52 protein-coding genes, 1 tRNA gene and 6 pseudogenes are annotated in these 53,159 nt (G+C 69.9%); 39 read left to right on the forward strand and 20 right to left on the reverse strand.

Annotation, left to right across the window (positions count from 1 at the left end; genetic code table 11):
* From ACIDOCELLA78_RS92630 to ACIDOCELLA78_RS92645, 4 genes are all read right to left on the reverse strand, one after another.
* Positions 1-1,507, reverse strand: a 1,507-nt coding sequence (locus ACIDOCELLA78_RS92630) for a valine--tRNA ligase (protein WP_201729289.1), incomplete at its 3' end; no start/stop codon positions are given.
* A gap of 51 nt (positions 1,508-1,558) precedes the next feature.
* Entirely contained in the window at positions 1,559-2,125 is a 567-nt protein-coding gene (locus ACIDOCELLA78_RS92635) for a DUF2497 domain-containing protein (RefSeq protein ID WP_201729290.1), read from the reverse strand.
* A complete protein-coding gene (locus ACIDOCELLA78_RS92640; protein WP_249676324.1) occupies positions 2,122-3,630 on the reverse strand; it encodes a TolC family outer membrane protein in 1,509 nt (502 codons plus the stop codon). Before ACIDOCELLA78_RS92640 ends, ACIDOCELLA78_RS92635 begins: the two co-directional genes overlap by 4 nt.
* Before the next feature lie 91 nt (positions 3,631-3,721).
* Positions 3,722-4,384, reverse strand: coding sequence for a protein-L-isoaspartate O-methyltransferase (locus ACIDOCELLA78_RS92645; RefSeq protein ID WP_201729292.1), 663 nt, complete (start codon positions 4,382-4,384; stop codon positions 3,722-3,724).
* 122 nt (positions 4,385-4,506) lie between these two features.
* Here ACIDOCELLA78_RS92645 and ACIDOCELLA78_RS92650 point away from each other — a divergent pair.
* Positions 4,507-4,580: transfer RNA gene (locus tag ACIDOCELLA78_RS92650), tRNA-Cys, on the forward strand.
* 131 nt (positions 4,581-4,711) lie between these two features.
* Positions 4,712-6,606 (forward strand): annotated as a pseudogene (locus ACIDOCELLA78_RS92655) (AMP-binding protein).
* Between the two features lie 55 nt (positions 6,607-6,661).
* Here ACIDOCELLA78_RS92655 and gloB read toward each other — a convergent pair.
* Complete coding sequence (gloB, locus tag ACIDOCELLA78_RS92660; protein ID WP_201729293.1) at positions 6,662-7,393, reverse strand: hydroxyacylglutathione hydrolase; 732 nt, start codon at positions 7,391-7,393, stop codon at positions 6,662-6,664.
* A 32-nt stretch (positions 7,394-7,425) separates the two neighbouring features.
* Here gloB and ACIDOCELLA78_RS92665 point away from each other — a divergent pair, with 32 nt between their 5' ends.
* Complete coding sequence (locus ACIDOCELLA78_RS92665) at positions 7,426-8,130, forward strand: methyltransferase domain-containing protein (RefSeq protein ID WP_201729294.1); 705 nt, start codon at positions 7,426-7,428, stop codon at positions 8,128-8,130.
* 7 nt (positions 8,131-8,137) lie between these two features.
* Here ACIDOCELLA78_RS92665 and ACIDOCELLA78_RS92670 read toward each other — a convergent pair whose 3' ends face one another.
* The gene (locus ACIDOCELLA78_RS92670) at positions 8,138-8,659 is read right to left on the reverse strand and encodes a Spy/CpxP family protein refolding chaperone (protein WP_201729295.1); all 522 of its coding nucleotides are present in this window, start codon (positions 8,657-8,659) and stop codon (positions 8,138-8,140) included.
* Between the two features lie 203 nt (positions 8,660-8,862).
* Here ACIDOCELLA78_RS92670 and ACIDOCELLA78_RS92675 point away from each other — a divergent pair, with 203 nt between their 5' ends.
* From ACIDOCELLA78_RS92675 to rimI, 4 genes are read left to right on the forward strand one after another with little or no spacing between them, the layout of a single operon-like run.
* Positions 8,863-9,420: a NifU family protein gene (locus ACIDOCELLA78_RS92675; RefSeq protein ID WP_201729296.1), complete on the forward strand. Its 558-nt coding sequence runs from the start codon at positions 8,863-8,865 to the stop codon at positions 9,418-9,420.
* 57 nt (positions 9,421-9,477) lie between these two features.
* Positions 9,478-10,062 (forward strand): malonic semialdehyde reductase, encoded by a 585-nt coding sequence (locus ACIDOCELLA78_RS92680; RefSeq protein WP_201729297.1) that lies wholly within the window; start codon positions 9,478-9,480, stop codon positions 10,060-10,062.
* Between the two features lies 1 nt (position 10,063).
* Positions 10,064-10,735 (forward strand): tRNA (adenosine(37)-N6)-threonylcarbamoyltransferase complex dimerization subunit type 1 TsaB, encoded by a 672-nt coding sequence (tsaB, locus tag ACIDOCELLA78_RS92685; protein ID WP_201729298.1) that lies wholly within the window; start codon positions 10,064-10,066, stop codon positions 10,733-10,735.
* A 38-nt stretch (positions 10,736-10,773) separates the two neighbouring features.
* Positions 10,774-11,178, forward strand: coding sequence for a ribosomal protein S18-alanine N-acetyltransferase (rimI, locus tag ACIDOCELLA78_RS92690; protein ID WP_201729331.1), 405 nt, complete (start codon positions 10,774-10,776; stop codon positions 11,176-11,178).
* On the opposite strand, the gene ACIDOCELLA78_RS92695 is transcribed toward rimI, so the two are convergent.
* Positions 11,159-11,422 (reverse strand): sulfurtransferase TusA family protein, encoded by a 264-nt coding sequence (locus ACIDOCELLA78_RS92695; RefSeq protein WP_201729332.1) that lies wholly within the window; start codon positions 11,420-11,422, stop codon positions 11,159-11,161. The two genes, rimI and ACIDOCELLA78_RS92695, sit on opposite strands and share 20 nt — an antisense overlap.
* A gap of 158 nt (positions 11,423-11,580) precedes the next feature.
* Here ACIDOCELLA78_RS92695 and ACIDOCELLA78_RS92700 point away from each other — a divergent pair, with 158 nt between their 5' ends.
* Complete coding sequence (locus tag ACIDOCELLA78_RS92700; RefSeq protein ID WP_201729299.1) at positions 11,581-12,027, forward strand: MucR family transcriptional regulator; 447 nt, start codon at positions 11,581-11,583, stop codon at positions 12,025-12,027.
* A 169-nt stretch (positions 12,028-12,196) separates the two neighbouring features.
* Positions 12,197-12,991 carry a DeoR/GlpR family DNA-binding transcription regulator gene (locus ACIDOCELLA78_RS92705; RefSeq protein WP_201729300.1) on the forward strand — a complete coding sequence of 265 codons (795 nt, stop codon included), beginning with the start codon at positions 12,197-12,199 and terminating at the stop codon, positions 12,989-12,991.
* 211 nt (positions 12,992-13,202) lie between these two features.
* Here ACIDOCELLA78_RS92705 and ACIDOCELLA78_RS92710 read toward each other — a convergent pair.
* Positions 13,203-13,867: pseudogene (locus tag ACIDOCELLA78_RS92710) on the reverse strand (alpha/beta hydrolase).
* A gap of 480 nt (positions 13,868-14,347) precedes the next feature.
* On the opposite strand from ACIDOCELLA78_RS92710, the gene cysE reads away from it, so the two are divergent.
* The 7 genes from cysE to ACIDOCELLA78_RS92745 all read left to right on the forward strand — a co-directional run bounded on the left by cysE (position 14,348) and on the right by ACIDOCELLA78_RS92745 (position 20,361).
* A complete protein-coding gene (gene cysE / locus ACIDOCELLA78_RS92715; protein ID WP_201729301.1) occupies positions 14,348-15,067 on the forward strand; it encodes a serine O-acetyltransferase in 720 nt (239 codons plus the stop codon).
* On the forward strand, positions 15,042-16,208 hold the full coding sequence (locus ACIDOCELLA78_RS92720; protein WP_201729302.1) for a cysteine desulfurase family protein: 1,167 nt from the start codon (positions 15,042-15,044) through the stop codon (positions 16,206-16,208). Before cysE ends, ACIDOCELLA78_RS92720 begins: the two co-directional genes overlap by 26 nt.
* Before the next feature lie 52 nt (positions 16,209-16,260).
* Positions 16,261-16,593: a ferredoxin family 2Fe-2S iron-sulfur cluster binding protein gene (locus tag ACIDOCELLA78_RS92725; protein ID WP_201729303.1), complete on the forward strand. Its 333-nt coding sequence runs from the start codon at positions 16,261-16,263 to the stop codon at positions 16,591-16,593.
* Between the two features lie 4 nt (positions 16,594-16,597).
* A complete protein-coding gene (gene mnmA / locus ACIDOCELLA78_RS92730) occupies positions 16,598-17,635 on the forward strand; it encodes a tRNA 2-thiouridine(34) synthase MnmA (protein ID WP_201729304.1) in 1,038 nt (345 codons plus the stop codon).
* Between the two features lie 240 nt (positions 17,636-17,875).
* A complete protein-coding gene (hfq, locus tag ACIDOCELLA78_RS92735) occupies positions 17,876-18,187 on the forward strand; it encodes an RNA chaperone Hfq (protein WP_201729305.1) in 312 nt (103 codons plus the stop codon).
* Positions 18,188-18,193: 6 nt separating this feature from the next.
* The gene (gene hflX, locus ACIDOCELLA78_RS92740) at positions 18,194-19,504 is read left to right on the forward strand and encodes a GTPase HflX (RefSeq protein ID WP_201729306.1); all 1,311 of its coding nucleotides are present in this window, start codon (positions 18,194-18,196) and stop codon (positions 19,502-19,504) included.
* Between the two features lie 26 nt (positions 19,505-19,530).
* Entirely contained in the window at positions 19,531-20,361 is an 831-nt protein-coding gene (locus ACIDOCELLA78_RS92745) for an inositol monophosphatase family protein (protein WP_249676327.1), read from the forward strand.
* 45 nt (positions 20,362-20,406) lie between these two features.
* Here ACIDOCELLA78_RS92745 and mazG read toward each other — a convergent pair whose 3' ends face one another.
* Positions 20,407-21,189, reverse strand: a complete 783-nt coding sequence (gene mazG, locus ACIDOCELLA78_RS92750; protein ID WP_201729308.1) for a nucleoside triphosphate pyrophosphohydrolase — start codon at positions 21,187-21,189, stop codon at positions 20,407-20,409.
* 99 nt (positions 21,190-21,288) lie between these two features.
* Between mazG and msrP the strand changes: the two genes are divergently transcribed.
* Complete coding sequence (msrP, locus tag ACIDOCELLA78_RS92755; RefSeq protein ID WP_201729309.1) at positions 21,289-22,287, forward strand: protein-methionine-sulfoxide reductase catalytic subunit MsrP; 999 nt, start codon at positions 21,289-21,291, stop codon at positions 22,285-22,287.
* Here the strand turns inward: msrP and ACIDOCELLA78_RS92760 are convergent.
* Together ACIDOCELLA78_RS92760 and recG are read right to left on the reverse strand one after the other, a co-directional pair.
* Entirely contained in the window at positions 22,280-22,717 is a 438-nt protein-coding gene (locus ACIDOCELLA78_RS92760) for an NUDIX hydrolase (RefSeq protein ID WP_201729310.1), read from the reverse strand. The two genes, msrP and ACIDOCELLA78_RS92760, sit on opposite strands and share 8 nt — an antisense overlap.
* On the reverse strand, positions 22,714-24,777 hold the full coding sequence (recG, locus tag ACIDOCELLA78_RS92765; RefSeq protein WP_201729311.1) for an ATP-dependent DNA helicase RecG: 2,064 nt from the start codon (positions 24,775-24,777) through the stop codon (positions 22,714-22,716). The genes ACIDOCELLA78_RS92760 and recG overlap by 4 nt, the downstream gene beginning before the upstream one ends.
* A 42-nt stretch (positions 24,778-24,819) precedes the next feature.
* Here recG and ACIDOCELLA78_RS92770 point away from each other — a divergent pair, with 42 nt between their 5' ends.
* From ACIDOCELLA78_RS92770 to ACIDOCELLA78_RS92785, 4 genes and pseudogenes are all read left to right on the forward strand, one after another.
* Entirely contained in the window at positions 24,820-25,128 is a 309-nt protein-coding gene (locus tag ACIDOCELLA78_RS92770; RefSeq protein ID WP_201729312.1) for a succinate dehydrogenase assembly factor 2, read from the forward strand.
* Positions 25,125-28,558 (forward strand): annotated as a pseudogene (mfd, locus tag ACIDOCELLA78_RS92775) (transcription-repair coupling factor). The gene ACIDOCELLA78_RS92770 and the pseudogene mfd overlap by 4 nt, the downstream one beginning before the upstream one ends.
* Before the next feature lie 213 nt (positions 28,559-28,771).
* The gene (locus ACIDOCELLA78_RS92780) at positions 28,772-29,188 is read left to right on the forward strand and encodes a DUF4168 domain-containing protein (protein WP_201729313.1); all 417 of its coding nucleotides are present in this window, start codon (positions 28,772-28,774) and stop codon (positions 29,186-29,188) included.
* A gap of 281 nt (positions 29,189-29,469) precedes the next feature.
* Complete coding sequence (locus ACIDOCELLA78_RS92785; protein ID WP_201729314.1) at positions 29,470-30,360, forward strand: N-formylglutamate amidohydrolase; 891 nt, start codon at positions 29,470-29,472, stop codon at positions 30,358-30,360.
* A 10-nt stretch (positions 30,361-30,370) separates the two neighbouring features.
* On the opposite strand, the gene ACIDOCELLA78_RS92790 is transcribed toward ACIDOCELLA78_RS92785, so the two are convergent.
* Complete coding sequence (locus ACIDOCELLA78_RS92790) at positions 30,371-32,338, reverse strand: sigma-54-dependent Fis family transcriptional regulator (protein ID WP_201729315.1); 1,968 nt, start codon at positions 32,336-32,338, stop codon at positions 30,371-30,373.
* A 285-nt stretch (positions 32,339-32,623) separates the two neighbouring features.
* On the opposite strand from ACIDOCELLA78_RS92790, the gene adh reads away from it, so the two are divergent.
* The 7 genes from adh to ACIDOCELLA78_RS92825 all read left to right on the forward strand — a co-directional run bounded on the left by adh (position 32,624) and on the right by ACIDOCELLA78_RS92825 (position 38,762).
* On the forward strand, positions 32,624-34,156 hold the full coding sequence (gene adh, locus ACIDOCELLA78_RS92795) for an aldehyde dehydrogenase (RefSeq protein WP_201729316.1): 1,533 nt from the start codon (positions 32,624-32,626) through the stop codon (positions 34,154-34,156).
* A 2-nt stretch (positions 34,157-34,158) separates the two neighbouring features.
* Positions 34,159-34,554, forward strand: coding sequence for a DUF779 domain-containing protein (locus tag ACIDOCELLA78_RS92800; RefSeq protein ID WP_201729317.1), 396 nt, complete (start codon positions 34,159-34,161; stop codon positions 34,552-34,554).
* Positions 34,555-34,616: 62 nt separating this feature from the next.
* A complete protein-coding gene (locus ACIDOCELLA78_RS92805) occupies positions 34,617-36,329 on the forward strand; it encodes a methanol/ethanol family PQQ-dependent dehydrogenase (RefSeq protein ID WP_201729318.1) in 1,713 nt (570 codons plus the stop codon).
* 166 nt (positions 36,330-36,495) lie between these two features.
* Positions 36,496-37,218, forward strand: coding sequence for an ABC transporter substrate-binding protein (locus tag ACIDOCELLA78_RS92810; protein ID WP_249676330.1), 723 nt, complete (start codon positions 36,496-36,498; stop codon positions 37,216-37,218).
* 27 nt (positions 37,219-37,245) lie between these two features.
* Positions 37,246-37,686 (forward strand): c-type cytochrome, encoded by a 441-nt coding sequence (locus tag ACIDOCELLA78_RS92815; protein ID WP_201729320.1) that lies wholly within the window; start codon positions 37,246-37,248, stop codon positions 37,684-37,686.
* A 315-nt stretch (positions 37,687-38,001) separates the two neighbouring features.
* Positions 38,002-38,655 carry a hypothetical protein gene (locus ACIDOCELLA78_RS92820; RefSeq protein WP_249676333.1) on the forward strand — a complete coding sequence of 218 codons (654 nt, stop codon included), beginning with the start codon at positions 38,002-38,004 and terminating at the stop codon, positions 38,653-38,655.
* Positions 38,595-38,762, forward strand: a complete 168-nt coding sequence (locus ACIDOCELLA78_RS92825; RefSeq protein WP_249676338.1) for a response regulator transcription factor — start codon at positions 38,595-38,597, stop codon at positions 38,760-38,762. Before ACIDOCELLA78_RS92820 ends, ACIDOCELLA78_RS92825 begins: the two co-directional genes overlap by 61 nt.
* A 30-nt stretch (positions 38,763-38,792) precedes the next feature.
* Here ACIDOCELLA78_RS92825 and ACIDOCELLA78_RS92830 read toward each other — a convergent pair whose 3' ends face one another.
* The 6 genes from ACIDOCELLA78_RS92830 to hemF all read right to left on the reverse strand — a co-directional run bounded on the left by ACIDOCELLA78_RS92830 (position 38,793) and on the right by hemF (position 42,549).
* Positions 38,793-39,527, reverse strand: a complete 735-nt coding sequence (locus ACIDOCELLA78_RS92830; RefSeq protein ID WP_249676341.1) for a hypothetical protein — start codon at positions 39,525-39,527, stop codon at positions 38,793-38,795.
* A gap of 160 nt (positions 39,528-39,687) precedes the next feature.
* Positions 39,688-40,233 carry a 2,4'-dihydroxyacetophenone dioxygenase family protein gene (locus ACIDOCELLA78_RS92835; RefSeq protein ID WP_201729321.1) on the reverse strand — a complete coding sequence of 182 codons (546 nt, stop codon included), beginning with the start codon at positions 40,231-40,233 and terminating at the stop codon, positions 39,688-39,690.
* 81 nt (positions 40,234-40,314) lie between these two features.
* Positions 40,315-40,467, reverse strand: coding sequence for a hypothetical protein (locus tag ACIDOCELLA78_RS92840; RefSeq protein ID WP_374223261.1), 153 nt, complete (start codon positions 40,465-40,467; stop codon positions 40,315-40,317).
* A 4-nt stretch (positions 40,468-40,471) separates the two neighbouring features.
* On the reverse strand, positions 40,472-40,753 hold the full coding sequence (locus ACIDOCELLA78_RS92845) for a hypothetical protein (protein ID WP_249676353.1): 282 nt from the start codon (positions 40,751-40,753) through the stop codon (positions 40,472-40,474).
* Between the two features lie 86 nt (positions 40,754-40,839).
* Positions 40,840-41,631, reverse strand: coding sequence for a hypothetical protein (locus ACIDOCELLA78_RS92850; RefSeq protein ID WP_249676343.1), 792 nt, complete (start codon positions 41,629-41,631; stop codon positions 40,840-40,842).
* 18 nt (positions 41,632-41,649) lie between these two features.
* Positions 41,650-42,549: an oxygen-dependent coproporphyrinogen oxidase gene (gene hemF / locus ACIDOCELLA78_RS92855; RefSeq protein WP_201729334.1), complete on the reverse strand. Its 900-nt coding sequence runs from the start codon at positions 42,547-42,549 to the stop codon at positions 41,650-41,652.
* Positions 42,550-42,685: 136 nt separating this feature from the next.
* Here hemF and ACIDOCELLA78_RS92860 point away from each other — a divergent pair, with 136 nt between their 5' ends.
* The 10 genes and pseudogenes from ACIDOCELLA78_RS92860 to ACIDOCELLA78_RS92905 all read left to right on the forward strand — a co-directional run.
* The gene (locus tag ACIDOCELLA78_RS92860) at positions 42,686-42,895 is read left to right on the forward strand and encodes a hypothetical protein (RefSeq protein WP_201729322.1); all 210 of its coding nucleotides are present in this window, start codon (positions 42,686-42,688) and stop codon (positions 42,893-42,895) included.
* 2 nt (positions 42,896-42,897) lie between these two features.
* A complete protein-coding gene (locus ACIDOCELLA78_RS92865) occupies positions 42,898-44,082 on the forward strand; it encodes a cytochrome b N-terminal domain-containing protein (protein WP_201729323.1) in 1,185 nt (394 codons plus the stop codon).
* Positions 44,082-44,813, forward strand: a complete 732-nt coding sequence (locus tag ACIDOCELLA78_RS92870) for a cytochrome c1 (protein WP_201729324.1) — start codon at positions 44,082-44,084, stop codon at positions 44,811-44,813. Before ACIDOCELLA78_RS92865 ends, ACIDOCELLA78_RS92870 begins: the two co-directional genes overlap by 1 nt.
* Complete coding sequence (locus tag ACIDOCELLA78_RS92875) at positions 44,810-45,697, forward strand: S-methyl-5'-thioadenosine phosphorylase (RefSeq protein WP_201729325.1); 888 nt, start codon at positions 44,810-44,812, stop codon at positions 45,695-45,697. The genes ACIDOCELLA78_RS92870 and ACIDOCELLA78_RS92875 overlap by 4 nt, the downstream gene beginning before the upstream one ends.
* A 145-nt stretch (positions 45,698-45,842) precedes the next feature.
* Positions 45,843-46,490: a peroxiredoxin gene (locus tag ACIDOCELLA78_RS92880; RefSeq protein WP_201729326.1), complete on the forward strand. Its 648-nt coding sequence runs from the start codon at positions 45,843-45,845 to the stop codon at positions 46,488-46,490.
* A 141-nt stretch (positions 46,491-46,631) separates the two neighbouring features.
* Positions 46,632-47,435, forward strand: a complete 804-nt coding sequence (pstB, locus tag ACIDOCELLA78_RS92885; RefSeq protein ID WP_201729327.1) for a phosphate ABC transporter ATP-binding protein PstB — start codon at positions 46,632-46,634, stop codon at positions 47,433-47,435.
* Between the two features lie 10 nt (positions 47,436-47,445).
* On the forward strand, positions 47,446-48,165 hold the full coding sequence (phoU, locus tag ACIDOCELLA78_RS92890; RefSeq protein ID WP_201729328.1) for a phosphate signaling complex protein PhoU: 720 nt from the start codon (positions 47,446-47,448) through the stop codon (positions 48,163-48,165).
* Between the two features lie 14 nt (positions 48,166-48,179).
* The gene (gene phoB / locus ACIDOCELLA78_RS92895; RefSeq protein ID WP_201729329.1) at positions 48,180-48,890 is read left to right on the forward strand and encodes a phosphate regulon transcriptional regulator PhoB; all 711 of its coding nucleotides are present in this window, start codon (positions 48,180-48,182) and stop codon (positions 48,888-48,890) included.
* Between the two features lie 238 nt (positions 48,891-49,128).
* Positions 49,129-49,263: pseudogene (locus tag ACIDOCELLA78_RS92900) on the forward strand (DUF1275 family protein); the annotation flags it as partial.
* A 103-nt stretch (positions 49,264-49,366) separates the two neighbouring features.
* A pseudogene (locus ACIDOCELLA78_RS92905) lies at positions 49,367-49,564 on the forward strand (DUF1275 domain-containing protein); the annotation flags it as partial.
* Between the two features lie 365 nt (positions 49,565-49,929).
* Here the strand turns inward: ACIDOCELLA78_RS92905 and ACIDOCELLA78_RS92910 are convergent.
* On the reverse strand, positions 49,930-50,478 hold the full coding sequence (locus ACIDOCELLA78_RS92910) for a GXWXG domain-containing protein (protein ID WP_201729330.1): 549 nt from the start codon (positions 50,476-50,478) through the stop codon (positions 49,930-49,932).
* A 1,209-nt stretch (positions 50,479-51,687) separates the two neighbouring features.
* Between ACIDOCELLA78_RS92910 and ACIDOCELLA78_RS92915 the strand changes: the two genes are divergently transcribed.
* Positions 51,688-52,092, forward strand: a complete 405-nt coding sequence (locus ACIDOCELLA78_RS92915; protein ID WP_283770856.1) for a DUF4334 domain-containing protein — start codon at positions 51,688-51,690, stop codon at positions 52,090-52,092.
* Between the two features lie 49 nt (positions 52,093-52,141).
* On the opposite strand, the pseudogene ACIDOCELLA78_RS92920 reads toward ACIDOCELLA78_RS92915, so the two are convergent.
* Positions 52,142-52,920, reverse strand: a pseudogene (locus ACIDOCELLA78_RS92920) (YoaK family protein).
* Positions 52,921-53,159 lie beyond the last annotated feature (239 nt).

A 53,159-nucleotide genomic window follows, 5' to 3' on the forward strand; every position in this document is an offset into this window, starting at 1 on the left:
TGATGTCGAACCCCGTCACCAGCACGTCGCCCGGATAGTAGCGCGCCAGCTCCGCCGTCGTCTCCGGCCAGCCGAGCGTGGAGAACGGCCACAGCGCGGAGGAGAACCACGTATCGAGCACGTCCTCGTCCTGCCGCAGTGCCACCGCCGCGCCGAACCGCGCCTCGGCCTGCGCCCGGGCCTGCGCCTCGGTCTCGGCGACGAACACGCTCCCATCCGGCGCATACCAGGCCGGAATCCGGTGCCCCCACCAGAGCTGGCGCGAGATGCACCACGGCTCGATGTTGCGCATCCAGGCGAAATACGTGTTCTCCCACGATTTCGGCACGAACTGCACCCGCCCGTCCTCCACCGCCGCGATCGCCGGCCCCGCCAGCGCCTCGGCGTTGCAGAACCACTGCTCGGTCAGCAGCGGCTCGATCACCGCGTTCGAGCGGTCGGCGTGCGGCACCGCGTGCACATGCGGCTCGATCGTCTCCAGCGCGCCGGTCTCCTCCAGATGCGCCACGATCCGCCGCCGCGCCTCGAACCGGTCGAGCCCGTCAAGACTGTCGAGAAACGCCGCGTCTTGCGGCGCGCATTCGGCGCGGATCTCGGCCAGCGTGATCCGCGCCTCGCGGTCCAGCACCGAGGGCATCGCCAGCCCATGCCGCTGACCCACGCCGAAATCGTTGAAATCATGCGCCGGCGTGATCTTCACCGCGCCCGAGCCCTTCTCCGGGTCGGAATGCTCGTCGGCGACGATCGGCACCCGCCGCCCGGTGATCGGCAGGATCACGGTGCGGCCGACGAGGTCGGCATAGCGTTCGTCGGTCGGGTGCACCGCCACCGCGGTATCGCCGAGCATCGTCTCCGGCCGCGTCGTCGCCACCGTGATGGTCCGCGCCGTCCCCTCGATCGGGTAGCGCAAATGCCAGAGATTCCCCTTCACCTCGCGCATCTCGACCTCGAGGTCGGAAATCGCCGAGCGGAACACCGGGTCCCAGTTCACCAGCCGCTTGGCGCGGTAGATCAGCCCGTCATTGAACAGCCGGACGAAGATGGTCCGCACCGCCTGCGACAGCCCCTCGTCCATGGTGAAGCGCTCGCGCGACCAGTCCGGCGAGGCGCCGAGCCGGCGCAGCTGGCGGGTGATGTTGCCGCCCTGCTCGGCCTTCCAGCTCCACACCCGCTCCAGGAAGGCGTCGCGGCCGATCTCCTGGCGCGATGTGCCCTCGCGCTGGAGTTCGCGCTCCACCATCAGCTGGGTGGCGATGCCGGCATGGTCGGTCCCCGGCTGCCACAGCGCGTCCCGCCCGCTCATCCGGTGATACCGGATCAGCGCGTCCTGCAACGTCATCGTCAGCGCATGGCCGACATGCAGGCTCCCCGTCACGTTGGGCGGCGGGATCATGATGGTGAAGGGTGCGGCCGCGCGCGAGGGATCGGCGGCGAAGGCGCCGGCGTTTTCCCAGATTTCATAGAGCCGCGTCTCGAACGCGGCGGGGTCGAAAGTCTTGTCCAGCATGAGGCTCTTATGCGCGAAACCGGGCAGGGGCGAAAGCCCGCCAGGCGCGCCTTACGGGCCGTCCTCGCCGATCAGCCGCTCGATTTCCGACCGCACGATCCGCTCCACCACATTGGGCAGATGATCGTCGAGCCAGGCCTTCAGCAGCGGCCGCAATTCCGCCCGCACCATCTCCTCGATGGTGATGTCGCCGCGCCCGAGTGCGAGCCCCCGCTCCGGTGCGACCGTGCGGCGCAGCGCGCCGATATGCTCGGCGGCGCGCTGCGCGGCCTCGGGGCTGACCAGCCGCTCGGGATCGCGCAGCGACACCGCGGCGGCGTCGATCGTCTGGTCCAGCGCCATGCCCGGCGGCGTCGCGCCCGACAGCACCGCCCCCGCCGCCATGGCGCCGCCCTGTGCGAGCGCGTCGCCCGTCTCCGGCTTCGGGGTGACGCGCCCTTCCGCGACCATCATCGTCGGGTCGAGGTCGAGCACCGGCCCGGCGGCCGGGGCCGCCGCCGTCTCCGTCTCCGCCGCCGGCATGGCGACGGCGTCATCGTCCTTGAGGATGCGGCGGATGGAGGAAAGGATTTCGTCCATCGAGGGTTCGGCCGCTTGATCCGTTGGCGTTCCGCTCATGGGTGAGTGTCCCCTGGCTTGATGTGCAGTTCGCTGGGCCCGTCCGGCGCCGTTTTGGGCCGGGCGAGCAGGGTGCCGTCCGGCGCGATGCCGGCATTGCGGAAGGCGACGTTGCCGTTGCCGAACAGCGCGCCCTTCACGGTGTCGTAATATTTGAGGTCGTCATACTGCGTGACCGGCAAGGCGAGGTCGCTCGCCGTCAGCCGCCCGATCGCCGCCGCGATCGCGTAGGATTCGTCAACCTCGGAGGCGATGTTCTGGATCTGCGTCGTCTGCGCGTTGAACAGCTGCTGCTGCGCGTTCAGCACGTCGAGCGTGTCGCGCGTGCCGACGATCTCCTGCCGCTCGGTGCCGTCGAGCGCGATCGCGTCGGCCCGGATCTGCGCCCGGCTGCTGGCAATCGCCGCCCGCGCCGCCTTCAGCCCCTCGAAGGCCTGGGTCGCCTGCTGCACGGCGGCGCGCTGCGCGTCGATCACCCCGGCATAGGCGTATTGCACATTGTCCCGCGCCTGGCGGATCGCGGCATATTGCTTGCCGCCCTGGTAGAGCGGGATGGTGAGGTTGGCGAGGATCTGCCCGCCGGTGGTGCGCGAATGCGGCCCGCTGGGGTTCGATTCGTCGAAGGCCGAGGCCGAGAGCGAAAGCTGCGGCCCGAGCCCGGCCACCGCCGCATCCATCGAATCCTTCTTCGACGCCATGGTGAACAGCGCCGCCACCACCGTCGGGTTGTTGGCCAGCGCCGCGCGGGCGAGCGCCTGCTTGCCCGCGCGCCCAAGGGCGAGCGGCTGCGGCGGCACCAGCGTCTTCGCCGGATAGGCGCCGACCAGCTGGCGGAAATTCTCGTCGGCGATATGCAGGTTGCCCCGCGCCACCGCGATCTGCTCCTGCGCCCCGGCCAGCGAAGCCTCGGCCTGCGCCACCGAGGTCTCGGTGATCTCGCCGACCTTGAACTGGTCCTTCACCGCCCGCAGCTGCTGCGCCAGCACCGCCTCGTTGCTGCGGTCGAGCGCCAGCAGATGCCGGTCGGTGATCACCGTGACATAGGCGTTGACCACCTTGCCGAACACGCTCTGCTCGGTCGCGAGCAGTTGCGCCCGCGCGGCATAGACCTCGTTCTTCGCCTGGTGCACCTTCGCGATCGTCAGCCCGCCATCGAAGATCGACTGGTTGACGGTGATCTGCCCGATCGCGTCGTTGCGCGCCGCGGTCAGCGTCGAGCGCGTCAGCTGGGTCTGGCCAAGCGCGTTGACCGCGTTGAACGCGCTCTCGGTGGTCTCGTCGACCCGCCCGGCCGAACCCTGGATGGTGATCGTCGGCCGCCAGCCGGCAAGCGCCGCCGGCACGTTCTCGTCGGTCGCGCGCAGCGTCGCCCGCTGTTCCTGCAAGGTCGGGTTGTTGGAATAGGCCTGCGCCAGCGCCGCGGTCAGCGTCGCCGGGCGCCCGTCGCCCGCCGCCCGCGCCGCCGGCGCGGCCAGCAGCGCCGCCACCGGCAATGCCGCCGTCAACGCCGCCCGAATCCGCCGGTTTCCCGGCCGTGCCCGTCCTGTTCGCAAAGGGGCTGTCTCCTCAAATGAGAACATCAAATCCATCATGATATCAAAAACTGAATGCAATCTTACGTTCGAAGGCCGCAAGCGCCGGCATGTTGCAATCCGCCATGGCCCGGTGGGCGAACCGCCCGCCAACCGCCTCGGCCACCACCAGCCGGCCGATGCCGCCCTCGCGCAGCACGCCCACCAGCTTTCCGCCCGGCGCGAGCTGCGCGGCGAAGCCCTCCGGCAGCGCGTCCACCATGCCCTCGATCACGATCACGTCGAACGGCGCCTCCGCCGGCGCGCCCGCGGCGAGCGCGCCGCCGATCAGCCGCACCTCCGGCGCCTCGGCGGCCAGCGCCGCCGCCGCCGCCGCGCGCAGGCCCGCGTCCTCCTCCAGCGCCGTCACGCGCGCGCCGCACGCCGCCAGCACCGCCGCGCCGTATCCGGTGTTCGCGCCCACCACCAGCACCCGCGCGCCGGGGGAGGGGGCGGCGAAATAGGCCAGCCGCGCCACGCCGAGCGGCGCCGGCATGAACCGCCCGCCGCCGAGCGGCAGGTCGGCGTCGGCATAGGCAAGGCCCGCCTGCGCCGCCGGGCAGAACCGCTCGCGCCGGATCGTGCGCATCGCGATGATGATCCGGTCGTCCGCGATATTGTTGGGCCGGATCTGGCCGTCCACCATCATCGTGCGGGCGGCGCGGAAATATCCTTCTTTGTCCGACATCGGAGATCCTCTACGCTGAAGCCGCCCCTCTATAGGACGCGCGGCCCGATCCGGCAAAGCCATCGATCCCCGGGGCTTGACCGCCGCCGGTCCCGGCCCGATAAGCCGGGTTCAGCCGCGCCGGTCCGGTGGCAGAGTGGCTATGCAGAGGACTGCAAATCCTTGGATGTGGGTTCGATTCCCGCCCGGACCTCCAGCAGCGCGCAATCCCGCGCCGCGGCGCTCATCTCCGCCCCGATCCGCCGTCCCCCCCGATTGCCCGCGGCACCGCTTGCTCCTAGTCTCTCCGGCAACGACCGGCCAACGGAACCGACGGGAGCGAAAGACATGTCCAGCCACTACCAGGCGCGCTACGATTCATGGCACGAAGCCCCGGAGGCCTACTGGCACGAGGCCGCAAGCCGCATCGACTGGATCACCCCCTATGAAAAAGTGTTCGACCCCGCGCAGGGCCCGTTCGGCCGCTGGTTTCCCGGCGCCACGCTGAACACCGCCGCCAACTGCCTCGACCGTCACATCGCCGCCGGCGCCGGCGAGCGCATCGCCCTGATCTGGGACAGCGCGATGGAAGGCCGCATCGCCCGCTACACCTACCGCGCCCTGCGCGACCGGGTGGCGAAACTCGCCGGCGCGCTCGCCGCCCGCGGTGTCGCGAAGGGCGACCGCGTGGTGATCTACATGCCGATGGTCCCCGAAGCGGCGATCGCGATGCTCGCCTGTGCGCGGCTCGGCGCCATCCATTCCGTCGTCTTCGGCGGGTTCGCCGCCCCCGAGCTGGCCAGCCGCATCGATTCCGCCGAGCCGAAACTCGTCATCGCCGCCTCCTGCGGCCTCGAACCCGGCCGCGTCGTGCCCTACAAGCCGATCCTCGACGCCGCCCTGGAGCGCGCCGCCCACAAGCCGCGCGCCTGCCTGATCTTCCAGCGCGAGGCCCTGCGCGCCGATCTGGTCCCCGGCCGCGACGAGGATTATCTCGACGCCGAGGCCGCCGCCGCCCCGCACGATCCCGTCCCCGTCGCCGCGACCGACCCGCTCTATATCCTCTACACCTCCGGCACCACCGGCCGGCCCAAGGGCATCGTCCGCGACAATGGCGGCCACGCCGTCGCCCTCGCCGCCACCATCCCGATGATGTACGACGTCCACCCCGGCCCCGGCTCCGCCAGCGAGGTGATGTGGACCGCCTCCGATGTTGGCTGGGTCGTCGGCCACACCTATATCGTCTACGCGCCGCTGCTCGCCGGCGTCACCACCGTGATGTACGAGGGCAAGCCCGTCGGCACGCCGGATGCCGGCGCCTTCTGGCGCGTCTGTGCCCAGCACGGGGTGAAAACCCTCTTCACCGCCCCCACCGCCCTGCGCGCGATCAAGCAGCAGGACCCCGCGGGCGCGCTCACCCGCCAATATGATCTCTCGAAGCTCGAAGCCCTGTTCCTCGCCGGCGAGCGCTGCGACCCGCCGACCGCCGAATGGGTCGCCGCCCTGCTCGGCAAGCCGGTGATCGACAACTGGTGGCAGACCGAAACCGGCTGGCCGATCTCCGCCCGCTTCCGCGGCCTTGGCCTCACCGCGTTCAAGCCCGGCTCCGGCGGCCGCCCCTGTCCCGGCTACGACGTCCAGGCCCTCAACCCGAGGGCGGGCTCATGCCCCAGGGCGAGGTCGGCGCCCTCGCCATCCGCCTGCCGCTGCCCCCCGGCTGCGCCCCCACCCTCTGGCAGGACGACGAGGGCTACCGCCGCGCCTATCTCGACGCCTTCCCCGGCTGGTACCGCACCGGCGATGCCGGCATGGTCGATGCGGATGGCGATATCTGGGTGATGGGCCGCACCGACGACATCATCAACGTCGCCGGCCACCGCCTCTCGACCGGCGCCATGGAAGAGGTCCTCGCCGCCCACCCCGATGTCGCCGAATGCGCGGTGATCGGCCGGCAGGACGCGGTGAAGGGCGAGGTGCCGCTCGGCCTCGTCGTGCTGAAATCCGGCGTCGCCCGGCCGGATGCCGAAATCGCCGCCGAACTCGTCGCCCTGGTGCGCGAGCGCATCGGCCCGGTCGCCGCCTTCAAGGACGCGCTGGTGGTCCAGCGCCTGCCCAAGACCCGCTCCGGCAAGATCCTTCGCGCCACGATGAAGCAGATGGCCAACGGCGCGCAGCCCGTCATCCCGCCCACGATCGAGGACGCCGCCGTGCTCGACCAGATCGCCCCGCTGCTCTCGCCCTGATCTTTGCCCCGGCCCGCCGCCTTGGTCAGACTCCTGCTCCGGCCCGCGGCCGGGATCAGAACCTGTCCTTGGCGGCGCGCAGCCGGGCGAATTCCTCGGCCGAGGCGGCGCGAAGAAACGGGTTGGCCGCCAGCTCGTCGGCAAGCCGCACCGGCAGCGTCGGCGCGCCCGCCGCCCGCAGCCGCTCCACCTCCGCCGCCCGCGCCGCGAGCGCGGCGTTGTCGGGGTCGACATGCCGGCCGAACCGCGCGTTCGACAGCGTATATTCATGCCCGCACAGCATCAGCGTCTCGGGGTCGAGTGCCGCCAGCGCCTGCAAGCTCGCATGGAACTGCGCCGGCGTGCCCTCGAACATCCGCCCGCAGCCGAGGCTGAACAGCGTGTCGCCGCACGCCGCCGCCGCATCGCCGAACACGTAGGTCACATGCCCGACCGTATGCCCCGGGGTCGCGATCATCCGCACCGCCGCCCCGCCGAGATCGATCGTCTGCCCCGGCGCCAGCGCTACGTCGAGTTTCGGCAGCCGCGCCGCATCCGCCGCGTTGCCGGCGATAAGCGCGCCGAACCGCGCCGCGAGCGCCACCGCCCCGGCGATGTGATCGTCGTGATGATGCGTCAGCAGCACCCAGTCCAGCCGCCCGCCCGCGTCCTCCACCGCCCCGATCGCCGCCGCCGCGTCCGCCGGATCGACGAAGGCGGACGCGCCGCCATGCGCCACCAGCCAGGCGTAATTGTCGGCGAGCATCGGCACCCGCGTGATCGTGAAGCCGCGATGGGAAATGGCCATGCTCCGTCCTTCTCACATGCTATAGGGGAGGGATGCGTCTCGATGCGCCCTCGATCGCCGATTTCTACGCCACGCCGCGCGGCGCCGCCACCGCACGGCTGATCCGCGCCCGGCTGCGCGATTTCTGGCCCGAGGCGCGCGGCCATGAGGTGCTCGGCCTCGGCTATCCCGCCCCCTATCTGCGCCTCTGGCGCGACCAGGCGGCGCGCTGCATCGCCGCCGTGCCGGCGCAGATCGGCGCCGCCCCCTGGCCCATCGCCCGCCCCGGCCTCAGCGCGCTGGTCGAGGACGATGCCTTGCCCTTCGCCGATGTCAGCATCGACCGGCTGCTGCTGATCCACGGTCTCGAACACGCCGAAACCGCCCGCCGCCTGCTGCGCGAGGCCTGGCGGGTGCTGCGCCCCGAGGGGCGGATGATCGTGGTCGTGCCCAACCGCGCCTCGTCCTGGGCCTATCTCGACCGCACGCCCTTCGGCCACGGCCAGCCCTATTCGCCCTCCCAGCTCGGCCGCATGCTCGCCGATTCGCTGTTCCGGGTCGAACGGCGCGACGCCGCGCTCTTCCTCCCCCCGCTCGGCGGCCGCGCCATCCTCCGCGCCGCCCCGCTCATCGAGCGCGCCGGGCGGCGCATCGCCGCCCAGGCCGGCGGCGTCGTCATCACCGAGGCGACGAAGGACGTCGCCGGGCTCATCCCGCTGCGCGCCGGCCGCCGCCGCCTCGTCCTCGCCGAGCGCTGAGGGGGCGTCAGCCCTTGGCGCGTAGCTTCCGGTGATGCGCCATGTGGTGCTCGGCATAGGTCCGGAACATGGAATCGACCGTCTTCTGCTGCGCCGCGTCCAGCTTGCCGTAGAGCGTCTGGAACGCGGCGGTCAGCTTGTTCATGTTGTCCGCCTGCTTCGCCTGGATCGCGGCGAAGGACTCCATGTTCTGCACCGCGTTCATCGTCGCGAGATGCGCGGCCCGGCTCTGGTAGAGCGTCGCGATCGAGGTCGCGTTGTCGCGCGAGACCTGGGCGAAGCCGTGCCACGCGTCCTGCTCGGAAGCGGTGATCCGCAGCTTCGCCTTCAGCGCCGCGAGCCGGTGATCGACATGCGCGAGCATGCGCGACTGCGGGGCAGGGGTGGCCGTGGTCGTGGTCTTGCTCTTGCTCTCGGGTGTCGCCGCCCTTGCATGCGGCAGGGCGATCGCGGCGATCGAGGCGCCGGCCATGGTCGCGGCCAGCAATGCGGCGGGCGCGTGGGCGCGGAGGGAGCGGATCGGCTTCATGTCGGAACTCCGGTTGGTTGAACCACCCCGCTCTAGCCCGCCCTTCATGACGCGATGCTGGCGCCGCCGTGTCGGAATCATGGCCTACGGCGATTTCATCCGCGGTTTCGCCCTGCGTCAGCCCCCCTTGTTCTTTGCCCCGATCGGGACGATGTTGTGCCGGAGAGGACCGCACAGGTCCGGTTTGACGACGGAGACCGCCAATGTTCATCGAAACCGATGTCACCCCCAACCCCGCCACGCTGAAATTCCTCCCCGGCCGCGAGGTGCTCGGCCAGGGCTCGGCCGATTTCGACACCGCCGAGGCGGCTGGCGCGAGCCCGCTGGCCGCGGCCCTGTTCGCGCTGCCCGGCGTCACCCGCGTCTTCCTCGGCGGCGATTTCGTCTCCGTCACCAGCGACGATCCCGGCGCCTGGCCCTCGCTCAAGCCGCAGGTTCTCGGCGCGATCATGGAGCACTACCTCTCCGGCCGCCCGGTGATGGACAGCGCCCAGGACGCGGCGGCGGAGGATGTCGACCCGGCCGACCGCGAGATCGCCGACCAGATCAAGGAACTGCTCGACATGCGGGTCCGCCCGGCGGTCGCCGGCGATGGCGGCGACATCGTCTTCCGCGGCTTCCGCGACGGCGTGGTCTCGCTGCACATGCAGGGCGCCTGCTCCGGCTGCCCCTCCTCGACGGCGACCCTCAAGATGGGTATCGAGAACCTGCTCAGGCATTACGTCCCCGAAGTGAAATCGGTGCAGCAGGTGATGGCCTGAGCCGGCCGGCGGCCTGACCGGGCCGCCCCGACGTCCCGAACCCAACGGAGTGTCCGCATGACCCTCGATGCCGGCGCGCTCGATGCGCTGTTCCGCACCGCCCGCACCAAATCCGCCTGGACCGGCGCGCCGGTCCCGGACGACACGCTGCAAGAACTCTACGACCTGCTGAAATACGGCCCCACCTCGGCCAATTGCTCGCCCGCGCGCTTCCTCTTCCTGCGCAGCCCCGAATCGCGCGAGCGGCTGAAACCCGCCCTCAACCCCGGCAATATCGACAAGACGATGGCCGCCCCAGTCACCGTCATCGTCGCCCACGACCCGCAATTCTACGAGCACCTGCCGAAGCTCTTCCCCCATGCCGATGCCCGCGCCTGGTTCGCCGGCAACCCCGACCTCGCCGAGGAAACCGCCTTCCGCAACGGCACGCTGCAAGGCGCCTACCTCATCATGGCCGCCCGCGCCCTCGGGCTCGATTGCGGCCCGATGTCCGGGTTCGACAAGGCGAAGGTCGACCAGACCTTCCTCTCCGACCAGGGCTGGCGCTCGAATTTCCTGATCAATCTCGGCTACGGCGAGCCGGCGGACCCGTTCCCCCGCGCCCCGCGCCTCGGGTTCGACGAAGCCTGCGTCCTGCTCTGACATGGCGCCGCCCGCCGCGCGCCTGCTGGTGCTCGACGCCGCGTTGAAATCCGCCCGCGCCGGCGTGATCGCGGGCGATCGCGTGCTCGCCGCGCGCGAGGGCGCGCCCGAAACCGGCCTGGCCGACCTGCTGCCGCTCTGGGCAGCGGATTGCCTGGCCGAATCGGGGCTTGCCGCGGCGGCGCTCGACGGCATCGCCGTCACCATCGGCCCCGGCAGCTTCACCGGCCTGCGCGCCTCCCTCGCGCTTGCCCAGGGAATCGGCGTCGCCGCCGGCGTGCCGGTTCACGGCGTCACCGTGGGCGAGGCGATGGCGGCGATGCTGCCCGGCCTCGGCCGCCCGCTCTGGGTCGTCACCACGGCGCGGCGCGGCCGGCTTTTCCTCGAACGAAACGGCGCCGCCAGCGCCGTCGACGAGCCCGACCTGCCGGCGCCGGAGGGCCCGATCGCCATCGCCGGCGACCGCGCGGCCGACATCGCCGCCCGCCTCGCCGCGGCCGGGATCGATGCCGTGCCCACCGGGATCGACGCCTGCACCATCGCCGGCATCGCCATCGCCCTGCGCCAGCGCCTCGCCGCCGGGCTGCCGCCGCGCGCGGCCGCCCCGCTCTATGTCGACCCGCCCGAGGCCCGCCTGCCCGCCGCCGGCCTGCGCCCGCCGCCGCGCCGCTGAGCGTGCCCGCCCCGCTGCCCGCCCCGTTGCCCGCCACAATGGCCCATGCGGCGTCCCTCGCCGCGATCCACGCCGCCGCCTTCCCGGACAATCCCTGGCCGGATACCGCCTTCGCGGCCCTGTTCCAAAACCCGACGACCTTCGGCTTCATCGACCCCGCCGGCGGCCTCGTCATCGCCCGCGCGGTCGCCGGCGAGGCCGAGATCCTGACCATCGGCGTCGCCCCGGCCGCCCGCCGGCGCGGCATCGCCCGCGCCCTGCTCGCCGCCGCCCTGGCGGCGGCGCGGGGCAGGGGGGCCGAGACCGTCTTTCTCGAAGTCGACGCCGCCAATGCCGCCGCCGCCAGCCTCTATCGCGAAGCCGGCTTCCGCCCCGCCGGCAGCCGGCGCGACTATTACGGCGCCGGGCGCGACGCGCTGCTGTTCAGTCTTCCGCTTTCCTGATCACGACAACGGCGCTGCCATCGGGCAGATCGAACATGTCGAGCAGGTCGTGCCCCTGGTCGGCGGCGGCGCGCGGCACGTTCGCCCGCGGCTCGGCGCCGCGCAGCCGCACCAGCAAAATCTCCCCCGCCGCCATCGAATCGAGCGCCAGCCTGGTCCGCACATAAGTCATCGGGCAGGTCTCCGCAGTAATGTCGATGGCCCGGTTATGGGCGGGAAGTTCCATGACTTTCGTATCCTGGATTACCATTTTCTAACCGTTTTCAAAAAATGGAACAGCGTTGAGCTAAATTACCTGCGCCTTTCGGACGAATTTCAAAGGTAAATTCTTGCAATTTACATCAAAATGCTCCAGATCAAGTCTAAGGTAAATGATCAAGTAGAGGCGAAGAAGGACCAGTGATGCCGGATAGCCAGGACACTCAACAACTCCTACAACTCACTGCGCAGATTGTGTCGGCGCATGTATCGCACAATTCGGTTTCAGCCGAAATGCTGCCCGCGCTCATCCGGGATGTCTATATGAGCCTCAGCGGAACGGATCAGCCTGTCGAAGAGCCGCCGCCGCCGCTCGAGCCGGCAGTCAATCCAAAGAAATCCGTCTTCAACGATTATATCGTCTGTCTTGAGGACGGTAAAAAACTCAAGATGCTTCGCCGTCACCTTAAATCCGCTTACAATCTGACACCCGAGCAGTATCGCGAGCGCTGGGGATTGTCGAGCGACTATCCGATGGTCGCGCCCGCCTACGCCAAGCAGCGCTCCACCCTCGCCAAGAAAATCGGCCTCGGCACCAAGACCGCCGGTTCGACCCCTTCCGGCTCCGCCCGCGGCAAGAAGGGCGAGTAGCCCGCTCCACCGGTTCCGGCCAAACGCCCGGCGGCAAACCCGCCGGGTTTTTTGCGTCTGCCTGCCCGCCCGTGCCGCCCGATTGCCTTTTCGCGCGCCCTGGTCCAACAATATTCGCAATCGAAACGCCGCCCTCTTTTCGTTTCGTATGCAATATAAGGAACATCGCGTGTCGGATCATGCCGCATCCATCAGCCGGCGGGCGGAAATCGTCGCCCTGGTCGAACAGAACGGCTTCCAGACGATCGAGGCGCTGGCCCGCCATTTCGACGTCACGGTGCAGACCATCCGCCGCGATCTCAACGCGCTCGCCGCCGATGGCAAGCTCAGCCGCTACCGCGGCGGCGCCGGCCTGCCGTCGAGCATCGAGAACATGGAATACAACCGCCGCCGCGTGGTCCATCTCGAAGCCAAGCTCCGCATCGCCGACATGGTGGCGGCGGACATTCCCGAGCACGCCTCGCTTTTCATCAATATCGGCTCGACCACCGAACAGGTCGCCCGCGCCCTGCTCGGCCATCACGACCTGTCGGTGATCACGAACAATCTCAACGTCGCGCGGATCATGAGCGAAAGCACCGATTTCCGCGTCATCGTCGCCGGCGGCATGGTCCGCAACCGCGATGGCGGCATCACCGGCCAGGCCACCCGCGACATGTTCGACCGTTTCCGCGTCGATATCGGCATCATCGGCGTCTCCGGCATCGACGCCGACGGCGCGCTCTACGATTTCGACATGGACGAGGTGATCTGTTCGCAGGCGATCATCCGCAACGCCCGCCGCGTCGTCCTCGTCACCGACCATTCCAAGTTCGGCCGCCCGGCAATGGTGCGGATCGGCACGCTCGCCCAGGTCTCCGCCCTCTATACCGACCTGCCGCCGCCCCCGCCCATCGCCGCGCTGATCGGCACGCTCGGCATCGAACTGCACGTCGCCGAGCCGGCAACGCCGCCGCTCGCCTGATCGCGCGCATCAAAAACGCCCGGTCCCTCGCGGGGCCGGGCGTTTTCTCGTCGTATCGCGATCCCGCTTTCTTGCCGTATCGCGATCCCGCTTTCTTGCCGTATCGCGATCCCGCTTTCTTGCCGTATCGCGATCCCGCTTTCTTGCCGTATCGCGATCCCGCTTTCTTGCCGTATCGCGATCCCGCTTTCTTGCCGTATCGCGATCCCGCTCAGTCGGCCGCCAGCGCCATGTGCTTGCGCGCGATCTCGCCGCTGACATAGGTCTCCACCGCCTCGCCGATCGCCTCGGCATGGTTGGCGAACACGTGGTCGGCGCCTTCCAGCACGCGGTAATCGACGGCGACACCCTTCTGCGTGTTCAGCTTGTCGACCAGCTTGCGCACCGAATTCTCCGGCACCAGTTCGTCGGCGTCGCCGTGGATCATCAGCCCGCCGCAAGGGCAGGGGCGAGGAAGCCGAAATCGTAATGCGCCGCCGGCGGCGCAACGCTGATCCAGCCCGAAACCTCCGGCCGGCGCATCAGCAGCTGCATGCCGACGAAGGCGCCGAACGAATAGCCCGAAATCCACAGCCCGCCATGCCCGGGGTTCAGCGCCTGCATCCAGTCGAGCGCCGCGGCCGCGTCGTTGATCTCGCCCATGCCGCCGTCATAGCTGCCCTGGCTGCGCCCGACGCCGCGGAAATTGAACCGCATCACCGAGAAGCCCAGCCGCTGGAACACCTGATACATCGTGTAGGTGATGCGGTTGTTCATGGTTCCGCCATGCAGCGGATGCGGGTGCAGCACCAGCGCCAGCGGCGCCCCCCGGTCCTTGGCATGGTGATAACGCCCTTCGAGACGGCCATCCGGCCCGGCAAACATAACTTCAGGCATGGTCTTGTCTGGTCTTTCCCAATCGATCGTCACATCACCCGGCCTTGATCGTCGCCGGATGCAGGAATGTTCCCCCGTCGGCGGCCTGCCGCCGCCCTCGCGCCCTCAGGTGCCGCCGGAGCCGGGGAAACGGCTTCGACACTTATATATAGGTTGCCTCCACGAATGATTGACCGGTCCGGTATGCATACCTACTCTCCCCGTCATGACGCGCGCGACGACCCGCAAGCATGGCCCCGAAAGCCGGCCCCAAAACCGCCTGTCCGGCATGCGGATCGCGGTTGTCCAGCCCTCCCGCGGCACACCGCGTCGCGCTGTTGCCATGAACACCGGGGAAGCCGTGCGCCAAAACTTCGTCTCCCGCCCGAAAAATCGTATCCCGGGGCCCGCTAGAGCTTTCATTTCCTCCATCCGGCGCCAATATCGCCGGAGAGGCACACAGATAACGGATGGCATCCAGATTTTCCACGGAAATGTCGCATGAGCTCAATGTTTTTGCGTGAAACCATCCGGGCCTACCGCCAGCGCGATCCGGCCGCCCGGTCGGATCTCGAGGTTCTGCTGTGCTATCCGGGCCTGCACGCCATCCTGCTGCACCGCGTCGCGAACTGGCTCTGGCGGCACCGGCTGCGCCTCGCCGGCCGCTTCCTCTCGCATCTCGCCCGGGTGGCGACGGGAATCGAAATCCATCCGGGTGCGACGATCGGCCGCCGCTGCATGATCGATCACGGCATGGGCGTGGTCATCGGCGAAACCGCCGTGCTGGGCGACGATGTCTATCTCTACCACCAGGTCACGCTCGGCGGCACGTCGAGCGAGCGCGGCAAGCGCCACCCGACGCTGGCCAACAACGTCATCATCGGCGCCGGCGCCAAGGTGCTGGGCAACATCCTGATCGGCGAGAACGCCCGCATCGGCGCCAACGCGGTCGTGGTCGCCGATGTGCCGGCGAATACCACCGTGGTCGGCATCCCCGCCCGCCCGGTCGAGCGCGGCACCGCGATCCGCCCGCCCAAACCCCGCTTCGATCCCTACGGCACGCCCTGCGATCCCTGCATCGACCCGCTGCTGAGCGAGATGGAGCGTCTGCGTGCCGAACTAACCGATCTCGAAGCCCGCGTGGCCCGCGCGGAGTCGCGCGCGCAGTATCAGGCGGACTCGCGCGAAACCGATCATGACGCCCCCATCGCCCGGCGCTGATCCCGGCCTCTATCTCGACGCCAACGCGACCGAGCCGCTCCGCCCCGCGGCCCGCGCGGCGGTCCTCGCCGCCCTCGATCTCGTCGGCAACCCCGCCTCGGTCCATGCCGAGGGCAGGGCGGCGCGCAAGCTGCTCGAATCCGCCCGCGCCACCCTCGCCGCGCGTCTCGGCGCCCGCCCGGAAAACGTGGTCTTCTGCGCCGGCGCCACCGAGGCGAACGCGATGGCGATCCACGGCCTCGCCGCCGGCGGCGGCATCGTCATCGGCGCCACCGAGCACGACGCCGTCCGCGCCGCCGCTCCGGATGCCGTCATCGCCCCGGTCGATGAAGCCGGCCGGCTCGACCATGCGGCCTTCGCCGCGTGTCTCGCCGCGCACCGCCCCACGCTCGCCTGCGTCATGGCGGCCAACAACGAAACCGGCGTGCTGAACGACATCGCCGCCATCGCCGCCCTCTGCGCCGCGAGCGGCACGATGCTGCATGTCGATGCCGTGCAGGCCGCCGGCCGCGTGCCCAACCCGGACTATCTCGCCCAGGGCGCGTCCAGCGTCGCCGTCTCCGCGCACAAGCTCGGCGGCCCGAAAGGGGTGGGCGCCCTGCTGCTCGCCGCCGATGCCGCGTCCCGCCTCGTCCCGCTGGTCCGCGGCGGCGGGCAGGAACAGGGCCGCCGCGGCGGCACCCACAACCTGCCCGGCATCGCCGGCTTCGCCGCCGCCCTCGATGCCGCGCATGCGACCCCGCGCCCCGACCAGCGCCCCGACCCGCGCCTCGCCGCCCTGCGCGACGCGATCGAGGCCGGCGCGCGCGATTGCGGCGCAATCATCGCCGGCGCCGGCGCGCCCCGCCTCGCGAACACCACCTGCCTCGTCCTGCCCGGCCTTGCCGCCGAAACCCAGGTCATCGCGCTCGATCTCGAAGGTATCCGCATCTCCGCCGGTGCCGCCTGCTCCTCCGGCAAGGTCGCCCGCAGCCACGTCCTCGCCGCGATGGGCCTGGGCGATCTCGCGTCCAGCGCCATCCGCGTCTCGCTGCCCTGGAACGCGCCGGCGGATGCGCCGGCCCGCTTCCTCGCCGCATATCGGCGTCTTGCCGCCCGCGCCTTGCGCAAATCCGCGCATGTCTCTACCTCCGCAGCGTGAACGGCGCCCGGATCGCGCGCCTTCGTCAACGCAACCGGATCAAGGGTCTCACATGCCGAACATGACTTTCATCGAGCGCGACGGCACGCGCCGGACGGTGGACGCCCCGTCCGGCCTGTCGGTGCTCGAAATCGCCCACAAGCACGGGATCGACATCGAAGGCGCCTGCGAGGGCTCGCTCGCCTGCTCCACCTGCCATGTCATCGTCGAGCCCGACTGGTTCGCGAAGCTCGCCGCCGCCTCGGAAGACGAGGAAGACATGCTCGACCTCGCCTTCGGCCTCGAAAAGACCTCCCGCCTCGGCTGCCAGATCGTGATGTCCCCGGCGCTGGACGGGCTCGTCGTGAAGCTGCCCGCCGGCGTGCGGAACGCGCAGAACGGCTGAGATCGTGCGCGTCGTCGTCGCCATGTCCGGCGGGGTGGACAGTTCGGTCGTCGCCGGGCTGATGCACGAGGCCGGGCACGAGGTGATCGGCGTCACCCTCCAGCTCTACGATCACGGCGCCGCCACCGGCCGCAAGGGTGCGTGCTGCGCCGGGCAGGACATCCACGACGCCCGCAACGTCGCCGACCGTCTCGGCATCGCCCATTACGTGATCGATGCCGAAACCGCCTTCCGCAGCGCGGTGATCGGCGATTTCGCCGATGCCTATGCCGCGGGCCGCACCCCGGTCCCCTGCGTGCGCTGCAACCAGCACCTCAAATTCGGCGACCTGCTCGGCCTCGCCCGCGATCTCGGCGCGGCGGCGCTGGCCACCGGCCACTATGTCCGCCGCGAGGAGGGGACGCACGGGGCCGAGCTTCACCGCGCGGTCGATGCGCGGCGCGACCAGTCCTGGTTCCTCTTCGCCACCACGCGCGACCAGCTCGAATTCTCCCGCTTCCCCCTCGGCACCATGCCGGACAAGGACGCCGTCCGCGCCGCGGCCGCGCGGATGCACCTGCCCGTCGCCGAAAAGCCGGACAGCCAGGACATCTGCTTCGTCCCCTCCGGCACCTATGCCGACATCGTCGCGAAGCTCCGCCCCGATGCCGCCGCCCCCGGCGAAATCGTCACCGAGGACGGCGCCGTGCTCGACCATCACCAGGGTATCGCCCGCTACACGGTCGGCCAGGCGAAGCGCCTCGGCGCCGCCTCCGGCCATGTCGTCACCAGGATCGACGCCGCCCGCCGCCGCATCGTCGTCGGCCCGCGCGGCGCCGGCGGCCGCGAGGTGAGGATCGCCGAGCCGAACTGGCTGATCGATCCGCCCGCCGCCCCGTTCCGCGCCAGCGTCAAGCTCCGCGCCGGCGAGGCGCCGCACCCCGCCGAGATCGACATCGCCCGCAACCTCGTCACCCTCGACACGCCTGCTTTGGCCGCCCCCGGCCAGGCCTGCGTCGTCTATCAGGACTCCCGCGTTCTGGGCGGCGGCTTCATCTTGTGATCTTGTGATCTTGTGATCTTGTGATCGACACCACGGCCGCCACGGTCGTTTTTTTCGCCCATCGCCGGCAAGCCTGATTGGTTTCGCGGCCGCGCCGGTCTATATCCACATCGGCGCCATCCGTCTGCCCGCAGTCCGGCGGGCCGGAGCCGCTCTCGCGTGCCGGATCTCCCGGAAGCGGGTCGACGCAACCACGCCATGGCACAAGCCATGCACGGCAAGAAAAAAAGGATTCCACACGTGGCCAACGAAAAATCGCAGAACGTGCAGGATGTGTTCCTCAATCACGTTCGCAAGAGCAAGACCCCGGTCACCGTGTTCCTGGTGAACGGCGTGAAGCTTCAGGGCGTCATCACCTGGTTCGACAATTTCTCCGTCCTCCTCCGCCGCGACGGGCATACCCAGCTCGTCTACAAGCACGCGATCTCGACCGTGATGCCTGGCGCGCCGATCCAGCTCTTCGACGCGGCCAAGGCCGATGCGCCGGCCAGCGCCAGCGGGGCGACCCTCACCCTCGGCCGCGCCGGCGATGCCGATCGCGACGCCGAGTAGGCCGGATTGAGCATACCGACAAAGGCCGCGCCCACCCGCGCCGCCATCCTGCTGCCCTGGGAGCATGGCGGGCGGCGCAACGGCCCGCGCGAGGCCGAGGCCCGGCTGGCCGAGGCCATCGGCCTCGCCGCCTCCATCGGTCTCGTCATCGCCCATGACGAGATCGTCCAGCTCCGCGCCCACCGCCCCGCCACCCTGTTCGGCGAGGGCCAGGTGAGCCGCATCGCCGAGTCCATCGCCGAGGCCGAAATCGACGTCGCCGTGGTCGATTCCGTGCTCAGCCCGGTGCAGCAGCGCAATCTCGAACGTGCCTGGAAATGCAAGGTCATCGACCGCACCGGCCTGATCCTCGACATTTTCGGCGAGCGCGCCCGCACCGCCGAGGGCGTGCTCCAGGTCGAACTCGCGCATCTCGCCTACCAGCGCTCCCGCCTCGTCCGCTCCTGGACCCATCTTGAGCGCCAGCGCGGCGGCTTCGGCTTTCTCGGCGGCCCCGGCGAAACCCAGATCGAGGCGGACCGCCGCCTGATCACCGACCGCATCGCCCGCCTCCGCCGCGAGCTTGACGAGGTCCGCCGCACCCGCGCCCTGCACCGCGCCGCGCGCAACCGCGTGCCCTATCCCGTCATCGCCCTGGTCGGCTACACCAATGCCGGCAAATCCACCCTGTTCAACGCGCTCACCGGCGCCACCGTCCACGCGCAGGACCAGCTCTTCGCCACCCTCGACCCGACGATGCGCCTCATCGTCCTGCCCTCCGGCCGCCATGCCATCCTGTCGGACACGGTGGGCTTCATCTCCGACCTGCCGACCGAACTCGTCGCCGCCTTCCGCGCCACGCTCGAAGAGGTCGCCGCCGCCGACATCATCCTCCATGTCCGCGACTGCGCCCACCCCGACAGCGCCGCCCAGCGCGCCGACGTCATCTCGGTGCTCGATGGCATGGCCCGCTCCGGCATGATCGACGAGGGCTGGTCCTCCCGCTGCATCGAGGTGATGAACAAGATCGACCTGCTCGATCCCGCCACCGCCGACCTGCCGGGCCCCGCCGCCATCGCCGTCTCGGCGCTGTCCGGCGAAAATCTCGAAACCCTGCGCGCCGCGATCGACGCCCGCCTCGCCGGCGCCATGCAGGTCGCGACCTACTGGCTCGCCCATGCCGACGGCGCCGCCCTCGCCTGGCTCTACCGCCACGGCGAGGTGCTCTCCCGCGCGGATGGCGAGGAGTCGATCGCCATCGAGGTCCGGCTCCGCCCCGAAGACCGCGCCCGCTTCGAGCGCGACCACGAAGCCGCGCTGCACGCCCCGTCGCCCTGACCCATCGTCCCGGAATCCCGCCCATGATGCCTGACAGATCCGATCTTTCCGCCATCGCGGCGCTGCTGCGCGAGGTCGCCGGCAGCATCGTGATGCCGCGCTTCGGCCATATCGGCCCGGCCGACATGCGCACCAAATCCGGCCCGCTCGACCCCGTCACCGTGGCCGACGAGGCGGCCGAGCGCGCGCTGACCGCGGGCCTGCGCGCCCTCTTCCCCGATGTCGCGGTGATCGGCGAGGAATCGGTCGCCGCCGATCCCGCGCTGCTCGGCGCGGTCGCCGGCCCCGGCCCGGTCTTCGTGATCGACCCGATCGACGGCACCCAGAACTACGCCGCCGGCCTGCCGCTGTTCGGCCTGATGATCGCCCTGGTCGAGGGCAACGAGACCATCGCCGGGCTGATCCACGACCCGCTGCGCGACGACACCATGCTCGCCACGCGCGGCGCCGGCGCCTTCCTGCTCCGCGGCGCGGCGGAGCGTGCCGAATTCCTGCCTTTGCGCGTCGCATCCCCGGCGCCGCTCGCGCAGATGATCGCCTCGGTCTCCTGGCAATACATGGAGCCGGCCGAAAAATCCCGCGTGCTCGGCAGCCTCGCCGCAATCGGGCAGACGCCCAACCTGCGCTGCGCCGCCGCCACCTACCGCGCCATGGCCTCCGGCCACATGCACGCCGCGGTCTCCCGCCGCACCCTGCCGTGGGACCATGCCGCCGGCACGCTGATCGTCGAGGAAGCCGGCGGCCATGTCCGCCGGCCGGATGGCGAGGCCTGGCGCCCCGCCGATATCGATGGCGGCCTCATCGCCGCCGCCGACCGCGACACCTGGCACCGCCTGCGCGACGCGCTCTATTTATGAATAAGTTAGAGCACGTTCCGATCCTTTCGGATCGGGTTTCGTGCTCTAGCCCTCCCGCTTCACCGCCTGCCAGAGCGCCTCCATCTCGGCGAGCCCGGCCGCCTCCGGCGTCGTCCCGGCGGCAGCGAGCCGCGCCTCCACCGCGCGGAACCGGCGCTCGAACTTCGCGTTCGCCCGCGCCAGCGCCTGCTCGCCATCGCAGCCGAGCTTGCGGGCGAGATTGACCATCACGAAGAACATGTCGCCCAGCTCGTCCTCGATCCGCGCCGGGTCCGCCCCCGCCAGCTCGGCGCGCAGCTCCGCCGTCTCCTCGTCGAGCTTGTCGAGCACCGAATCGGCATCCGGCCAGTCGAAGCCGACCCGCGCCGCCCGCCCCGCGAGCTTGCGCGCCCGCATCAGCGCCGGCAGCGTGGTGGCGATGCCATCCAGCACGCCGCTCTCCGCCCGCGCCGCCCGCTCGCGCGCCTTGTCCGCCTCCCAGGCCCGCGTCTGCGCCGCCTGATCCCGCGCCTCGGCATCGCCGAACACATGCGGATGCCGGCGGATCATCTTGTCGGCAATCCCGGCGGCGACCTCGTCGAAGCCGAACCAGCCGCGCTCCTCCGCCATCCGCGCGTGATAGACCACCTGGAACAACAGGTCGCCCAGCTCGTCGCGCAGCGCGGCCGCGTCGCCTTTTCCGATCGCGTCCGCAACCTCATAGGCCTCCTCGACCGTATAGGGGGCAATGGTGGCGAAATCCTGCTCGCGATCCCACGGGCATCCGGTCTCCGGATGCCGCAGTGCGGCCATGACGGCGATGAGGCGGTCGATCGGTCTGTCGGTCATGCGGTCCCGAAGCTGTGATGGGTGATCCCGCCGCGGTCACGGCGGGTTGATGAATGGCCTTCGCGCACCAGAGTAATCTATCGCCCGAGGAGAACAACCATGCACGTCATCCGCACACCGGACTGGTCCCTGCCCGAGCGGGATGCAACACCCCCGCATCTCGCGCTCAACCGCCGCGCCGCCCTCGCCACGCTGGGCGGCGCCATGCTCGGCTTCGGCCAGATCGGCGCCGCGCTGGCCGACGCCAAACCGGGCGATCCTCTCAACATCGCGCTCGCCGACGCCAAACCGGGCGATCGCATTGCCGACTATCCGCCCTCCGCCGCCCGGTTCGACCCCGCGCGCGGCCTCACCCCCCGCCACAACACCGAAACCTACAACAATTTCTACGAATTCGGCCTGCACAAGGACATCTGGCGCAAGGCCCAGAAACTCCCCACCGAACCCTGGACCATCCGGATCGACGGCATGGTCGAAAAACCCTTCACCCTCTCCTTCGACGACCTGATGAAGAAGGTCAGCACCGAAACCCGCATCTACCGCCATCGCTGTGTCGAGGCCTGGTCCCTCGTCGTCCCCTGGGAGGGCTTTCCGCTTGCCGAGCTGGTGAAACTGGCGAAGCCGCTCTCGGGCGCGAAATATCTCCGCTTCACCTCGCTCGCCGACCCGAAGGTGATGCCGGGCCTGTCGATTCCCTTCTTCCCCTGGCCCTATCACGAGGGCCTGACCATGGCGGAGGCGATGAACGAGCTCGCCTTCGTCGGCACCGGCATGTACGGCGCGAAAATGCCAAAGCAGGACGGCGCGCCGATCCGCGTCGTGCTGCCCTGGAAATACGGCTTCAAATCGGCGAAATCCCTCGTCCGCATCGAGTTCCTCAAGGACCAGCCGGTGACCTTCTGGGAAAAGACCAGCCCGGACATGTACGGCTTCTGGGCCAATGTGAACCCGAACTACCCCACCCTGCGCTGGAGCCAGGCGCGCGAGCGCGTCATCGGCACCGGCGAGGTGGTGCCGACGCAAATCTACAACGGCTACGGCAAATGGGTGGCCCCGCTCTATGCCGGCATGAAGCAGGACCGCAAACTCTTCATGTAGCAACGCCGAGCAGCCGGCGGGCGATGCCGATCACCCGCCGCGCCTCGCTCCACAATTCGTAGCGGTCGAATTCCGCCGCCCTGGCCCAGGCGATGTCGGTCACGTCATCCCCCGCCACCGCCTCGCCACCCTGATACAGACCGGCGAAATCGAGAATGGTGTAATGGAACTCGATGCGCTGCGCCGCGTCGCGATGGATCGAGTCGACATGCGCCGCCAGAATCAGCGCCCCGACTTCGAGCCCGGTCTCCTCGCGCAATTCCCGCCGCGCCGCCGCCTCCGCCGTCTCGCCCAGCTCCTGCCCGCCCCCCGGCAGGCTCCACGCCCCCAGCGCCGGCTTGCGGCCGCGGCGGATCAGCAGCACCTCCTCGCCGCGCAGCAGCACCACCCCGATGCCGACGCGCGGCGCCTCCGGATAGGCCCGGCTCATCCGGCCACCAGCGCGCGGATCGCGCGGTCCTGCCCGAACAGGTGCAGCAGCACCCGCGCCGCCCGCCCGCGCCTGGTTTCGAGCTGCGGGTCGGTATCGAGCAGCAATGTCGCGTCCTTCTGCGCCATCGGAATCAGGTCCTCGTCGCGTTCCGCGTCCGCCAGCCGGTAGCCGGGCAGGCCGGACTGTTTCGCCCCCAATATGTCACCGCCGCCGCGCAGCCGGAAATCCTCGTCGGCGATGCGAAACCCGTCCTCCGTCTCCCGCAGGATCGCCAGCCGCCGCCGCGCCGCCTGGCTCAGCTCGTCGCCGTGCAGCAGCAGGCAGAAACTCGCCGCCGCCCCACGCCCCACCCGCCCGCGCAGCTGGTGCAGCTGCGCCAGCCCGAACCGGTCCGCATGCTCGATCACCATCACATTCGCCTCCGGCACGTCCACCCCCACCTCGATCACCGTGGTCGACACCAGGATATCCGCCTCGCCGCGGGCGAAGCGCTCCAGCGCCGCCGCCCGAATCTCGATCGGCTGGCGCCCATGCGCCAGCACCACCCGCGCGCCGAACCGCTCTGCGAGTGCCGCGAACCGCGCCTCGGCGGCGGCGATGTCCATCGCCTCGCTCTCGGCGACCAGCGGGCACACCCAATACACCCGCCCGCCCTGGCGGATCATCCGCGCCACCGCGGCGACGATCTCCTCCATCCGCCCCGTCGGGTGCAGCGTGGTGCGGATCGGCTGCCGCCCCGCCGGCTTGGCGAGAATCCGGCTCACGCTCATCTCCCCCCAATGCGAGAGCAGCAGCGTGCGCGGAATCGGCGTCGCCGTCATCACCAGCATGTCCGTCGCCCGCCCCTTGGCGCCGAGCGCGAAGCGCTGCCCGACGCCGAACCGGTGCTGCTCGTCGATCACCGCGAGGCCAAGATCGTGGAACGCGACGCTCTTCTGGAAAATCGCATGGGTGCCGACCACGATCGGGATCGACCCGTCGGCGAGCCCTTCCAGCACGCGCCGCCGCTCTGCGGCCTTGAGCGAGCCGGTCAGCAGCGCGACCGGCACCGGGCAGAGTTTTTCCAGTGTCGCGAGATGCTGGCGCGCCAGCAATTCGGTGGGGGCGAGCAGCGCGGCCTGCGCCCCGGCCTCGACCACGCGCAGCATCGCCAGCGTCGCCACCAGCGTCTTCCCCGCGCCGACATCGCCCTGCAACAGCCGCAGCATCCGGTGCGGTGAAGCGAGATCGGCGTCGATCTCGGCGAGCGCCTCGTCCTGTGCCGCGGTCGGCGCGAAGCCGAACCGCGCCAGCGCCGCCGCCCGCAGCCTTCCATCGCCGGCAAAGGCGCGCCCCTTCCGCCGCCGCCGCCGCGCGCGGATCAGCGCGAAGGCGAGCTGCCGCGCCAGCAACTCGTCATAGGCCAGCCGCCGCGCCGGGCCATCGCCGGGCATCGCGGCCGGCGCGTGCAGCGCCCGCAGCGCCGCGGCAAAGCCCGGCCAGCCCCGCTTTTGCAGCACGGAGGGCAACAGCCATTCCGGCAGCTCCGGCAGCCGGGCGAGCGCGCCTTCGACCGCCCGCGCCATCACCCGCGCCGAAAGCCCCGCCGTCAGCCCCCGCACCGGCTCGATCGCCGGCAGGCTCGCCGCCTGCGCCGCCGCCAGCACGTAATCGGGATGGGGCAGGGTAGGGCGGTCGGCGAACCGCTCGACCTTGCCCGACAGCAGCAGCTTCGCCCCCAGCGGAAACTGCCGCAGCCGCCCGGGGTGGAACAGCACCACCTCGCCGAAGCCGCTGGCGTCGCGAATCACCACCCGGTGCGGCTGCCCTTGCCGCGCCGGCGCCTCGTGCCGCACCACCTCGACCATCACCGTCGCGACCATCCCCGGCTCCGCCTCCGCCAGCGTCGAATGCCGCGATCGGTCGATGAAATGCAGCGGCAGATGAAACAGCACGTCGCCAACGCTCGGCCCGCCCACGGCGCGCGCGATCAGCGCCGCGAGCTTCGGGCCGATTCCCGGCAGGCTGGCAAGCTCGGCCCGCAACGGCGCCAGCGACTCGGAGATGTTGGTGGTCACGGGCTGACAGTGGCGGAGCACTCCACTATATCGCAACCCATCATGACCGAAGTATCGACCGAGGCGCTGGCACAGCGCCGCCGCCGGCTGCTCTACCGGGCCACCCATCGCGGCACGTATGAAAACGACCTGATGATCGGCGGCTTCGCCCGCAAATATATCGGGTCGATGGACGATGACGCGCTCGACGCGCTGGAGGCGGTGATGGAACACCCCGACGCCGAGCTGGCGGACTGGCTGACCGGCCGCAAGCCGGTCCCGGCCGAGGCCGAGTCGGACATGCTCCGCCGCATCCGCGACGAGGCGGCGGAGATCGCCCAGGGCGAGTTCGGCGCCAAGCGCGGGCGATGAGCCTGCTTCCCGTCTACGGCGCGCCGGAAGGGTTCGACGCCGACCTGATCGCCCGCCGCGCCGCCGAGGCCGGCACGGTGCTGCACATCGCGCGCGACGATGCCCGCCTCGCCCGGCTGGAGGACGCGCTCGCCTTCTTCGCCCCCGCCGCCGAAATCATCCGCTTCCCCGCCTGGGACTGCCTGCCCTACGACCGCGTCTCGCCCAACCCGGCCATCGTCTCCGATCGCGTCGCCGCGCTGGCCCGGCTGCTGGAGCCGGCCAAGGGCACCCGCATCGTGCTGACCACGGTGAACGCCGCACTCCAGCGCACCCCGCCGCGCGCCCGCTTCGCCGGCGCCAGCCGCACCATCGCCCCCGGCGGCGCCGCCGCCCCGGACGATCTCGCCCGCTTCCTCGAACAGCGCGGCTATCACCGCGTCGGCACCGTGATGGAGCCCGGCGATTTCGCCGTGCGCGGCGGCATTTTCGACGTCTGGCCCGCCGGCGAGCCATCCCCCGCCCGCATCGACCTGTTCGGCGACACGGTGGACACGCTCCGTCGCTTCGATCCCGGCACCCAGCGCAGCGGCGAGGCGCTGGCGCAGCTCACCTTCCGCCCCGCCACCGAACTGCCGCTCGATGCCGAGGCGGTCAGCCGCTTCCGCACCGGCTTTCGCGAGATGTTCGGCGCCGAGGCGCAGGCCGACCCGCTCTACGAGGCCGTCTCCGAGGGCCGCCGCCAGCCCGGCATGGAGCATTTCGCCCCGCTCTTCTGCGAGACGATGGAAACCGTGTTCGACTATGCGCCCGGTGCCGCCATCAGCCTCGACCACCAGGCCGAGGAGGCCGCCGCCGCCCGCTTCGAGATGATCGCCGATCATTACGAAGCCCGCCGCGCCCCGCCCCGCGCCGGCGAGGCGCCCTACCGGCCGATTCCGCCCGCCAGCCTCTATCTCGACCGCGCCGGCCTCGATACGCTGCTCCGCGCCCGCGGGGCCACGGTGTTCTCCCCCTTCGCCCGGCCCGACGGGGCCGAGGGTGTCGAAGCCGGCGGCCGTCCCGGCGCCATCCTCGCTTCCGCCCAGGGCATCGCCTCGGTCTATGACGAATTCCGCCTGCTCGCCGCCCGCTGGCGCGAGGCCGGGCGCCGCGTCGTCCTCGCCGCCTGGTCCGCCGGCTCGCGCGACCGTCTCGCCGCCCTGCTGCGCGACCACGGCATGCGGTCGATCCCGATCGACAACGCCGCCGAGGCCCGCATCGCCCAGGGCGACGCCGTGCTGCTCGCCGTTCTCGGCCTCGAACGCGGCTATGTCGCCGACGATCTCGCCATCGTCGCCGAGCAGGACCTGCTCGGCCAGCGCATCGCCCGCCCGCCGCGCCGCCGCCAGCGCGCCGACCAGTTCATCGCCGACGCCACCGAAATCGCCGAGGGCGATCTCGTCGTCCATCAGGATCACGGCATCGGCCGCTACGATGGTCTGGTGACGCTGAGCGTCGAGGGCGCGCCGCATGACTGCCTGCGCATCCTCTACGATGGCGACCAGAAGCTCTTCCTGCCGGTCGAGAACATCGACATGCTCTCCCGCTTCGGCAGCGAGACCGCCGGCGTCGGGCTCGACCGCCTGGGCGGCGCCTCCTGGCAGGCGCGCAAGGCCAAGGCCCGCAACCGCATCCGCGACATGGCGGCCGGCCTCATCCGCATCGCCGCCGAGCGCAAGCTGCACGACGCCGCGATCCTCGCCGCCGACGATGGCGCCTTCGCCGAATTCTGCGCCCGCTTCCCCTACACCGAAACCGAGGACCAGGCCCGCGCCATCGCCGACGTCATGGAAGATCTCGCCGCCGGCAAGCCGATGGACCGCCTGGTCTGCGGCGATGTCGGCTTCGGCAAGACCGAGGTCGCTCTCCGCGCCGCCTTCATCGCCGCGATGTCCGGCGCCCAGGTCGCCGTGGTGGTGCCCACCACGCTGCTCGCCCGCCAGCACTACCGCCTGTTCTCCGAGCGTTTCGCCGGCCTGCCCATCCGCGTCGAGCAGCTCTCCCGCCTCGTCTCCGCCAAGGACACCGCGAAGGTGAAGGCCGGCCTCGCCGACGGCACGGTGAACATCGTCGTCGGCACCCACGCGCTGCTCTCCAAAACCATCGCCTTCGCCGATCTCGCCCTCCTCATCGTCGACGAGGAGCAGCATTTCGGCGTCGCCCACAAGGAACGGCTCAAGCAGCTCAAGGCGGACATCCACGTCCTCACCCTGACCGCGACGCCGATCCCCCGCACCCTCCAGCTCGCGCTCACCGGCGTGCGCGACCTCTCGCTGATCACCACCCCGCCGGTCGACCGCCTCGCCGTGCGCACCTTCATCATGCCGTGGGACAAGCTGGTGATCCGCGAGGCCATCGCCCGCGAGCGCTTCCGCGGCGGGCAGATCTTCTGCGTCGTCCCGCATATCGAGGATATCGACCGGATGCGCGAGCGCCTGGCCGAGATCGCGCCGGACCTGCGCACCGCCACCGCCCATGGCCGCCTGCCGCCCACCGAGATCGAGCGGGTGATGACCGAGTTCAGCGAGGGCAAGCACGACGTCCTGCTCGCCACCAACATCGTCGAATCCGGGCTCGACATGCCGGCGGTGAACACCATCCTGATCTGGCGCGCCGATCTCTTCGGCCTCGGCCAGCTCTACCAGCTGCGCGGCCGCGTCGGCCGCGGCAAGCAGCGCGGCTACGCCTATCTCACCTGGCCCGCCGCGCACACGCTCGCCGCCTCCTCGCAGAAACGCCTCGAAGTGATGCAGACGCTCGATACCCTCGGCGCCGGCTTCACCCTCGCCTCGCACGATCTCGACCTGCGCGGCGCCGGCAACCTGCTGGGCGACGAGCAGTCCGGCCATATCCGCGAGGTCGGCATCGAGCTTTATCAGCAGATGCTGGAGGATGCGGTGGCCGAGCTGCGGGCTGCCGGCGGCGGCGAATCGCGCGAGGCCGCGCGGGACTGGACGCCGAATATCAGCCTCGGCCTGCCCGTCCTCATCCCCGAGCCTATGTCGCCGACCTGCCGGTCCGCCTCGGCCTCTACCGCCGCATCGGCGGGCTCGCGACCGACGCCGAGAGCGAGGCGCTCGCCGCCGAACTGGTCGACCGCTTCGGCCCGATGCCCGAGGAGGTGGAAAACCTGCTCGCCACCGTGGCGCTCAAGCGCGCCTGCCGCGCCGTCGGCGTCGAGAAGCTGGAGGCCGGGCCGAAGGGCATGGTCGTCGCCTTCCGCGGCAACGAATTCGCCAATCCCGGCGGCCTCGTCTCCTGGCTCGCCACCCGCGCCGGCCTGCTCCGCCTGCGCCCGGACCACAAGCTGGTCATGGTCCGCGAGATGGACGTGAAGGCCCGCCTCGCCGCCGCGCGGGACATCGTGGCCAATCTCCAGCGGATTCTCGACCAGTCGAAAGCCGCATGATCCGGCGGCGTAACTAAACAAATCGAAACTTGTCCCGGCGGCCCCGGTCCTCATCTTTGCGTGAGGAAGGCGGCCGCTCCTCGGCCGCCCCGGTCCACGGCCGCGCGGCGGCCGTGCGGCCCGCCGCCGCCGCGCGGCCGTGAAGTTCGCTGCCGCGCGCCGGAAGCTGCTCTCACTGCCCGACCGCGGCGGACACTCCACGGAGGATCTGCCATGACAGACCAAACCCTTTTCCGCGCCGGCGCCGTCGCCCTGTTCGCCGCCGCCCTCGGGGCATCCCCCGCTTTCGCCGCGACCGCGCCGCAAAGCGCCCCCACCCCGATGCCGGCGCCCACCACCGGCTCGATGCAAGCCGCCCCCGCCGCCTCGCCGCAAACCGTCGCCAAGGCCGGCAAGGCGCTGCACCAGGTGCTCGACATCAATCACACCTATGGCGCGAAACTCGCCCAAACCACCGATCCCGCCGGCAAGCAGCGCCTGATCGCCGCCGCGAAGGACAAGGCGAGCGCCGCGATCACCGCGCAGGGCCTTACGGTACGGCAATACGACCAGGTGCTGGCCGAGGCCCGGCAGAACCCGGCTTTGCGCGCCCGGCTCTTCGCCGCAGCCGGACTCTCCCCCCAGAAATGACCGCCTGACGCCCTGATCGCCGCGCCCGCGCCGCTGGAAGCTGGCGCCGGCCCGGCGGTCGCCGGCGCCGCTTGATCTGCGCCGGTCCGGCGGTCGCCGGCGCCGCTTGATCTGCGCCGGCCCGGCGGTCGCCGGCGCCGCTTGATCTGCGCCGGCCCGGCGGTCGCCGGCGCCGCTTGATCTGCATCGGCCCGGCGGTCGCCGGCGCTGCTTGATCTGCATCGGCCCGGCGGTCGCCGCGTCATTGACCGCGCGCCGCCGCATCGGCTTTATGATCCGTCATGGATCTGGCTTCCCCGCGCTCCGAACCCGCCGCCGCCCGCGCCGATGCGGACCCCGGCCCCTGCATCCTCACCCGCCCGCCGCGCCAGACAGCCCCGCTCGTCATCGCCTCGCCGCATTCCGGCCGCGCCTATGCGCCCGATTTCCTCGCCCTCTCCCGGCTCGATTCCCGCGCCCTGCGCAAGAGCGAGGACTGCTTTGTCGACGAGCTGTGCGCCGGCGCCCCCGGCCTCGGCCTGCCGCTGCTCGCCGCCCGCTTCCCCCGCGCCTGGTGCGACGTCAATCGCGAGCCCTGGGAGCTCGACCCGGCGATGTTCGCGGATAAGCTGCCGCCCTATGTCAACGTGGCCAGCCCCCGCGTCGCCGCCGGCCTCGGCACCATCGCCCGCGTCGTCGCCTCCGGCGAGCCGATCTACCGCGGCAAGCTCCGCTTCGCCGAGGCGGTGGCGCGGATCGAAGCCTGCTGGCGCCCCTATCACGCCGCCCTTGCCGGGCTGATCGCCGAAACCCGCGCCGCCTTCGGCGCCTGCCTCCTGCTCGACATCCATTCGATGCCGCGCCTGCCCGGCATCGCCCACGGCCACGGGCCTGACATCGTGGTGGGCGACCTGCACGGTGCCGCCTGCGCCCGGCCGATCGTGCAGCTGGTCGAACAGGCGCTGCGCGGCGAGGGCTTCATCCTCCGCCGCAACGATCCCTATGCCGGCGGCTATGTCACCCGCCACTATGGCCGCCCGCGCGAGCACGTCCATGTCGTGCAGATCGAGATCGCCCGCGCGCTCTACATGGACGAGGCGGAACTCCTCCGCGGCCCCGGCTTCGCGGCGCTGCAAGCGGGCCTCACCCGCCTGTTCGCAACCCTCGCCGCCGCCATCCCCGCCCTGCTGTAGGGCGTCGTCCTCAGCCCGTGGCGCGGATCTGCGCGAGCCGGCGATAGAGCGTGTTGCGGCTGATGCCGAGCCGCCGCGCCGCCCGGCTCATGTTCCCCTCCGCCGCCTCGATCGCGCGCAGGATCAGCTGGTCCGACCCCTCGCGCAGCGACGCCGCCCCGCCCGTCGCCATCCGGCCCGCCGCCATCATCGCGTCGGACCCGGCCCCATCCTGCCCGACCCCATCCTGTCCGCCCGCCGCGCCGCCGCGCAGCTCCTCGGCCACGTCGTCCGGCAGATGCTCCCAGCCGATCTCGCTCTCCTCCGGATCGCACATCGACTGGCCGATCCGCAGCACATTGGCGAGCTGGCGGATATTGCCCGGCCAGTGATAGGCGCCGAACGCCGCGCGCAGCGACGGTGCCAGCCGCCGCGCCCCGGCCTCGCCCTCGCCGCCGAGAATCCGCCCGATCAGCGCGTCGAGGTCGGCGCGCTGGCGCAGCGGCGGCAGGGTGATGCCGAGCCCGTTGATCCGGTAGAACAGGTCGGCGCGGAACCGCCCCTCGGCCACCGCCCGCCGCAGGTCGCGGTTGGTGGCGCAGAGCAGCGCGAAATCCACCGCCACCGGCTTGCCGCCCAGCGGCGTCACCACCCGCTCCTCCAGCACCCGCAGCAGCCGCGTCTGCATCGCCAGCGGCATGTCGCCGATCTCGTCGAGGAACAGCACGCCCCCCGCCGCCTCGCGGATGCGCCCCGGCGCGCCCTCGCGCCGCGCCCCGGTAAAGGCGCCGGGCCCGTAGCCGAACAGCTCCGCCTCGATCATCGTCTCCGGCAGCGCCGCGCAGTTGACGGCGACGAACGGCCCGCCCCGCCGCGGCCCCGAGGCGTGGATCGCCCTTGCCATCACGTCCTTGCCCACCCCGGTCTCGCCATGGATCAGGATCGGGATCGCCCGCCCCAGCGCCCGCCGCGCCTGGCCGATCGCCCGCGCCACCAGCGCATCGCCGGTCTCCAGTGCGGCCAGCGCGTCGCTCGGCCAGATCGTCGCCGCCCGCGGCGCCCGCGGCGCGCGCGGCATGTCGATGCGCAGGAACAGCCGCCGCCCGTCCGGCCCGCGCAGCTCCACCGGCTCGCCGCCGCCGCGCCGCTCGCGCGCCAGCAGCGCCTCCAGCGTGTCGTGAAAGAACGCGCTCACCGGCGCCGCCCCCAGATCCTTCCGCCGCAGCCCCAGCATCTCCATCGCCACGCCGTTCGCCCCGCGCAGCGTGCCGTCGCCGCCCAGCGCCACCGCCGCCTCGCCCGGCGTGCCGATCCCCTGCCGCGCCGTGTGAAACCGCAGCTTGATGTCACGCAGATGTGACATCTCGAACATCCTGGTCTCGATCATCTGCGCCGCCGCCCGCACCAGGCCGAACGTGTGCGGATGATACACCCGCTGGTCGCAGGAAATGTCGATCACGCCGAGCAGCTCGCCGGTCGAGGCGATCAGCGGCGAGGCGGCGCAGGCGAGAAAATTGTTCCGCTCCAGGAAATGCTCCGCGCCGTGAACGACGACCGGCGCCGCCTCGATCAGCGCGGTGCCCACCGCGTTGGTCCCCCGGTCCGCTTCCGCCCAGCTCGCCCCCGGCAGCAGCGCCACCTTCGCCGCCCGCCCGGTGAAGCTCGCATCGCCCACCGCGTCCAGCAGGAACCCGTCCGGGCCCGACAGCAGCACGACGCAGCCGGAATCCCTGATCTGCCCGTAGAGATAGTCGATGATCGGCCGCGCCCGCAGTGCGAGGTCGGAAACCCGCTCGCGCGCCTCGCGCAGCTCCACCCCGTCCAGATGCGGCGCCTCCCGCGCGCCGAGATCCGGCGCCAGCCCGGCGCTGACGCAGCGCTGCCACGAGCGCGCCAGCAGCGCGTTCGGCGCCGCCCCGTCCAGCCCGGCGCAGAGCCGCTCCTTGCCGGCCCGCAACCGCGCCGGCCTGTCCTCGTGTTGTGCGGAATGATGGTCCATCGGCGGCGTCCGTCCTGCGTTTCCTCGCTCGCGCGGCCTTTTCGCGGCCGCGTCATGTTTGCCTGACACTAGGCCCGGCGTCCCGGCGGCGCAACGGAACAATGCGACACGTCCCGTTTTGGGACAGTGTCCCCGATCGGGACGTCCCGCCGCCCCGGCATCGCCGCTCCCGGCCGCCAAACCCCCGCGCCGCGCCATGTCGCGGCTTTGGCACGGCATTTGCTCATCATCCTGCGAAACAATCGGCGCGGCCCGTCCCGAGGCCGCCAGAAGGAGGACCAGACCATGCCCGACGGCGCCATCCGTCCCTCGCCCGGAACCGCTCCCGGCGGCTTCGCCTTCAAGCCCCGCTACGACAATTTCATCGGCGGCCGCTTCACAGCCCCGCTCGACGGGCGCTACTTCGCCAACGTCACCCCGGTGACCGGCCACCCCTTCACCGAGGTCGCCCGCTCCGGCGAGGCGGACATCAACCTCGCCCTCGACGCCGCCCACGCCGCCGCCGATGCCTGGGGCCGCACTGCCCCGGCCGAGCGCGCGCTGATGCTCAACCGCATCGCCGACCGGATGGAGGAAAATCTCGCCCTCCTCGCCTATGTCGAGACGATCGACAACGGCAAGCCGATCCGCGAGACCACCGCGGCCGACATCCCGCTCGCCATCGACCATTTCCGCTATTTCGCCGGCTGCATCCGCGCCCAGGAAGGCTCGCTCTCGGAAATCGACCACAACACCGTGGCCTATCACTTCCACGAGCCGCTCGGCGTCGTCGGCCAGATCATCCCCTGGAACTTCCCGATCCTGATGGCGGTCTGGAAGCTCGCCCCGGCGCTGGCGGCGGGCAACTGCGTCGTCCTCAAGCCCGCCGAGCAGACCCCGGTGAGCATCCTCGTCCTCGTCGAGCTGATCGCCGACCTGCTGCCCCCCGGCGTGCTCAACGTGGTCAACGGCTTCGGTCTCGAAGCCGGCAAGCCGCTCGCCTCCTCGCCGCGAATCGCCAAGATCGCCTTCACCGGCGAGACCACGACCGGCCGGCTCATCATGCAATACGCCAGCCACAACCTCATCCCGGTCACGCTGGAACTCGGCGGCAAGTCGCCCAACATCTTCTTCGCCGACGTCGCCGCCGAGGATGACGACTTCCTCGACAAGGCGCTGGAAGGCTTCGCGATGTTCGCGCTGAACCAGGGCGAGGTCTGCACCTGCCCCTCGCGCGCGCTGATCCACGAAAGCCTCTACGACCGCTTCATGGAGCGCGCCGTCCCCCGCGTGCAGGCGATCCGCCAGGGCAGCCCGCTCGATGCGGCGACGATGGTCGGCGCCCAGGCCTCCAGCGAGCAGGTCGAGAAGATCCTCTCCTATCTCGACATCGGCCGCCAGGAAGGTGCCGAAGTGCTCACCGGCGGCGGCCGCGCCGCCCTCGGCGGCGAGCTGGCGGACGGGTTCTACATCCAGCCCACCATCTTCCGCGGCCACAACCGGATGCGGATCTTCCAGGAGGAAATCTTCGGCCCCGTCGTCTCCGTCACCACGTTCAAGGATGAGGACGAGGCCCTCGCCATCGCCAACGACACGCTCTACGGCCTCGGCGCCGGGGTGTGGACGCGCGATGCCAACCGCGCCTACCGCTTCGGCCGCAACATCAAGGCCGGCCGCGTCTGGACCAATTGCTACCACCTCTACCCGGCGCACGCGGCCTTCGGCGGCTACAAGCAGTCCGGCATCGGCCGCGAAACCCACCGGATGATGCTCGACCACTACCAGCAGACCAAGAACATGCTGGTCAGCTACGACCCGAAGAAGCTGGGCTTCTTCTGACCATGACAGGACCGGATCATCCCCCGCGCGTGATCGCGACGCCATCGGCCCTCGCGCTGATCGCCGAACTCACGGCGCGCCATGGCCCGGTCCTGTTCCACCAGTCGGGCGGCTGCTGCGACGGTTCGGCGCCGATGTGCTACCCGCAGGCGGATTTCGTCGTTTCCCCGGACGATATCTGCCTCGGGAGCATCGGCGGCGCGCCGTTCCATATCGGCGCGTCGCAGTTCGAGTACTGGCGTCACACCCAGCTCGTCATCGACGTCGTCGCCGGCATCGGCGGGATGTTCTCGCTCGACAACGGCACCGGGCTGCGCTTTCATGTGCGCTCGCGGCTGTTTCCGAACGAGGCCGCCGCGGCAAACGTCGCCGCCGCCGCCCGGGCTCCCCAAGCCTGACGGCGCGCAGAAGCGCCGCTCCTTCAACCCTCACAACACCAGAAACTCTTAGGGAGACCTTCATGAAGTCACGACTCGCCAGAACCGGAACCGCGCTGCTCGGCGCGCTCGCCGGCACGCTGCTCGCCGCCGGCGCCGCCGCGGCCCAGCCCGCCTATCCGAGCGTCACCCAGGCCCGGCTCGATGGCGCCTCCGCCTCCAATGGCTGGCTGATGTACAACCGCAGCTACGCCGGCGACGACTACGCGCCCTTCGCGCAGATCAACACGAAGAACGTCCACAACCTCAAGGCCGCCTGGTCGTCCGCGAAAATCGACATCCCCGACGGTTTCGAAGGCACGCCGATCGTCAATGGCGACTACATGTTCGCCACCACCCCGCTCGATCATCTCATCGCCTTCAACGCCAAGACCGGCCAGAAACTCTGGGAATACGACTACGATCTTCCCAAGGCCGCGCTGAAGACGATCTGCTGCGACACCAACAATCGCGGCGTCGCCGTCTATGGCAACGAAGTCTTCATGGGCACGCTGGACAATCACGTCCTCGCCTTCGATGCGAAAACCGGCAAGGTTCTGTGGAACGTCGCCCTCGAAAAGCCGGGTATCGGCTACTCGATCTCCGAGGCCCCGCTGGTCGTCGACGGTAAAGTGATCATCGGCGCCGGCGGCGGCGAATACGGCGCCCGCGGCTTCATCGTCGGGCTCGACGCACAGACCGGCAAGCTGCTCTGGAAAACCCACACCATCCCCTCGCCGACCGAGCCCGGCGGCAAGACCTGGCCGGCCGGCGCCTACAAGCATGGCGGCGGCAGCCCGTGGATGACCGGCACCTACGATCCGAAAACCAAGGAACTCTTCTGGGGTGTGGGCAATCCCGGCCCGTGGCTCGCCTCGATGCGCCCCGGCCACAACCTCTATTCCGACAGCGTCATCGCGATCGACCCCAACACCGGCGCGATCAAGTGGCACTACCAGTACACCCGCAACGACACCTGGGACTATGACGGTGTGAACACCGCCCAGCTCGCCGACATCACCGTCAAGGGCAAGCCCTACCACGCCCTGGTCGAGGCGAACCGCAACGGCTATTTCTACGCGATCAACCGCGAGACCGGAAAGCTGATCTACGCCGTGCCCTTCGTGCACGACACCTCGATCACCGGGATCAAGGATGGCCACGCCGTCAACAACCCGAAACTCCAGCCCGCGCTCGACAAGCAGATCTTCACCTGCCCGAGCTTCCTCGGCGGCAAGAACTGGTGGCCCGGCGCGGTCGATCCCGCGACCAACATGGCCTATGTCCCCACCCTGCACGCCTGCATGACGATGAAGGGCGCGCCGGTCAGCTACGCCGCGGGCCTGCCCTATCTCGGCGAAACCTTCGAGATGAAGCCCGACCCCGCCTCGCCGCACCACATGGGTTCGATCCAGGCGATCAACCTGTCCACCGGCAAGCAGGTCTGGCAGCACGCCACCAAGGAGCCGTGGGATGGCGGCGCGATGGCGACCTCCGGCGGCCTCGTCTTCTCCGGCACGACCGACGGTCACCTCTACGCCTTCAACGCGAAAACCGGAAAAATCCTCTGGAAGAGCCCCTATCTCGGCTCCGGCGTGATCGCCAATCCGATCTCCTACAAGGTCGACGGCAAGCAGTATGTCGCGGTCTGGTCGGGCTGGGGCGGCGTGTGGCCGCTGTGGTCGGGCAAGCTCGGCGCCTCGCTCGCCAAGGCGCCGCGCGGTGGCCAGCTCCACGTCTTCGCGCTCAATGGTTGATCGTCTGTCACCCCGGCCGCTTCGGCGGCCGGTTTTTCGCTCCGCCCTCCGGCCGCTCCTGCGGCCGGTTTTTCGCTCCGCCCTTCGGCCGCTCCTGCGGCCGGTTTTTCGCTCCGCCCTCTGGCCGCGTCAGCGGCCGGGTCATCTCCGCACGGCGCTGGCCGGCTTGCTGCTCGCGGCCGCCGGCATCGCCCCGGCGCTCGCCTCGTCCGGCCCCTCGGTCTGCATCGACCGCGCCAATCCCCTGCACGGGGTCGATCGCGCGCTCGCCGCCGCCATCGGCCGGATCGAGGGCGCCACCCCGCGAATCGTCTCCATCGACACGCGCGATGGCTCCGATGCGCTGAACGCGAAGAAGCCCCGCTTCTTTGCCGGGCTGGTCAAGCGCTGCGACCTGGTGATGGGTTTCCCGGTCGAGACCGGCCATCCGGTTCTGCCGCCCGGCGTCGCCGCCACCCGCCCCTATCTGCGCACCGGCTTCGTCATCGCCGGCGCAACCCCGCCGCCCGCTTTCTCCAGCCTGAAGCCGGGCACGCAGGTCGGCGTCGTCTATCTCACCGTGCCGACGACCTATTTCAGCGCGGGCCCCGGCGCCCGCCTCGCCGCGCACCAATATTCCACGCCCGCGAGCGTGCTCGCCGCCCTCGGCCGGCACGAGGTCGCCTACGCCCTGCTCTGGCAGCCGCTGCTCGAACAGGCGCTGGCGAAAAACCACATGCCGCTCCACCAGCGCGCCCTGCGCCAGCCGCACGCGAACTGGTCGGTCGTCGCCCTCCACGCGCCGACTCCCGCCGGCCGCGCCGTCGCGCACCGATTCGATGCGGCACTCGCCCGCCTCGCGAAAGCCGGCACCCTGGCCCGCCTGATCGCTCCCTACCACACGCCCTGACGCCTTCCGCTCGAAAGGACTGCCCCGATGCTCGAACGTCTCTCCCGCTCCCTGCGCCGCCCGCATGCGCGCCTGCTCGCCGGCCTCGTGGCCGCCACCGGCAGCGTCGCCATCGCCGCCGCGGCGCCGTTGCCCGCGCTCTACACCAAGGCCCAGGCCGCCGCCGGCCACGCCACCTTCGAAGCCCATTGCTCGATGTGCCACGGCGCCAACCTCCAGGGCATCAGCGGTCCCGCCCTGGTCGGCCAGGGCTTCGCCAGCGCCTCGAACAACTACACCGTCGCCGCGATCTTCGACGAACTGTCCCAGCAGATGCCCGCCGGCGCCCCCGGCAGCCTCTCGCACAAGGACTATGCCGACATCATGGCCTTCATCCTGAGCCGCAACGGCTACCCCGCCGGCGGCACGGCGCTCACCTACGCCGCCGCCGGCGCCTCGACTGCGAAGCTGGTCTCGCAGGTCAAGTAACCCACGCACCGCCCCGCCGCCCGCCCGGCGCGCCGGGCGGCGGCGCAATCCTTCACTTCGCCCAATCCTCCACTTGGAGCCTCATCCTTATCGGGTCACCCGCGGCGCTCCCGCCGCCCGCCACCCTCGCCGGACAGCCGCCGCCCCAATCCGCGCCGCGCGCGGCCGAGATGTCATCCTCTGTCACCAAGACTTACAATTTTTCATCCCATTACTGAAAATATTATTATATATTGATACGAGATCGAAAGATCGAAACATATTGATCATTCATGTGAATCATCTGGTTTCCGCAATCATCGAAGGTGAGCCGACATGCAACGGAATGACATGGAGCAGGAGCGCGGCGAGCAGCCGTTTGTCCCCTTTCTCGCGCGCGCGAACGAGCGGTCCCGGCCGCAACCCGTCCCGCTGCCGCGCCCCGTCGCCCGCGTGCGGGTCGGGCTTGTCGATTCGTCGCGGCTGACGCGTGAATGCCTCGCCGGCGCGCTCGGCGCGGCGGGCAACGATTTCGCGGTGCAGGGCTTCACCACCGCCGCCGAATGCATCGGCGCCGCCGGTGCCGGATATGACCTGCTGCTCTGCCACGCCCATGGCGAGGGCAGGGCGGCGATGCCGGTCCTCGCCGATATCGGCGCGCTTCATTCCGCCTGCCCCGAAACGCCGATCGTCGTGCTGCACGATTCCGCCGAACCGACCGATCCCTGTTTCGTCCGCCGCCTGTTCGGCGAGGGCGCGCAGGGCTTCGTCCCCACCAGCCGGATCGGCCTGCCGCTCGCCGCGGCGGCGCTGCGCTTCGTCCAGGCCGGCGGCCGGTTCGCCCCCGTCGAACTCCTGCTCGACGATGCGGCCGACCGTCCCCCGCCGCCCTCGACGACGATGATTTCCTCACCCCCCGCCAGCGCCTGGTGTTCTCCTATCTGCGCCGCGGCAAGGCCAACAAGATCATCGCCTACGAACTCGGCGTGAGCGAAAGCACGGTGAAGGTCCACATCAAGAACATCATGCGCAAGATCGGCGCGACCAACCGCACCGAGGCGGTCTACAAGGCGCAAACCGCCCTGTTGCGCGCCTGATCGCCCGACCCCGCCTTGCGCCTGCGTGCTCTAATCGGGCAGGTCGAGATCGCCGTCGATGATATGGGTGTTGCCACAGACGAACCCGCCCTCCGGCGTCATCGCCGGCGTGCCGGGCGCATAGCTCGCCTGCCCGGCGCCGAACGGGGCCGGATTGTCGATCGTCTGCGGCGCCGGGCTGAACCCCGCCTCGCACTGGCGCGACAGGGTAGTGACCGAAAGCCCGGTCGCCGCGAGAAAGACGCGGTTGAACGCGTAGCCGTCGCGGAACTCCGCGCCGCTCGCGCCCGGCCCCGCGAAACTGCCGGTATTGGCCATCATCACCGCATAGATCGACGACGCGCCATAACGCCGTTCCACGATCATCCGCCCGTCGGTGAACGGCGCCGCACTCACCGGCCCGTCCGGCCCGGCGATCCCGTCGGCGCCGCAGGCATAGGCGGGAAACGCCCAGTCGCCGGCCGCGCCCCCCGCCGGCATCTGGCAGAACGCCTTGCCGGTGCCGCCCGATTGCGGCGCCACCGCCACCGGGGCGATGCTCAGCGCGATGGCGTTGCCGGTCAGCCCGCTCAGCTCCGCGCCGGACCACAGCGTCGCGAACGCGATCACCACCGCGGCGAGAACGCTCAGCGGGTCCGGCGTCGCCCCCAGCCGGCGCGTCACTTCCCGCCGAACCGCCACCAGCGCGCCCATGGCCCGCCACGACATCAGATTGGGATTGCCGATGCTCATCCGCTCGTCAGGCTGTGCGACCTCGTAACTCATTGCTTAAAATTAACACCAGATTTATCTAAACAACAACTAAAAATATCAATTAATCAAAAAATTCGCCTTAACCGTGTGCGGTTAAGGCGTTGCTTCATGATCCCGGCTTAAAGTACTGACAGCGGCTTGTTTCCCCACCGCCTCCCGATCGGCATAAGCCTCAACGCAGGTAACGATCGGCATGAGCCGCCCCGAGCCCGACCGCCTCGTAATGCCGCCGCGCCGCCGCCAGCTTGGTGAACACGTCCTCATAGCCGAGCGCCTTGCCGTAGGGATCGACATAGGTATAGCCGCCGGTGACGTGGAACAGCGTCGCCATCTCGTCCACCCCGTCGGGCACCACGAGCGTATGCGTCTCGCCCGGCGGCTCGAAGGCGTAGTCGCCGGCATTGGCGACCCAGTCATGCTCCAGATACCGCCAGGTGCCGCGCAGGGTGAAGGCATGCACCGGCCCGCTATGCCGATGCCGCGACAGCACGCCCGCCGCCCGCACCCGCAGGATATTGATGTAATAGCCCTGGCTCACGCACAGGATCAGCGGCCGGAACGACACATCCGCCGTCTGCGGCACCCATTCGCGCGGATCGCCGCCATCGAGATCGATCCCGCCGCCCACGAAAATATCCGCCAGCATCCCGCCCGGCTGCGGCAGCTGATACGCCACCTTGCTCATATCCGGCACGGCGCCGGCCTCGTTCACATCCATTGTTGCTCCTCCCGCGCGGCCCGCGCCGCGTCACGCCCCGACTGTACCCCAATTCCCCCGCCCCGCCACCGCCCCCGCGCGTCAGCCGGAAAGCAACAGGGCAGGGGAGTCTCCCGCCTCATCGGCCTCCGCCAGCGGCGCCGCGCCCGAAGCCGCCAGAAACGCCGCGATCCGGTCGAACTCCGCCGGTGGTCTTGTCCCGTCCCCCGCATCGCCGGGCGGAACAAAAATCACCGTCTCAAACCGCGCCCGGGAGAGCAGGACCCGATAGGTATTCACCTGCCACGAAGCGGCCTCCTTGTGGCGGATCTCCTCCCACCGCGTGCCGCGAAAGCGCCGCGCGCGGCACGTTGTCGCGCAGGAAGCCGAGCAGCGGCTGAATCGCGCTGTCCAGCCGGTGGTTCGCCGCCCGCAGCGACACGCCGGGCCCCTTCGCATCCCGCGCCAGCGCCTCGCGCAATACATGCACGAGCGGCAGGTTGCCGGTCAGGAACGCCGCAGGTGCGGCGCTGCGGAACACCGTGTTCAGCCCGCACAGAGCATCATCCGATCAGATGGAGTCATCTGATCGGATAAAGATGCTCTGTTTATCAATATCATAGAGCACTACATCCGATCCGGATGGATCGGAAAGTGCTCTAGCGTCTTGCCCGCGCCCGGAATCCCGGTGACGAACACCACAACCCGCTCGCCCGCCGCCAGGGCCCGGTCGACCGCGCGGCCGATCGCCTCGGTCGTCCGCGTCAGGTTGCTCACATCCGCCCGCGCCGCCGCGATCTCCTCCACCCCGTGCCGCCGATACAGCATCGTCGCCGCCTCGACGATCGTCGGCACCGGCCGATACGCCCCCGCCTCCCAGGCCGCCGCGTCGATCGCCGCCGCCGGCGCCGGCAGCATCGCCTCGGTCGCCGCGATCAGCCCGCCGAGCGATGCTTCATTCGCTTCCATCACCGGCATGATCGGCTGCGCCAGCAGTGGCGGGGTCGCCGCGCGCGCCGGCGCATCCGGGGCGACCAGCACCGGCACGATCGGATGGCGCCGGCTTTCCGCATGAAAATCGAACAGGTCGAGCGCGTAATCCTCGACCTGCAACCGGTCGGCATTGGCGAACCGCGCCGCCCCGATCTTGAATTCGAGCACGAAAATCCCGCGCTCTCCCAGCACGACGGCATCGATCCGCCGCCCCAGCCGGATCAGCGGATATTCCAGCAGCACCCGCCAGCCCGGGCACCCGGCCAGTGCTGCGGTCAGGATCGGCAGCTGCGCCCGCCAGGCGCGGATCTGCTCCTCATGGTTGAGCGTATGGGTCTCGACCAGCCTTCGGGCGAGGGCGCCGATCACCGCCTCCTGCGCCGCCGCGGCGAGTTCCCCCGCCGTGCCGGACCACCACGCCCTCACGGCGCTTTCACGCCGCCGTCACGGCCATTTGACCTCGGGCGGCATGCTCATCAGGATCGCCTCGGTATTGCCGCCGGTCTTCAGCCCGAACGTCGTGCCGCGGTCATAGAGCAGGTTGAACTCGACATACCGCCCCCGCCGCACCAGCTGCGCCTCGCGCTCCTCCGGCGTCCACGCCTCGTCCATCCGCCGCCGCACGATCGCCGGATAGGTTTCGAGAAACGCGAGGCCGACATCGCGGGTAAACGCGAAATGCCGCTTCGGCTCGGTCTCCAGATAATCGTAGAAAATCCCCCCCGCACCCCGCGTCTCGCCGCGATGCGGCAGAAAGAAATACTCGTCGCACCATTTGCTGAAGCGCGGGTAATAGTCGGGGTCATACCTGTCGCACGCCGCCCGGAACCCGGCATGGAACAGCGCCGCGTCCTCGGCCGCCGCCGCCGTCCCCGGCTGCAACGGCGTCAGGTCGCCGCCGCCGCCGAACCATCCCTTCGTCGTCACGATCATGCGCGTGTTCATGTGCGCCGCCGGCACCCGCGGCGAGTGCATGTGCGCGACCAGGCTGATCCCCGCCGCCCAGAAGCGCGGGTCCTCCGCCGCGCCGGGAATGTTCTTCGCGAATTCCGGGCTGAACGCGCCGCCCACCACCGAGATGTTCACCCCCACCTTCTCGAACACCCGGCCGCGCATCAGGCTCATCTCGCCGCCGCCCTCCAGCCGGTTCTGCCCGTCCGGCGAGCGCGTCCACGGCGTGCGGACGAAGCGGCCCGGCGCGCGGTCCGCCAGCATCCCGCCATGCGCGTCCTCGATCGCCTCGAACGCGGCGCAGATCCGGTCGCGCAGCGTGCGGAACCAGTCGCTCGCCGCCGGCTTCAGCGCCTCGTGCGCGGGCGGCGGGGCAGGGGGGGCGGGGCGGATGGCGCATGCATATCTGTCATGCCCGTCATATTACATCATCGCCGCTTCCCTTCCAGCGCGCCCGCGCGCCGTTACGGGATTGAATTTTCCACGGTTTGCCGCCATCCAAAGGCGACAGCTCGAAGGGAGACAATTCATGGCTGCGGTTGCCGCATCCGGCGCGTCCGGCGCCGGGGAACACAATGACGGTCGGCAGGATTTCGCCCGGATCCTGTTTGCGACCATTTCGCTGATGGGCCTCGCGGTGCTGCTGTGGTGCTTCGCCTCTTCCCTCGCGCCCTCCCGCGCCGCCGAGGCGCCGGGCGCCGCCCCGCTGCCCCACGCCATGATGAACGGGTTGCGCTGACCATGAGCGCGAACCCCCAACAGGGCTGGCTCGAAACCCGCCTGCCGCTCTGCGCCGCCTATCGCCGCCACTGGAGCGAGGCGCTGGTCCCCGCCGGCCTGCCGCTGTCCTGGTCGGTCGGCCCGCTGGTCGGCGTCGCCCTCGCGGTGCTGACGCTCTCGGGCATCTGGCTCGGCCTCGCCTATCAGCCGAGCCTGTCCGGCGCGGCGCTGTCGATCGCCGACTACACCCGCAACGTCCCCTATGGCTGGCTGATCCGCGACCTGCACCGCGTCGGCACCACCATGCTGTTCGGCGTGCTGTTCGTCGAGCTGTTCCGCGGCGCCTTCTACGGCACCTACCGCAACGGCCGCGAACTGGCCTGGATCGTCGAGATCCTCCGCCTCTTCGCCTGCATGGCGGTCGGCTTTCTCGGCTTCGCGATGACCGGCGGCCCCGCCGCCCAGGGCGCGCTGCTGGCGATGGACGCGCATCTCGCCGCCATCCCGCTCTTCGGTCACCTGCTCGGCCCGGCCTTTCTCGGCGGCGCCGGGCTCAATGCCGCCACCGCCCCGCGAGTCGCGATGGCGCATGAGGCGATCGGCTTTCTCGTGCTGCTGATCGCGGCGCTCACGGTCGTCGCCTCCCACGCCGCGCCGCAAGCCCATCCCGATGGCCTTACCACCCCCGATCCGCGAACGATGACGCCGCGCCAGGCTCAGGCCGGGCGCTATTTCACCGCCTTCCTGATCTTCGCGCTCGTCTTCGCCGTCATCCTCGCCTTCGATCCCGGCCTCGGCACGCCGAAAACCCCGGTCCTGCCGGCGGCTCTGGCCATTCCGGTGCGGGTGACGCCGCCGTGGTATCTGCTGGTCTTCCACGGCTTCGCCCGCGTCGCCGGCACCCCCGGCGGCGGCGCGCTGCTCACCGTGGTCGCCTTCCTGCTGCTCGGCGCGCTGCCCTGGCTCGATCGCGGCGCGGTGGCGAGCTGCCGCCGCCGCCCGGTCTATGCCGGCTTCCTGGTCCTCCTCGCGGTCGATCTCGTGCTGCTCGGCATCGCCGCCGGCGCGCCCGGCGGGCTGTGGGCGACCGTCGCCGAACTCGCCACGACCTACGCCTTCGCCCATTTCCTCATCATCACGCCGCTGGTCACCATGCTGGAAACCCCGCGCGACCCGGCGGCGTCCCCTTCGCGGAGGATCGTCTGATGCGCCGCCTGCTCGCCCTTTGTCTCACCGCCGGCGCGCTGCTGGCCGCCGGCCCGGCGCTGGCGAAGGGGCCCGGCTTCGGTTTCCTCTCGCCCTTCGGCGGCTATGACAACGCGACGCTGCAAGCCGGTTTCGCGGTCTACCGCGCCGATTGCGCGAGCTGCCACGGGCTCAACCTCGTGCACTACCGCGACCTCGCCGGCATCGGCCTGTCCGAAAAGGACATCGCGGCGATCACCGCGCAAATCAGCCAGCCGGACGGCGTCGGCGCCAACGGCAAGCCGCGACTGGTCAAGGCCACGCCGGATGCCGTCATGACCTGGTCCTACGCCGGTGATGCGGCCGCGAAAGCCGCCAATCACGGCGCCCTGCCGCCCGATCTCTCGCTCTTCGAGTCCGGCCGCGCCAACGGCGCCGCCTATGTCCAGGCGCTGCTGCTCGGCTACCGCGCCGCCCCGCCGAACCTCACGCTGCTGCCCGATCATCATTACAACGTCGCCTTCCCCGGCGGGCAGATCGCGATGGCCCCGGCGCTGAAGCCCGGCTCGGTGACGCTGGCTGACGGCAAGCAGCCGGACGCGGCGCAGATGGCGCACGACGTCGCCGCCTTCCTCGCCTGGACCGCCGATCCCCATCGCGACGACCGCAAGATCGACGGCATCGCCGCCATCCTGTTCCTGCTCGTGCTCGGCCTGGTCGGCGCCGTCGCCTTCGGCCGGAGGCGCGCATGAGCGGCGCCGAACCCCGCCGCCCGGTCATCGGCGTCATCGGCGGCTCGGGCCTCTACGATATCGAGGGGATCGAGGACAAGCGCTGGGAGCGTGTCGCCACACCCTGGGGCGAGGCGTCGGACGAGCTGATGTTCGGCACGCTCGAAGGCGTTTCGGTCGTCTTCCTGCCCCGCCACGGCCGCGGTCACAAGCTCTCGCCGACCGACCTGAATTACCGCGCGAATATCGACGCGCTGAAACGCGCCGGCGTGACCGACATCCTCTCGATGTCCGCCGTCGGCAGCCTGCGCGAGGATCTGCCGCCCGGCCATTTCGTCATCGTCGACCAGTTCATCGACCGCACCTTCGCCCGCGCGAAGAGCTTCTTCGGCGCCGGCTGCGTCACCCATGTCTCGATGGCCGAGCCGGTCTGCGCCCGGCTGGGCGACGCGCTGGAACACTCCGCCCGCGCGCTCGACCTGCCGGTCACCCGCGGCGGCACCTATCTCGCGATGGAAGGCCCGCAATTCTCCACACGGGCGGAAAGCCATCTCTACCGCGCCTGGGGCTGCTCGGTGATCGGCATGACCAACATGCCCGAGGCCAAGCTCGCCCGCGAGGCCGAGCTTTGCTACGCCACCGTCGCCATGGTCACCGACTATGATTGCTGGCACGAGGATCACGAGGCGGTCACGGTCGAGCAGGTGGTCAAGGTGCTGCTCGGCAATGCCGACCGCGCCCGCGCCCTGGTCCGCGCCGTCGTCCCCGGCCTCGGTGCGCCGCGCCCCGCCTGCACCGCCGGGTGCGATCACGCGCTCGACCACGCGATCATCACCGCCCCCGCCGCGCGCGACCCCGATCTTGTCGCCCGGCTCGACGCCGTCGCCGGCCGCGTCCTCGGCTGATCCCCCCGCGCGGAAATTAACCCGCGCGGCAGGCCCGCGCGGGTGCCCTTTGCGCCGCGCCGCATCCCGCCCTATGTGTCGGCCAGCGCCGCCGGCCCGCCCGCGCGGCCACGTCTCACGCCATCAGCGACGGAGGACCACCAGCATGGCTCTGCAACTCGGCCAGATCGCGCCGGATTTCGAACAGGACAGCTCCGAGGGGCGCCTGAAGTTCCACGACTATCTCGGCTCGTCCTGGGGCATCCTGTTCAGCCACCCGAAGGATTTCACCCCGGTCTGCACCACCGAGCTGGCCGAGGCGGCGCGGCTGATGCCGGAATGGACGAAGCGCAACGTCAAGCCGGTCGGCCTCTCGGTCGACACCGGCGAGAACCACAAGGGCTGGGCCGCCGATATCGAGGAAACCCAGGGCCAGAAGCTCAACTTCCCGGTCATCGCCGATCATGACCGCAAGGTCTCCACCCTCTACGACATGATCCACCCCGCGGCCGACCCCACCGTCACGGTCCGCTCGGTCTTCATCATCGACCCGCAGAAGAAGATCCGCCTGATCATGACCTACCCGCCGGCGACGGGCCGCAACTTCGCGGAAATCCTCCGCGTGATCGACGCCCTCCAGCTGACCGACGGCTACAAGGTCGCCACCCCGGTGAACTGGACCGACGGGCAGGACGTCATCATCGTCCCCTCGCTTTCCGACGACGAGGCGAAGCAGCGCTTCCCCGAGGGCTTCCGCACGCTCAAGCCCTATCTGCGGATGGTGAAGCAGCCGAAACTCCCCTCGGCGAGCTGATCCCGCCACTGTCATGAAAGCTTCATGCGGCTGTCACAATGGTTGCATGATAGTCCGCTATCGCGAAACGGTGATTTCGCCGGAACGTCCCGCGGCCTGCAAGGGCCGCGGGCGCCGTTTTCAGGAACAGGTCATTTCGAGATGCCCGACGCAACCGCAAACGTGAAATCCGAGCCGGCGGCGGCGCTGGCCGAGCCGCGCGTGTCCATCCGCAACCTCGATTTCTTCTACGGCGCGACTCGCGCCCTCAAATCCGTCTCGATCGACTTCCCCGACCGCCAGACGATGGCGATGATCGGCCCCTCCGGCTGCGGCAAATCCACCCTGCTGCGCGTCATCAACCGGATGTACGACCTCTATCCCGGCCAGCGCGCCGAGGGCGAGGTGATCCTCGACGGCGAGAACATCCTCGCCCCCGGCACCGACATCAACCGCCTGCGCCGCCGCGTCGGCATGGTGTTCCAGAAACCCACGCCCTTCCCGAAATCGATCTACGAGAACATCGCCTTCGGCGTGCGCCTGCACGAGCGCCTCTCCCGCGCCGCGATGGACGAGCGGGTCGAATCCGCCCTGCACAAGGCGGCGCTGTGGAGCGAGGTGAAGGACAAGCTGCACGCCTCCGCCAGCGCGCTCTCCGGCGGCCAGCAGCAGCGCCTGTGCATCGCCCGCAGCATCGCCGTCCGCCCGCAGGTCCTCCTGCTCGACGAACCCACCTCCGCGCTCGACCCGATCTCGACGCTGCGGATCGAGGAGCTGATCGCCGAGCTGAAGCAGGATTTCACCATCGTCATCGTCACCCACAACATGCAGCAGGCCGGCCGCTGTGCGGATCGCGTCGCCTTCTTCTATCTCGGCGAGCTGGTCGAGGTCGCCGACGCGACGCAGATGTTCACCGCCCCGCGCGAGAAGCGCACGCAGGAATACATCACCGGCCGGTTCGGCTGAGGAGGTCTCGATGCCCGAAGACAGCAAGCACATCCTGAGCAGTTTCGAGGCCGACCTCGCCCGCCTGCGCGACATGATCGCCGCGATGGGCGGCCTCGTCGAAACCGAGCTGGCCGACGCCATCACCGCGCTCCTCACCCATGACAGCGCGATCGCCGCAAGCGTCGTCGAGATGGACGCGAAGGTCGATGCCGATGAACGCGCGATCGAGCAGTTCGCCGTCCGCGTCCTCGCCCTCCGCCAGCCCGTCGCCGACGATCTCCGCCAGGTCGTCGCCGCGCTGAAGGTCACGACCGACATCGAGCGCATCGGCGACTACGCGGCGAATGTCGCCAAGCGCACCCTCGTGCTCAACCAGTCCGGCACCACCTGGCCGCTCGCCAGCCTCTCGCAGATGTCCCGCCTCGTGCAGGAAAGCCTCAAATCCACGATCGATGCGATCAGCGAGGCCGATCCGGTGAAGGCGATCTCGGTCTGGCGCGCCGACCAGATGATCGACGATCTCTACACCACCATCTTCCGCGAGCTGATCACCTACATGATGGAAGATCCGCGCAACATCACCGCCTGCACGCATCTTCTCTTCATCGCCAAGAATCTCGAGCGCATCGGCGACCACGCGACCAACATCGCCGAGCTGACCTATTACGCCGCCACCGGCCAGACCCTGCCCGATGCCCGGCCCAAGGGCGATCTGTCGGCGAGCCCCGCGCCTGGCGCCGCCCCCTGAGGAGAGACAGCGAAATGAGCGAGACGGCGAAGCCGTATGTGCTGGTGGTCGAGGACGAGGCCCCGCTGGTCACCCTGCTGCGCTACAATCTCGAAAAATCCGGCTTCCGGGTCGATGAGGCCGGCGATGGCGGCGAGGCGCTCGCCCGCATCAACGAGGCGATGCCCGACATCGTCCTGCTCGACTGGATGCTGCCCACCATGTCCGGCATCGAGGTCTGCCGCCAGCTCCGCCGCAAGCCCTCCACCCGCCATCTGCCGGTGATCATGATCACCGCCCGCGCCGAGGATCAGGACACCGTCCGCGGCCTCGAAACCGGAGCGGACGACTACATCACCAAGCCCTTCTCGCCCGAGGCGCTGATCGCCCGCATCCGCGCCCTGCTGCGCCGCAGCGGCACCGTCCCGGCCAAGTCCCCGCTGGTCTTCCACGATCTCGAGCTGGACCCCGCGACCCACCGCGTCACCCGCGGCGGCCGCCTGCTGCATCTCGGCCCCACCGAATTCCGCCTGCTCGAATTCTTCATGCGCCACCCCCGCCGCGTCTTCTCGCGCGAGGACGTGCTGAACGCCGTCTGGGGGCGGGACATCCATGTCGAGCCCCGCACGGTCGATGTCCATATCCGCCGCCTGCGCAAATCCATCAACACCGCGACCGACATCGATCTCGTCCGCACCGTCCGCGCCGCCGGATACGCGCTCGATCTCGATCCGGTCGAGGCCTAAGGGCCTCGCCCTTTTTTTCCTTGGGCCTAAGGGCCTCGCCCTTTTTCTCCTTGGGCCTAAGGGCCTCGCCCTTTTTCTCCTTGGGCCTAAGGGCCTCGCTCTTTTCTCCTTGGGCCTGACCTGCCATCCCTTCGCCCGCGTCCACCCTGAGGCCGGCCCGGCGCCCTTCCCGATCCCGCCGGATCGGATATTGTGCGCGGCCTTCCGATGCCCGGCCCCACCCCGACAGGACACGATGATGGACCACGCCAACGCCACCTTCCTCACCGCGGCCGATCTCACCCTCGCCGCCCTCGCCTTCGTCTCGGGCAGCGCGGACATCTTCGCCTTCCTGAAATTCCATGACGTCTTCACCTCGGCGATGACCGGCAATACCGCCCTGCTCGGCCTCGCCCTCGGCCAGGGGCACATCCTCGCCGCCCAGCGCTCGCTCGCCGCCCCTGTTCGGCTTCTGCTGCGGCAGCATCGCCGGCACCATCGCCAACGAGGCCGCCGCCCGCCACAACCGCGCCCGCCGCCTCCGCCTGCTGATCGGCGCCGAGGCCACCTGCCTCGCTTTGGTGCTGGTCCTCTGGGCCATCACCCGCCACCCGGTCTATGGCCCGCTGCTCTATGTCATGATCCTCACCGGCGCCTTCGCCATGGGCCTGCAAAGCATCGCGGCGCGGGAAATCAACATCCCCGGCATCAACACCGTCGTCGTCACCAACACCCTCACTTTGGTGATGAGCCGCGGTCGGCGGCCGCGCTGCGCCGCTCGCTGCGGCAGGGCAGGGCGGATGTCTCGCCCTTCACCCCGGTCGTGCTGCGCCAGTCCGGCATGCTCGGCATCTATCTCGCGGCGCCGCCCTCTCCGGCCTGCTCGCCGAAACCCTGCCCTCCCTCATCGCCATCCGGCCCTCGCCGCCGTGCTCCTCGCCCTCGTCACCGCCAGAAGCTTCCCGCGACAAGCCGCGCCAGAGCATCATCCGATCAGATGGAATCATCTGATCGGATAAAGATGCTCTGTTTCTCAATGTGATGCTCTAGATTTTACCGGTCACTCCCGGATCAGCCTGAAGAAATACGGCTGCTCCATGCCCTTGAAGTCCATCCACCCCATCACCCGGTCGTCGTCGATCCGGGCGAACACGTCGTTGATCGGCTTCGCGTCGTAAAGCATCGCCGCGTGCAGCCGGCCGCGGAACAGAATGCTGCGCAGCCGCGCCCGGTGCCGCCGTGTCGCGAGCAACGGCCCGGCCAGCGGAAACACCGCCCGCAGGATCGCGTCGCGGAACGGCATCGCCGTCGTCGCCCGGATCGCCAGCAGCGCCGGGTTCACGCAATAGAGCCCGCCGCCGAGGCCGCGATGCACCAGCGGATGCACCGCATCCGGCCCGTCGAACTTCTTCCCGTGCCAGCGCGTCGCCTCCAGCATCCCGTCCATCGCGTGCCCGGTGCGTATGCCCTCGCCCCGCCAGCGCCCGGTCATCATCTCCGCCGGCGCCGGTTCCAGCCGGTCGAACAGCGCCACCGCCGCCGCCGTGGTCATCTCCGTCGCCGTGGCGGCGGTCGCCGCCGCCGCCTCCCTCTCCGTCAGCTGCGTCATCGTCCACCCTCCCTGTGAGCGCCCTCCGATCCATCCGGATCGGACATTGTGCTCCATGATATTGATCGATGGCGCATCTTCACCCGATCAGATGGAGCCATCCGAGCGGATGACGCTCTGAAGCCGCACCGTTGATTGCCGTCACTCTCGCCAGTTTCGAAAGACTTTTCCAGTTATTTGAACGCGACGTTTCGATGACGCCCCTCTCGCCACCCGCCACCCGCCACCCGCCACCCGCCACCGGCGCGAAACGCCTTGCCCACCCCGGATGTTTGTGGTTCAAACATCACCATGACTGAAAATGACGAAATCGCCCGCCGTCTGGCCCGCATCCTCGCCGGGCTGACCGCGCTTGTCGCCGCAACCGGCCTTGCCGCCGGGCTCGCCGGGCCGTTTCTCGTCGGCATCGCCCGCCGCCTGTCCGCCTCGGCGCCCGCTTCGCCGCCGCCGCCCGCGCCCCGGCCAGACCGTCCCGTCCCGCCGCGCCTGCGGCAAACAGAAGTCCCGCCGCGTATGCGGCGAGCGCGGCTTACGCCCAGCCTGCGGCGAGCGCGGCTTACGCCCAGCCTGCGGCAAGCGCGGCTTACGCCCTGCCTGCGGCGAGCGCGGCTTACGCCCAGCCTGCGGCGAGCGCGGCTTACGCCCAGCCTGCGGCAAGCGCGGCTTACGCCCTGCCTGCGGCGAGCGCGGCGGCAAGGCCGGTTGCGGCGACAAGCGCGGTCAGCCCGGCGAGGATGCGGGCCAGACGGCGGGCGATTTCGTCATTTTCAGTCATGGTGATGTTTGAACCACAAACATCCGGGGGTGGGCAAGGCGTTTCGCGCCGGTGGCGGGTGGCGGGTGGCGGGTGGCGGGTGGCGAGAGGGGCGTCATCGAAACGTCGCGTTCAAATAACTGGAAAAGTCTTTCGAAACTGGCGAGAGTGACGGCAATCAACGGTGCGGCTTCAGAGCGTCATCCGCTCGGATGGCTCCATCTGATCGGGTGAAGATGCGCCATCGATCAATATCATGGAGCACAATGTCCGATCCGGATGGATCGGAGGGCGCTCACAGGGAGGGTGGACGATGACGCAGCTGACGGAGAGGGAGGCGGCGGCGGCGACCGCCGCCACGCGACGGAGATGACCACGGCGGCGGCGGTGGCGCTGTTCGACCGGCTGGAACCGGCGCCGGCGGAGATGATGACCGGGCGCTGGCGGGCGAGGGCATACGCACCGGGCACGCGATGGACGGGATGCTGGAGGCGACGCGCTGGCACGGGAAGAAGTTCGACGGGCCGGATGCGGTGCATCCGCTGGTGCATCGCGGCCTCGGCGGCGGGCTCTATTGCGTGAACCCGGCGCTGCTGGCGATCCGGGCGACGACGGCGATGCCGTTCCGCGACGCGATCCTGCGGGCGGTGTTTCCGCTGGCCGGGCCGTTGCTCGCGACACGGCGGCACCGGGCGCGGCTGCGCAGCATTCTGTTCCGCGGCCGGCTGCACGCGGCGATGCTTTACGACGCGAAGCCGATCAACGACGTGTTCGCCCGGATCGACGACGACCGGGTGATGGGGTGGATGGACTTCAAGGGCATGGAGCAGCCGTATTTCTTCAGGCTGATCCGGGAGTGACCGGTAAAATCTAGAGCATCACATTGAGAAACAGAGCATCTTTATCCGATCAGATGATTCCATCTGATCGGATGATGCTCTGGCGCGGCTTGTCGCGGAAGCTTCTGGCGGTGACGAGGGCGAGGAGCACGGCGGCGAGGGCCGGGATGGCGATGAGGGAGGGCAGGGTTTCGGCGAGCAGGCCGGAGAGGGCGGCGCCGCCGAGATAGATGCCGAGCATGCCGGACTGGCGCAGCACGACCGGGGTGAAGGGCGAGACATCCGCCCTGCCCTGCCGCAGCGAGCGGCGCAGCGCGGCGCCGACCGCGCTCATCACCAAAGTGAGGGTGTTGGTGACGACGACGGTGTTGATGCCGGGGATGTTGATTTCCCGCGCCGCGATGCTTTGCAGGCCATGGCGAAGGCGCCGGTGAGGATCATGACATAGAGCAGCGGGCCATAGACCGGGTGGCGGGTGATGGCCCAGAGGACCAGCACCAAAGCGAGGCAGGTGGCCTCGGCGCCGATCAGCAGGCGGAGGCGGCGGGCGCGGTTGTGGCGGGCGGCGGCCTCGTTGGCGATGGTGCCGGCGATGCTGCCGCAGCAGAAGCCGAACAGGGCGGCGAGCGAGCGCTGGGCGGCGAGGATGTGCCCCTGGCCGAGGGCGAGGCCGAGCAGGGCGGTATTGCCGGTCATCGCCGAGGTGAAGACGTCATGGAATTTCAGGAAGGCGAAGATGTCCGCGCTGCCCGAGACGAAGGCGAGGGCGGCGAGGGTGAGATCGGCCGCGGTGAGGAAGGTGGCGTTGGCGTGGTCCATCATCGTGTCCTGTCGGGTGGGGCCGGGCATCGGAAGGCCGCGCACAATATCCGATCCGGCGGGATCGGGAAGGGCGCCGGGCCGGCCTCAGGGTGGACGCGGGCGAAGGGATGGCAGGTCAGGCCCAAGGAGAAAAGAGCGAGGCCCTTAGGCCCAAGGAGAAAAAGGGCGAGGCCCTTAGGCCCAAGGAGAAAAGGGCGAGGCCCTTAGGCCCAAGGAAAAAAAGGGCGAGGCCCTTAGGCCTCGACCGGATCGAGATCGAGCGCGTA

The sequence above is a fragment of the Acidocella sp. C78 genome (genome assembly GCF_907164655.1).

Coding starts and splice junctions, on each gene's coding strand:
- ACIDOCELLA78_RS92745 (WP_249676327.1), top strand. CDS start 19,531: ATGCCTGACAGATCCGATCTTTCCGCCATCGCGGCGCTGCTGCGCGAG.
- ACIDOCELLA78_RS92830 (WP_249676341.1), bottom strand. CDS start 39,527: ATGAGTTACGAGGTCGCACAGCCTGACGAGCGGATGAGCATCGGCAAT.
- ACIDOCELLA78_RS92865 (WP_201729323.1), top strand. CDS start 42,898: ATGAGCGCGAACCCCCAACAGGGCTGGCTCGAAACCCGCCTGCCGCTC.
- mazG (WP_201729308.1), bottom strand. CDS start 21,189: ATGACCGACAGACCGATCGACCGCCTCATCGCCGTCATGGCCGCACTG.
- ACIDOCELLA78_RS92860 (WP_201729322.1), top strand. CDS start 42,686: ATGGCTGCGGTTGCCGCATCCGGCGCGTCCGGCGCCGGGGAACACAAT.
- ACIDOCELLA78_RS92880 (WP_201729326.1), top strand. CDS start 45,843: ATGGCTCTGCAACTCGGCCAGATCGCGCCGGATTTCGAACAGGACAGC.
- pstB (WP_201729327.1), top strand. CDS start 46,632: ATGCCCGACGCAACCGCAAACGTGAAATCCGAGCCGGCGGCGGCGCTG.
- msrP (WP_201729309.1), top strand. CDS start 21,289: ATGCACGTCATCCGCACACCGGACTGGTCCCTGCCCGAGCGGGATGCA.
- ACIDOCELLA78_RS92870 (WP_201729324.1), top strand. CDS start 44,082: ATGCGCCGCCTGCTCGCCCTTTGTCTCACCGCCGGCGCGCTGCTGGCC.
- ACIDOCELLA78_RS92770 (WP_201729312.1), top strand. CDS start 24,820: ATGACCGAAGTATCGACCGAGGCGCTGGCACAGCGCCGCCGCCGGCTG.
- adh (WP_201729316.1), top strand. CDS start 32,624: ATGCCCGACGGCGCCATCCGTCCCTCGCCCGGAACCGCTCCCGGCGGC.
- ACIDOCELLA78_RS92800 (WP_201729317.1), top strand. CDS start 34,159: ATGACAGGACCGGATCATCCCCCGCGCGTGATCGCGACGCCATCGGCC.
- ACIDOCELLA78_RS92675 (WP_201729296.1), top strand. CDS start 8,863: ATGTTCATCGAAACCGATGTCACCCCCAACCCCGCCACGCTGAAATTC.
- ACIDOCELLA78_RS92835 (WP_201729321.1), bottom strand. CDS start 40,233: ATGGATGTGAACGAGGCCGGCGCCGTGCCGGATATGAGCAAGGTGGCG.
- ACIDOCELLA78_RS92665 (WP_201729294.1), top strand. CDS start 7,426: ATGCGTCTCGATGCGCCCTCGATCGCCGATTTCTACGCCACGCCGCGC.
- ACIDOCELLA78_RS92820 (WP_249676333.1), top strand. CDS start 38,002: ATGCAACGGAATGACATGGAGCAGGAGCGCGGCGAGCAGCCGTTTGTC.
- ACIDOCELLA78_RS92875 (WP_201729325.1), top strand. CDS start 44,810: ATGAGCGGCGCCGAACCCCGCCGCCCGGTCATCGGCGTCATCGGCGGC.
- rimI (WP_201729331.1), top strand. CDS start 10,774: ATGGCCCATGCGGCGTCCCTCGCCGCGATCCACGCCGCCGCCTTCCCG.
- phoB (WP_201729329.1), top strand. CDS start 48,180: ATGAGCGAGACGGCGAAGCCGTATGTGCTGGTGGTCGAGGACGAGGCC.
- phoU (WP_201729328.1), top strand. CDS start 47,446: ATGCCCGAAGACAGCAAGCACATCCTGAGCAGTTTCGAGGCCGACCTC.
- ACIDOCELLA78_RS92760 (WP_201729310.1), bottom strand. CDS start 22,717: ATGAGCCGGGCCTATCCGGAGGCGCCGCGCGTCGGCATCGGGGTGGTG.
- gloB (WP_201729293.1), bottom strand. CDS start 7,393: ATGGCCATTTCCCATCGCGGCTTCACGATCACGCGGGTGCCGATGCTC.
- ACIDOCELLA78_RS92780 (WP_201729313.1), top strand. CDS start 28,772: ATGACAGACCAAACCCTTTTCCGCGCCGGCGCCGTCGCCCTGTTCGCC.
- tsaB (WP_201729298.1), top strand. CDS start 10,064: ATGGCGCCGCCCGCCGCGCGCCTGCTGGTGCTCGACGCCGCGTTGAAA.
- ACIDOCELLA78_RS92785 (WP_201729314.1), top strand. CDS start 29,470: ATGGATCTGGCTTCCCCGCGCTCCGAACCCGCCGCCGCCCGCGCCGAT.
- cysE (WP_201729301.1), top strand. CDS start 14,348: ATGAGCTCAATGTTTTTGCGTGAAACCATCCGGGCCTACCGCCAGCGC.
- ACIDOCELLA78_RS92680 (WP_201729297.1), top strand. CDS start 9,478: ATGACCCTCGATGCCGGCGCGCTCGATGCGCTGTTCCGCACCGCCCGC.
- ACIDOCELLA78_RS92725 (WP_201729303.1), top strand. CDS start 16,261: ATGCCGAACATGACTTTCATCGAGCGCGACGGCACGCGCCGGACGGTG.
- ACIDOCELLA78_RS92910 (WP_201729330.1), bottom strand. CDS start 50,478: ATGACGCAGCTGACGGAGAGGGAGGCGGCGGCGGCGACCGCCGCCACG.
- ACIDOCELLA78_RS92815 (WP_201729320.1), top strand. CDS start 37,246: ATGCTCGAACGTCTCTCCCGCTCCCTGCGCCGCCCGCATGCGCGCCTG.
- ACIDOCELLA78_RS92635 (WP_201729290.1), bottom strand. CDS start 2,125: ATGAGCGGAACGCCAACGGATCAAGCGGCCGAACCCTCGATGGACGAA.
- ACIDOCELLA78_RS92670 (WP_201729295.1), bottom strand. CDS start 8,659: ATGAAGCCGATCCGCTCCCTCCGCGCCCACGCGCCCGCCGCATTGCTG.
- ACIDOCELLA78_RS92720 (WP_201729302.1), top strand. CDS start 15,042: ATGACGCCCCCATCGCCCGGCGCTGATCCCGGCCTCTATCTCGACGCC.
- ACIDOCELLA78_RS92790 (WP_201729315.1), bottom strand. CDS start 32,338: ATGGACCATCATTCCGCACAACACGAGGACAGGCCGGCGCGGTTGCGG.
- ACIDOCELLA78_RS92645 (WP_201729292.1), bottom strand. CDS start 4,384: ATGTCGGACAAAGAAGGATATTTCCGCGCCGCCCGCACGATGATGGTG.
- ACIDOCELLA78_RS92805 (WP_201729318.1), top strand. CDS start 34,617: ATGAAGTCACGACTCGCCAGAACCGGAACCGCGCTGCTCGGCGCGCTC.
- ACIDOCELLA78_RS92700 (WP_201729299.1), top strand. CDS start 11,581: ATGCCGGATAGCCAGGACACTCAACAACTCCTACAACTCACTGCGCAG.